The sequence below is a fragment of the Rhodococcus sp. NPDC057135 genome (assembly GCF_042670865.1).
GTDB lineage: Bacteria > Actinomycetota > Actinomycetes > Mycobacteriales > Mycobacteriaceae > Rhodococcus_F.
The window spans coordinates 112,730-166,784 of the sequence record NZ_JBHUUU010000011.1 but is presented as its reverse complement, the minus strand read 5'-3'; the positions used below and the strand labels follow the sequence as shown (position 1 = coordinate 166,784).

Genomic DNA, 54,055 nt, shown 5'->3' with positions numbered 1-54,055 from the left:
ACAACGGTGAGCGCGCCGCACTGCGAGTTCTGCCGCGAGGCTCCGACGCCGAGAAGCGCATGACCGCGTTCGACGCAGCAGCGGAGTTGGGCAAGGAAGGCATCGAAACTCTGATCGTCTTCCTCGGTGCCAACAACGCGCTCCGCACCGTCACCGAACTCCGAGTCGAGTGGAGCGGCAACAACTTCCGCGATCCGGACGGCAAGCGTGACTACACGGTGTGGCAGCCCGAGCACTTCGCGTCGGAGTATGCCGAGGTGCTCGCCGCGATCCGGAAGATCAACGCGCAGCACGTCATCCTCTGCACCGTCCCACACGTGACCATCGCACCGATCGCCCACGGGCTCGGTGGGAAGATCGAAATCGGATCCCGCTATTTCCCGTATTACGCGAGACCGTGGGTGCGCGATACCGACTTCGACCCACAACGCGATCAACACATCACCGGCGCGCAGGCATGGGCCGTCGACACCGCAATCGACATGTACAACGACGGAATCGAGCAGGCCGTCGCCAACGCACGTCGGGTAGGGAAGGACTGGTACCTCTGCGATATTGCCGGGTTGCTCGAGCGCGTGGCCTCACGGCGCTACGTCACCGACGTCAATGCGCGGCCGTCATGGTGGACGCCGTACCCCCTCCCCAAAGCGCTGACCGACCTGCAACCTGTGCCGGACTCGCTGTTCCTCTCCGCCGACGGTCACGGTGGCCGCGCTTCGGGCGGACTCTTCTCGCTCGACGGCGTTCATCCCACGACAGTCGCGTACGGGGTTATGGCGCAAGAACTGGCGAACATCATGGTCGCGGCCGGAGTCCAGTTCGACCGTGCACAGGTCGATTTCGACCGTCTCGTCCGACGCGACACCTTGGTGCGCACTCCGCCGCAGAATCTCGATTCCACACTCGGCGTCATCGGGTGGGCGGACGAGCATCTCGGCTTCGCCAAACGTGTGTTCGGCCTCTGAATTCAGCTTGCCTTCGACATCGTCGGTGCAACGATGCGTTCCGCGTACTCCCGCAAGAGCGCCACAAGTTCTGCGTCGTCCACGGAAAGTCTGCCGGTCGGACCTATCGCAGCCAAGGCGCCGACGACACACCTTTCCGCGTCGTGGATCGGGACGGCGACGGCGGAGCGTCCGACACGAATCTCGTCCACCTCACGGGCGGGCTCACCGCGCCGGATCCGCGAGAGCTCGAGTTCCAAAGCGTCGCCGTCGGTGATGGTGTGGGCGGTGACCTTTCGCAGTGGGGTCTCGGCCAACTCGGGACGGTTGGCGAGGAGCAGCTTTCCGATAGCCGACGCGTGAACGGCGGTGACCAGTGTCCGTTCACCGCTGAGTTCGTGGTCGGGATCGCGATCGACGAGCCGAATCCTGTTTTCTGCAAACGACGCGAGATAGACGCCGAAACGCAACTGTTCGCGGAGTTCTTCGAGGAGCACCGAATTGTCGACAGGTGTGGGTTCGGCAGCAGCTCCGGCTAATTCGCGGGTGCGTCGGCCTAGGGCGAATCCGGAGAGATCGGCGATCCGAACCAGGTAGCCGTCGGCGACAAGAATGTTGAGTAACCGGTAAGCAGTGGCAGGTGGAATGTCGGCCAGGGCGGCAATGTCTTTGGCGGTGGCACCCGATCCGAGCCGGGCCGCCGCTTCGAGCAGGGCGAGGGCGCGCTGAACGGCTCGGGGTTCGTGCCCACCGAGGTCGCGTGGTCGACCCACCATCAGCGGACGCCGGCAGTCGGCTCGCCCACCAGCACGATGTTTCCGGCTGCGTCGGTGGCGAACACCCCAGCTCCTGGTAGCACGTCCTCGGTTTCGGGACTGTCGAAGGCTCCGACGTGCAGCAGGCTTTTGGGGCTTCGGCGTCGCAGGTAGAACTGCCAGAGCGTGCCCGAGGTCAAGATGATCAGTACGGCGATCGGTGCAACGTACGCGTGGTCGATCGTGTTGGCGTAAACCAGGTATCCGAGAACTACCGCGCCGGCGCCACTTCCACACGACGCGGCCGCGAGAACGCCGGGAGTGTGCTCACCGATCCGTGTCAGGAAGACAACGGAAGCGATCGCCACCAGTGCATAGGCCACGATGACGGCGCCGCGAACAGTCAGTCGAACGTCGTCGAAGATTTCTCCTCGCCCGAGTACGGCAAAGGTTCCGCCGCCCAGCAAGACGGTGAAGACCACGGCAGTCAATGCGAAGTAGGGCGTGCGGAAGGCACTGTGAACCGAGGCGAACCGACGGGGGAGTAAGCGCTCGACGCCGAACGAATAGACCAGGCGTGACGCAGCATTGGACGACGCCATCGACGACGCCAGCCACGAGCAACCCAGACCGACGTTGAGAGCGATCACGACACCGGGACTCACGCCCGTCGCCGTTCCGTGGAGATAGGCGTTGACGAGGGTGTCACTGCGCCCGGACCAAGCGGCCCAGCCGGCAAAGATGAAGAGCGATCCACAGATGATCGGAGTGAGAAGGACTGTGCGGGTGACGGTTACCAGCGGCCGACGGGCCTCGGGGCCGAAGAAGGCCGCGCTCTCGAATCCGGCGAGAGCAAACACGGCAGCCAGAGCGGTGAGCAGTAGTCCGTGGCCGGAGGTGGGCGGAACGATCTGCGCTTGTTGACTTCCGGAACCGCCCAGGATCATGAGCCCGACGATGAACAGAAGGGAACAGCTTTCGACGACGAGGATCGCGAGCGCGGCGAATCTGACACTTCGCACGAGGGCGCCGAGAATCAGCAAGGCTATCCCCAGATAGAGCGCGATGACGTGAAAAGTCTTGTCCACGTGCACACCCGCGAAGCCGAGCAACGCGATTGCCGCCTGCCCGCCGTGATAGAGCGTCATGACCGCGCTGCCGACGTATTTGACCAGCATGGCGATGCCGGTGGTCAATGCTGCCCGGGTACCGAGGCCACGAAATACGAAGCTGTGCAGTCCGCCCGACGCCGCCATTCGGCGGGTGAACTGCGATACACAGAAAGCTATGAGCGTCACCAGCACGGTGGCAGCGATGATGGTGATCATCCCGCTCAACAACCGGCCGTGCGTCAGCATGGTGACGGGCAGAACGACCATCGACACAGCGGGAGCAGTGGTCGCTACCGACTGGGCCAGCACCTCGGCACCGGAGAGTTGCCGACGGCCCAACGCGCGCAGCGGCGATCGCGCCGGGGGCTGCTTCTCGCGCGTGGTGAACGACCGCGCGATGGCTTCGGTGAGAGCGGACATGTCGCGTCACGCTAGTCCGGTTCTGTAACGCCGATATTGCGGACATGCTTCCGCTGATCGCACTCGGGTGAGAGAGCAAGATGCGAACGCTCGCACGTTTCTCACTCGGTCCCCACCGACTGTTTCCTGCGCGTCAAGTTCCGGACCCAACGCTCCTGAAGTCTGTGTTCAACACCAACCACCCGGGTCACCGGGAGCACACTGGGGAGCTCGAATGCCATACACACGTAGATCTTTCATGCGCAGCCTGGGAATCACCGGCGGCGCGGGCCTGGCACTCGGTGCTATGTCGTCCATCGGCCTGGCGCCGGCAGTGGCGTCGACGCCGAGACGATTCCAGGCACCCGCCGCGGGTGACCTGATCGGAAAGGTCAAGGGAAATCACTCCGTCGTGATCCTCGGCGGCGGACCCGCCGGGCTGTGCTCCGCCTACGAACTGCAGAAGGCCGGATACAAGGTCACCGTCCTCGAAGCGCGCAACCGCCCGGGTGGTCGGGTGTGGTCGATCCGCAACGGCACCGAAGAAACCGACCTGAACGGCGAGACACAGACCTGTACGTTCTCGGAAGGGCACTTCTACAACCTCGGTGCGACGCGTATTCCGCAGAATCACAACACCATCGACTACTGCCGCGAACTGGGCGTCGAACTGCAGATGTTCGGAAACCAGAACGCGAACACCTTCGTCAACTACTCCGGCAACAAGCCGCTCGCGAATCAGTCGATCACCTACCGAGCAGCCAAAGCCGACACATACGGATACATGTCCGAGCTACTGCAGAAGGCCACCAATCAGGGGGCCCTCGACCAGGTTCTGAGCAAGGAAGACAAGGAGGCGCTCTCGTCGTTCCTCACCGACTTCGGTGATCTCTCCAGCGACGGCCGCTACGTCGGTTCCTCGCGTCGCGGGCACTCTGCAGAACCGGGGGCCGGCCTCAACTTCGGAACCGAGATCGAACCCTTCGGGATGAGCGATGTGATCCAGGGCGGCATCGGGCGCGCATTCTCCTTCGAGTTCGGTTACGACCAGGCCATGACGATGATGACCCCCGTGGGCGGCATGGACCGGATCTACTACAAGTTCCAGGACGCGATCGGCATGGACAACATCGAGTTCGGCGCCGAGGTCAGCGGGATAAAAAATGTCCCGGAAGGCGTCACCGTCGATTACGTCGTCGACGGTAAAGCCAAGTCGATCACCGCCGACTACGCGATCTGCACGATCCCACCGCACTTGATCAAGCGGCTGAACAACAACCTGCCCTCCGATATCCTGCTCGCGCTGGATGCCGCCAAGCCGTCGTCGTCGGGCAAGCTCGGTATCGAGTACTCGCGTCGGTGGTGGGAGACCGAGGACCGCATCTACGGCGGCGCCTCCAATACCGACCGCGACATCTCTCAGATCATGTTCCCCTACGACCACTACAACTCCGACCGCGGCGTCGTCGTCGCGTACTACAGCTCGGGTAAGCGTCAACAGGCGTTCGAATCGCTGACCCATCGTCAGCGCCTGGCCAAGGCCATCGCCGAAGGCGCAGAGATTCACGGCGACAAATACACTCGCGACATCTCGTCGTCCTTCTCCGGAAGCTGGCGGCGCACCAAGTATTCGGAATCCGCCTGGGCATCGTGGGCCGGCGCGGGAGATTCCCACGGCGGCATGGCAACTCCCGAATACACCAAGCTGCTCGATCCCGTCGACCGGATCTACTTCGCCGGCGATCACCTCTCCAACGCCATCGCTTGGCAGCACGGGGCCTTCACGTCCGCGCAGGACGTCGTCACTCATCTTCATCAGCGTGTTGCGCAAACCGCCTGACGTGCTTCGTTTTCCATCCCTTTCTCTGGAGGTCAGATCATGAAATCTCGCAGCACCAAGATCCTTGCAGCCGCATTTGCCGCCGCCGCGCTGCTGGGCACCGCCACAGCCTGTTCATCCGATGAAGCGGACGCCGAGACCACATCGAGTTCGTTCGTCTCCAAGTCGGTCATCGAAGCGGGGCAGGCCAACCCGATGATCGCTCAGGGGGTCGCAATCGGCGGCGACACCGCGATCTACAAGACCAGTGGCATCGGCCCCTCGGCAGGCAACAAGGCGGCGCCGGAAGGATCCCCCGAGTCGTACATCGACGGCCAGTTCTCCGGCGGAGTTCTGCCCACCGGGGTGACCGTCACCGAGGCTCAGGGCATCAACGTCCTCAAGAAGATCCGCGACAATCTCGAAGCGCAGGGGTTGAGTCTCGAGGACGTCGTCACGATGCGCGTCTTCCTCGACAACGCACCGGGGTCGGACAAGGCCGACTACACCGGATGGAATCGCGCGTACCGCCAGTTCTTCGCCAATACCAATCTCGACACGGGCGACACGGAGTTGGTGCCGATGGGCACTGCCGAACCGATCGCCCCGATCGAGCGCAACAGCGCCCGGCCGACCCGCTTCGCCCTGGAAGTTGCGGGACTGCCGGTGGCCGGTTGGCTCGTCGAGGTAGAGGTCGACGCGGTGTACCCCGAGGGCAAGGAACCCGCCTGATGGGCGCGCTCAGCCCGACCCACTGGGCGATCGTCGCAGTAGTACTCGTGGTGCTGTTCGGTTCGAAGAAGCTGCCAGACGCCGCCCGCGGACTCGGTCGGTCGATGCGGATCCTCAAGACCGAAGTCGGTGAACTGCACTCGGATACGGACCTCGCGCTGGAGAAGCGAGACTGACCCCTGTGCGCGGTTGAGGAGTCCCCACACTCCTCAACCGCGCACAGGTGGGGGTGCTGTGCAAAAGTGAAAGCGTGTCCCACACTCTGCTTGCCGCGATCTTCGCCATCGGTGCGGCGCTCTGCATCGCCGTTGGCACCGTGGTGCGCCAGCGTACGGCCGCTGTTGTTCCGGACGATTCGATCGGGGCACTCGGACCCATCACCACGCTCGTCCACCGCCCGGTCTGGTGGCTCGGCACCGTGGTCGGATTCGCGGGGTATGCGCTGCAAGCGTCGGCCCTCGGCCTCGGATCGTTGCTCCTCGTTCAGCCGCTCCTCGTGCTCTCACTGCTGTTCGCACTGCCGTTGGGCGCCCGGTTCAGTGGACGCCGTATCAGCGCTCGCGAGTGGTTGTGGGCCGCGGCACTCACCACATCTGTTGCAGTATTGGTGATTGTGGGAGATCCGCGGCCGGGTGAGCCCCGAGCCGAAACACACCACTGGATCGTGATCTCCGCGATCGGATTGCCGTTCATCGCGCTCTGCCTGTTCGGGGCACATCGTCGAACAGGCTCCGCCCGAGCGCTCCTACTCGGCCTCGCCGGCGGAACACTCTTCGGCGTAGCAGCGGTATTGACCAAGGGCGTCGTTCATCTGGTGAGCCTCGGACCGCACGCGGTCCTGACGTCTTTCGAGTTCTACGCACTGATCGTCGTTGCCGCCGTCGCGACGTCGTTGCAGCAGTCGGCTTTTCAGGCCGGGGACCTTCAGGCTTCGCTGCCTGCCACCACGATCATGGAACCGGTCGTGGCGTCGCTGCTCGGATTCGTGGTGCTCGGTGAATATCTCGATGCGGATCGAAAGGTCGCCGCCGTGCTCGTCCTCGCGCTCGCGGCCATGGCTGCGGCGACCGTTGCCCTGGCGAGAGGGGCCGCGAACGACGACGCGATCGCCGCCCCTCGCACGCCGGTCGGCTAGATCAGACCTTCGGAACGAGCCACCGACGGTGGTGACGGCGGACCCTTCACGAAGACGTCGATCAGCACGTCCTCGTCCTGGTACGACGCGAACTGTGCCAACCCCGGCGTCTGGCGCACAGCCGAATGAACGGCGTCACCGTTCTGCGGATACTCCGGTACGACGTGACGCCAGTGGGCGCACAGCAGAGTGCCGCCAGGCTCGAGATGCTCGACGACCTGCAGCATGGCGTCGACGAGTTTGTCGAAGGTCAGGTAATAGCCGACCTCGCTGATGACGACGAGGTCGAAGGTCTCGCCGGGCCAGTCGTCACCCAATGCCCAGAGGCGGAATTCGGCGTCGCGACCGGCAAGCCGCGCGCGAGCACTCTCGAGTGCGGCCGGGACGATGTCGGTGGCGAGAACGCTGTCGCAGCGCTCGGCCAGCTTCTCGGTGAGAACTCCGATCGAGCACCCAGGTTCGAACGCGCGACGGTATCGGGGCTTCGGGAGCATCGCGATACTGAGCGCGTATTTTCGCTGCTCGTACCAACGCGATTCGAAGTCCCATGGATCGGATTGTGCGGCATACATCTTGGCGAAGTAGTCCGCGGGAAGTTCACGATCGGTCATACGAACACCGTTTCGTACGGTCGCAGTAAGCGTTCCATCACGTGTCGGGGGAGTATGGGCGCATCCGCAGGGTGATCGGAGAGTGGTGCGATCTGTGATGTGAACTCTTGGGCAGCAGCAGATTTTGCAGCCTGAACATCAGACGGCAGGGTCACTCTTCTGGCTCGTTCCCACGGGACTGCCGCATGATCCGGCGCGGCCCAATGCCACGCCCAGATGGGGTACTCGATCAACCGTGATCCCGTGTCCTCGCAGGCCTTCGCAGCTGCGTCCCCGGCGGCTTCATGGTCCGGATGGCCGTCCCCGCGCCACGTCGAGGCGCACCAGGTTTCCGCCGAGGAATCACCGAGAATCGAGCTGAGGCGGTCGGTCAACTCCTGCCGGTTCTCGCCGATCCTCCCGTCCGGGATGCTCAGTCGAACCGGCGCGGGAATTCCGAGTACACGCGCTGCCTGATCCGACTCGGACCGTCGAAGTCGTTCCATCTCGGGCCGAGTCACAGTCGGTGAATCGGGATGTGAAGCTCCGCCGTCAGTGACGGAGACCACTCGAACCTCGATTCCGGAAAGTGCTGCCAGAAGGGCGGTTCCACCAACCCCGAGTACTTCGTCGTCGGGATGGGGAGCGACGACGATCAATCGCGAGCACCCGGTGAGGTCCAGTTCCGGAAAACTGCGTCCCCACTGCCGCCACGTCGATTCGGGGGTGCCGCCGTCGTCGACAGGCTTCTGCGCGAACAGTTTCGAATTCACCACGGCCGTTTCCCCTTGGCCGCAATCCGGCCGAGTTCGGCGAGATCCTTCTCGGCGTGGCTCTGACGCAAGTAGACGGTGAGGTCGGCTACCCGCGCGGCATGTTCGGCGTCCATGCAGAGCGGTGCGGCTCCGAGAGCGCGTCCCACCCGATCGAGGGTCTCCGTCGCGGCACGCTCCACGATTGCACGAACGCGTAGGGCCCGTTGCATGGCTTCTGCATTCTTGTCGGCGGGATCCGCGTCGATCTCTGCTGCCGCGACTGCGAGCGCGTTGCGTGCTGCGGCCAACGCTGCGTCGACTGCGCCGAGATGTGCGAGGACGTACGGATCTTCGGTGCTTGCAGCCTTGTCGTACAACGGATCTGCGACTCCGCAGGCACCGCCGTACCAGCATGCGGCCACGCCTATCGCCCCGTGCCAGAACCCCGGCCGGCTGAGGTAGTCGCCTGCCGTCCCAACCGGTATGGCCGGAACCATGTCGAAGTCGACTGCGCTGGAGTCGCTTTCGGCCATACCGACGGCCTTCCACGAATCGGGAACCGGATGCACTCCAGGTAGTCCGAGTTCAACCGCGAAGAGAGAGGGGACTCCCTCGACCAAGGCGGTGATCAGTGCATGCGTACAGGTGTTGGCGCCAGAACACCACAATTTGCGACCGGTGAGTGTCCAGATTCCCACGTGCTCAGACGCATTCACCACGGGTGCGGGTGGCTCGGCTGCCCACACGCCCCACAGCTGTCCCGGTTCGGGATCGGGGCCGTCGAGTTCGGTGAGTATCGCGACGGCGTCGGTGTGAGCCTCAGCCATCCGGCCGAGAACCACGTTCTCCCGTGTGAGCTCTGCGAGAGAGGTCCACCGTGCGGCCGTCGCGCCGCCGCCGGGCAGTGGCAAATACAGTCCGCCTGCATCCAGGAGTGTGTGTAGTCGTTTCATCGTGCCAGCTCCGCTTCTTCGTTATCGGCGGTCGTACCACCCAGGTTACGGATATGTCCGGCAAAGCCGCCCGGAGTTCGGCCGTCGAGACGCGCAGACGTGGTGACCGCAAGGTCTTCTGCCCACGCGATACACGCGCCCGCCTCGCTCAATCGTCGAACGAGATCGACGTCCTCGTCCTCCTCTAGATCGGAGAATCCTCCGACGCTCCAATACATGTCGGCGCGGACACCGAGGTTGGCGCCGTGGATGTGACCGTGTCGACCATATGGATGTGCGTGGTACATACGTTCGTATCGTTCGCGGACGGACTGCGGTTGGCCCTCCCAATCTGCGATGCGAACGGTTCCCGCAACCACGTCCGCGGTACGCGCATATTCCAATTGGCGCGCAATCCAGGTGGGTCCGACCACCGAATCGGCATCGGTGGTGGTGAACCACGCCGAGGGACCCAAATCTCGGCCGAACTCGGAGAAGCCCGTCGCTCGTGAGCGCCCGACGTTCTGGTGCTCGACGCGGAGCACATCCACGCCTTCGGGGATGACCCCCGCGGTTCCGTCCGAACAGTTGTCGAGGACGGCGACAACTCGGACGGGGACAACGCAAGCCGACGCCGCTGTTGCGAGTGCACGAAGGCAATTGGGAAGGTCTTCGGCTTCGTTGTGGGCGGGAACTACGACAAGAACCTGGTCGATTGGCACAGTGACGATCCTTTCCTCACCCTGGTACGGTCGGGTTTTCTTTCGTCCCGGTTCTCAACAGATAACCACATTTCAGACGAGTGCCGCCGCTCGACCGCCAGCAGTCGCGCAGGTCGAAACCTGTTTCGGTGAAACATCTCTGGATACGTTTGGGAGCTGTACCTTCGGGGTACAAAACGGGGTTTTGTGACTGTGTCTTCGGGTGCAAAACAGGGTTTTGCGACCGAAGAATCTTCAGAACCTGCGGTGGCGCACCGAATCGATGAGCATCCGTGCAACGTCGTGGAGTTTGACGTTGGTGTGCTGTGATTGCTGCACGAGTCGACTGAATGCTTCCTCGGCGTCGATACCGTGGACGGCGATCAGGACGCCCTTGGCCTGCTCGATCTCGGCCCGAGACTCCATGGCGCAGTGCAATTGTTCGATGTGCTCGTGTGCCTGACGCCAGCGTCGTGAATCTGCGATCGCCGCGCCCGCACCAGCGGTGAACAATTTCATCAACTCTTCGTCGAAGGCCTTGAACTCGGTCGATGCGAATCCGTAGACGTTGAAAGCGCCGAGAAGTTCGGTGCTCCCTTCGCCCATGGTGATCGGCACGCACAAGTAGGACCGGACGCCTTGTTTGCGGGCCTCGACGGTGAATTCCGGCCATTCGGCTTGGTGATCACCCACCTTTGCCCGGACCGACGAGACTGAGCGTGCGGCGTCCACACACGGTCCACGATCGGCGGAGTGTTGGGCGTCGTCTATCTCGGAGAGGTAGTCCGCGGTAGATGCAGCAGTTCGCGGGCCATCGGCCGACAACACGGTCACGCTGACTGCGTCGGCGTCCGGCAGTGCTTTGACCGCCGTCTCGGCCAGACGTTGGAGCATGGAGTCGAGGTGCTCGTCCGTGTTCAGATTGGACCGGAGTCCGGCAATCGCTTCGGCGAGTGTGTCGAGCGAATCTGCTGCGGAAGCAAACGCCGCGGCTCCCTGTGGAGTGTCCGCATTGCCTGTCATGACTCAGGTCTACTCCGCAAACTGCGGCGATGTGACCGTTCCAGGCGGTCGATACTGCAATGTTGCATGAAATTCGAGGTTCCTGGGTAGCCGCATGCAGCGATGTGCGATGTCGCCTGAAAAAGAGGAGCCGATGATGATCCTGCGTTTACCCGGTGTGTATCCACCGCAACACGACACGTCGTTACTCGCGGATGCGCTGCTGTTCGAGCACCTCACCGCTCGCAGCCGGGTGCTGGATCTGTGCACGGGGACGGGCGCCCTCGCCGTCGCGGCATCTGCGGCAGGTGCAGGCCACGTTGTCGCGGTCGACATATCTCGCCGAGCGTGCGCCAATGCTCGTCTCAACGGAATCCTCAACGGAACCTTGATCGATTCCCGTCGTGGCGATCTCACCGAGGCCGTGCACGGCGAACTCTTCGATCTGGTGATCTCCAACCCGCCGTACGTCCCAGCACTTGCCGATGATCTTCCCACCACTGGAATCGAACGTGCTTGGGACGCAGGCAAGGACGGACGCGCCCTCATCGACAGGATCGCAGCCACCGTTCACGACGTACTCGTCCCCGGCGGCACACTTCTTCTCCTGCAGTCGGTACTGTGTGGGGTCGACAAAACCGAGGCGATACTCGAGGAACACGGTATGGCGGTGGAGATTTCGGCTCGGAAGTACATTCCGTTCGGGCCCGTGATGCGTGAGAGACGCACGATGCTCGAGGCGCGAGGGCTGATCACCACCGGTCAACAAATCGAACAACTGGTGATCATTCGCGCAACGAAGTCTCACCCTTCTCCCAACTCGATGTGAGGTGTTCGCCGAGAAGATCGTCGAACGCGAGGCACGTTGCGGCGCCGAACAAGATGTCGCCGGCGCGGTGTGGTTGCGAAGAAGCAAGACCGCCGGCAAGTTCGCGAACGGCGATCTGTTCATGGACGGAATCCGCTTCGACATGCTCGTCGTAGAACAGGGTCGCGTCCGAACCGAATCCGAGTCGGCGCAGGCCGGCGCTGTAGCGCTTACTCGGCAGCGCCGACGTGGTCTCGACGGCGCACAGGTGCCCGACCAGGGTGCCGAGATGTCGGCGATGAAAACCGAAGAGCGAGAGAGCATTCAACGATGCCAAGGTCACTGCGGGAACGGCGTCGATGTAGTGACCGTAGCGGTCCGAAAGACCGACGGCCCGCATCGTGTCGGCAAACAGACGCGAATGCATACGCTCAGCGCGGCCACCTCCGTACTCGTCGCTCTGCACTTCGACGAGGGCTGCCTTGACGGCACCGGAGAGCCGCGAAATTCCAAGGGTGTGCACATCCGCTTCGCGGAGCTGATTGAGCGAACGGTGAATCAGCACCTCCGCGAACTGATCGACGGTGGCGTCCTTCGCCATGAAGGCCGCAAGACCGGGCCCGGCACTGGGCGCCGTCATCGCCCACAGGTCGGCCACCACGTCGCCAGACGACGGCACAGTCCCCACGAGTTGCGCGATGGCGGACTCGAAGTGCGTTTCGAGACGAGACCGCACCGCGAGCAGGTCCGGATTCCACTCCCACTCGTCCGAGACGTTCTCGATTCCCTGCAGATGAAGCTCGTAGAGGAGTGCCAGCGTCAACTGGGCGTCGTCGTCTCGAAGAATGTCGTAGGTGTGGTCGGTGGATCGTGCGTCTTCGTACGCGTCAGCGGCAGCCTTCAGCTCCCTCGGATCGGCGGAGGAGAGCAGAATGGAAACGAGAGTGGCGCTCAGTGGGCCGCGAGCCTGCGGAACGGGCATGGAAGTAGGCACGCCAGTGGCCGAATCGAGAAGTGAAGAGGACATATGACCGCGTTTCCCGAATCGTCATCTGCCGAAACACCGGATAGTTCCGGGTGCAACACCACCATAACCGCCTGCTCGGACGGACCGCTGCTGGTGCGTGGTGACTTCGAGTTGCTCCGCGACGACGGCACTCCGATAGAGAACAAGCGCTCTACGGTCGCTTTGTGCCGATGTGGACGGACCGCCATTGCGCCGTTCTGCGACAGCTCCCACAAGAAGAAGCGGGCGCGAGCGAGTTAACCGGTACCGAACTCGGCACGCGCCCGACCTGGAAACCAAAGTAGACCCGGAGACCAAGTAGACCCGGAGACCAAGTAGACCTAGAAACCAAGTAGACCCAGAAACCAAGAAAAGGCTGGATGCCGGCACCGTGCGGTGCAGCGTCCAGCCTTTTCAGTCTGAATTCAGACTGGGATCGAGCTCAGATGGCGCGAACGTTCTGAGCCTGGGGGCCCTTCTGGCCCTGTCCGATCTCGAACTCGACCTTCTGGCCCTCGTCGAGGGACTTGTAGCCGCTGCCCTGGATCTCCGAGTAGTGAACGAACACATCCGGTCCGCCACCTTCCTGCTCGATGAATCCGAAGCCCTTTTCACCGTTGAACCACTTGACACTGCCCTGAGCCATAACCAAATTCTCCTGGATCCATCGAGCCGAGCCCTCCCATCGAGAGTCCGGTCTCACACCTGATCCTGCCATGCTCTTCTTTTTCTGTCTCCAATTACATGCATGGCGAGTTGCAGTATTTGGCGGGTTTGTCCCGTTGTGATGCCGCGCTGGAAGCAGGTGATTGTTCAACTATGCACGTCTACCTGCTGTGATGTATTCGTCGCTTCGATACAGCGCGAAATGACAACACCTGTGTTAAATCTGGATTCGCGTCGCAGAATGTCACCCCGACACTCAGGACGGGACCAAATACCCAACTCGGTCGGGGTCGAGATCAGTCCGATTCGTCGGATTTGGTGTGTCCGTCGAACGTCACGTGGATGTTCTCGTGCGGAACCGCGCGTTGCGCTTTTGCTTGATCGGCGAAGGTGCGCCGATCGCCTTCGATGAGCTCGGTGTTGTCGGTGAACGGAGCCAGCAACGCCCGCGGATGGAGTTTGTCGACTCGCACGACGTTGATTTCCGCGCACATGACGATCGAGGCGGCAGCGAGGAACAAGAAGGCCAGCAAACCCAGAACGATGGCAAAGACACCATTGGTGGTGGAGGCACCCCGCACCACGGATGTCACGTAGAGGGCACCGAAGGACTGAAGTGCTTGCCAGAGAACAGCAGCGGCGATCGCTCCGGGTGCCACGTCGGCCACAGACAGCGGCCTCGCGCAGGTGAGCCGGAAAGCGACGATGAAGATGCCCGCGTTCAGGACGACTGCCGCGAGGGTCAGCAAGAAGCTGAACGAACCACCCAGATGAAGCGCGCCGCCGATGCTGGAGACAGCGGTGGTCCCCAGGACCGCGAGTCCGATGGTGCCGAGCAGCAGTAACCCTTGAAGCCGCCCGCGGATGGGATCCGGTCGCATGTTCCGGGGCACAGACCACACCGTATTCATCGCATTCTGGCAAGCCAGAGCGACACCGAGGCCACCGTAGAGGCCGCCGACGATTCCGATCACCAGACCAGTGACGCCGCCGCCGATCTGTTGCGCGTTGCCGAGGTCGTCACCGATGACCGGGAACTGATGCAGTGCCGAGTCCAAGATCTGTTGCTGAAGTTCGGGGTTGTCCGACAGCACGAAGCCGAGAATGGTCGAGAGTAGGAGAAGCAGCGGAAACAGCGAGACAAAGCCGTAGTAAGCGATCAGCGCGGCGAGATAAACACCTTGATCGTCGAGGAACTTGTAGAGGACCGCTATCGGGAACCCCAGTGCCGGATGCTTCTGTTGCAAGGCATCGAGGCGCTTGGCGATTGTCATTCTCGGTCTCTCTCAGCTCGTCGGACAGCCCGACGAACCTTAGTCGCTGCGAGCGCTCAGCGCTCGGCGCTCGACGTCGGTGCCGAGCGTGCTGTCAGGAGGCTTCGAGCGACTTCTCGGCTCCGCGGAGCGCGCGCATGGCTCCCTCGACAGAGTTCGTCACCGGAAATTCTTCTTCGGCCCGTGCTGCCCGAAGCAAGCGTCGAAGTGGGTGCGACCCGATGACGGACCACTGGAAGTCGTGGGCTCGTGATCGGGAGTTCAGCTCGGCGAACAGTTCGAGGCATACCGCACCGACGAACAGTGAATTGGACAGGTCGAGGATGACGCGAGACCACTCCGCAGCGTAAGAGCTGAGAAGCTCTCGCAGTGCGGGGGCGGAGAGTTTGTCGAGGTCGACATCGACCTGGATCAGGACTGTCGAGGGCGCTACCCGCCAGGCAGCGAAGCCTTGTGTTTCCACGATCGGACCCAATTGTGTTGAGGGATCGATGGAATCGATCGAAGTGTGGTCGAGTTCATTCAGATTCATGGCAGATCCGGTCTGTGTGCTTTCATCGAAAGGCTGACGACCGATCTGGCGGCGCGGAAAGTGAATGCGTCCAGGCGTGGAAAGTTTTAAAGCTCAATGGATATGCGCAGGACAGGTACGCGCGAACGTACTCACCTGATCCAGAGCCTTGATGCGAACCGAGCGCCAGTGGCTTCAACCCCGGCTGTATTCTCAACCTCGGTACCGCTCAGTGTAGCTCGAGGGTGTAAATCGGTCCAGGCGTGGAGTCGAACATCAAGCAGTGCAATGTTTTTGGCTATACGCTTCGGTAGGCTGGGGGATCAGCGTCACCGGACGAAGGGATTCAGATGAACGACCGCGATGCACTTACGGCCATCTCGACCAAGCTCGACACGCTGATCGGAGCAGAGACCAACGGTCTGCGGGACGAGGTTCCGCCCGGTTCCAGTGTTCAGCGCACCGAGCAGGACGGGGAGCACGGAAGGTGGGGTCACGATTACCGCCTCGCCAACAAGTATCTCGAGGCTCTCGACATCGGCCAGCCCGGGCTCATCGACCGAGACGAGATGGAACGTCTTGCGCAGGAGTACATCTGATCCTCCAGACGTACCGTCAGAAGATTTCGCCCATCTCGGTGCGTAGCTGCTTCAGCGTCTGCGTGAGGATTCTGGACACATGCATCTGGGAAAGACCGACCTTCTCGGCAATCTGAGACTGGGTGAGATGACCGAAGAATCTCAGAACGACGATCGTGCGCTCGCGCTCCGGTAATGCCAGGAGCGCGGGCCGCAATGTTTCGTGATTGTCGATCCGACTGATCGCTTCGTCGTACTGACCCAAGGTGTCGATCAGAGTCAGTCCGCTCCCGTCGCCGGCGGATGCGGTGTCGAGCGGTGTGGTCCGATACGAGTTGCCGGCCGTCAGCCCCTGTTCGACCTCGTCCGGTTCGATGTCGAGTTCTTTCGCGAGTTCCGCGACAGTGGGAGCGCGCCCGAGCGTCTGGGACAGCGACGTAAGCGCCCGGTTCAGGGCAAGGTGTCGTTCTTGAAGGCTTCGCGGGACGCGCACGGACCAGCCGTGATCGCGAAAATGCTTGCGTACCTCACCCATTACCGTCGGGACGGCGAACGACAGGAAATCCGATCCCTTTTCCACATCGAATCGCTGCACAGCCTGTACCAACCCGACGCGCGCAACTTGTTCCAAGTCCTCGAAAGGCTGGCCGCGCCCCTGGTAGCGGCGTGCGACGTGGGTGGCGAGCGGTAGGCACAATTCGATGATCGAGTTGGTGATTTTTTCTCGGGTCGGATCATCAGGCGGAAGCGAAGCCATCGAAACGAACAGTTCGACAGCTAGTTCGTACTGGTCCTTCTTGTCCGGTGGGACAGTGGTCACGCACGCTCCTGGAGCAAGCCCTTTTCAAGCGTCATCGTCAGGGTGGTGTGACCGTCCGCGTCGATTTCCGATTGTTCCAAACGGACGGAGTCGACCAGTGCTTCGAGAACGAACCATCCGAAGCTGTGCGACTTGTCGGGAATTTCGGAGTGCGCAATCACCGAAACGACGGTCCGAAGTGTGCGACCGAATGTCTCGAAACGGCAGGTCAAGTCGCTGGACGGTATCGCATGGCCGATGAGGATACTTGCGACTTCGTCCATCGCCAGAGCGAGATCGGCTGTCCCGTCGACATCCAATCCGGTGTTGTTGGCGACCGTGCGGGTGATTCCACGCAGAGTCGGAAGTTGAGAGTACGACGCCCGGACACGGAGCGAGGCGATGGAGTCGTGAGTAAGTTCGGCTTCGGTCGAACTCGACAGAGGGATCAAGGGACTTCCTGTAGGTAGATGTGGCGGTATTCCGGCAGAACGAGGCAAGGACCGGTAGCGGCCATGCGTGCCGACCATCTCGACCCCAGAGGTGTTCATGGCCTTCGATTACCCTTCGCCCGGCGAACTAACCCTCATTACCGAACTCGAAGATGAATTGTGAGACACATCACCTATGGTGCACTCGTACCTGATCTCATCTTTCATGTGCGGCTCGTTCGGGTACTTCCGCATCATGGACACCCATGCAGAAAGACAGATCCCTGTGCACGTTCGACCGGAAGGCGTCACGGACGAGGGAGTGAAAGCGGCGGGTGTGTTGTCTAACGCCCTCGAAACGGTGGAGCGTGCGCGCGGTGCTCTGTACGACTTCCATCAGCTGATCGGGCACGCGGATTTGATGCTCGACGAGGTCGTCGAGCTACTGCGCACCAGCGGCAACGACGAACTGGCAGATCAAGTCGAGGACGAGTTGATGGGCCGGAACGTGGTCGAGGGGCGTTGGACTTTCCAGCTGGTCGAGGAGTTCGACGAGAACTACTGGTCGTTCTTCCGCGAATGCGAGAAGGTGGTGCGCGACCGACTGGCCGGCGGAGTGCCGCATCTGTTCGAATCCGAGATGAAGGAGCGCCGACGCACGCATGGGCGTCGACACCACGAGGCACGGCCCTGAGTTTCCGCACCATCAGTTCCTGTCCCGAATTATTGCTCGGTTGAGCTCGACACAGCACTGACCAGTGGTCCAGTTCGCGCTTTGCGCAACGATTCTCGTTCGGTAGCCGTCATCCCGCCCCAGATGCCGTGAGGTTCCCCGGTCTGGATGGCGTGCACCAGGCATCTCTGCACGACGGGGCATCTGGCACACACCAGCTTCGCCGAACTCTCGCGCTTCGCCCGCCTCGATCCGCGCTCGTTCGTGTCGTCGTAGAACAGAGCCGGGTCGGTGTCGCGGCAGGTACCGGACAGTTGCCAGTCCCACTCGTCGGCAAGGGGCCGCGGAGATGTGTAGGAGCGCATGAACATGGACGTTCCCTTCGCTGCGTGACGAACTCGACTCGGATCGAGGCCCGGGTCGGGCGTTAGTGCAAAGCTCGGTCCCGCCGGTACATGGTCTGCACCGGCGGGACCTTCGAGGCTCCTCCCTCGAGAGGGAGAATTTCGGGGGTACCTCTGGTCGGTCATTACCCAGCCGTACAAATTTTGAATCCCGGTCGTCAGGAATTCTTTTGATCCACGGCTCGTCTCTCTGCTGCGGCGACAAGACCGCCGGCTCGTCTCTCTGCTGCGGCGACAAGACCGCCGGCGATGTCGCGCACCTTGACGTTCCACTCTTGCGACATCTCGACCAGTAGGTCGAAAGCTTGGTCGGCTGAGCACTCACGCTCGGCCATCAGCAATCCCTTGGCCTGCTCGATCACGGGCCGAGAATCCAAAGCTCTTCGCAGTTCGTCATTTTCCGCGCGAAGGCGGGCGAGTACGTCTGGCACGGAGCTGGACTGCCGAGCCTGCGGTCGTGAAACCTCGTACACACGATGAAGCACCCCGATCACCCGGCCGTCGTCATCGGTGACCGAGGAATTCACGGTGTTCCAGTAGCGCGTGACAAACAGCCCGGAACCGCGCTCGTCGCGCACGTCGTACCGTTGAGTCGGCATCGCATCACGAGATTTGGTTTGCATCACCCGCTCGAACGACATTGTCAACGAGGAGATTCCGTCGGCAAAAGAGTCGGCAGGATTGTCGGGAAAGGCCTCGAACACTTCCACTCCGTGCAGCTGATCCAAACTGCGATCGGACATGGCAAGGTATTCTCCGTTTGCTCCCCGGACACGAAAATTGCTGTCCACGAGGAGAAGAGAGGAAGTGCTTGCCGCAAACCGATCGCTACTGGCGATCGAGCGGAGAGTGCTCGAACTCATGATTGTGTCGTTTCTGTCCTGTCTTCGACGGCTGCGGCGCGTGGTGATTTCAGAAGTAGTTGATTGCGAGGACCCCAAGAGCAGTGCCTGCCACGATCGATCCGAACAACAAACGCTGCTGCAGTACGAACATCTGATACTCGCGACGCGTTTGTGCTGACGTGCCGCGCGAGTCCGCAGACATGCTCCTGCCCTTTCCGGTTGTGGGGAACGCGATTTCGGCCGACCCCCGATCGGCCGAAATCGAGGACGGTGAATCAGTTCGGACGTGCCTCATTTGCAGCATCCTGCTCGGTGGACGCGCCTTCGTGGACGAGGCTGCCGCCGGAGTTCTCGAGGTGCGCGCGAACGAACCACTGGAACTTTTCCAACTGTGCGGTCTGGCCGATCAACATGTCTTCGGTGATCGGGTCGATCTTTCCGACGCTCTCGATGGCGGCGCGACTGTCTGTGATGACCCCGGTGTACACCAGGTCGAGCGCCGCGAGGTGAGCGCGAGCGTCGTCGCGGCCAACGGAGTAGTCGTCCCACGTCCGGTCGCGTTCGATCGCTCCTGCGGTGCCCTTGGGCGAGTTGCCAAGTGCCGCGATGCGTTCCGCCACATCATCGGCATAGCCGCGAACCAGTTCCACCTGCGGGTCGATCATCTCGTGCACGCCGATGAAGTTGGGTCCAACGACGTTCCAGTGGACGTGCTTGAGCGTGAGGTGCAGATCGTTGTAGGCGCTGAGGCGTTCCTGCAGGGTGTCGGCGACGGTCGAGCCGTCTGCACTGCTCAGCCCCGGTACGGTGAACTCGGACATATGTTTTCCTCTCGTCATGATGGGGATCGCCCTCCATTGGGGCGGTCGCGCGCCATCGTCAATCGGATCGCGGGTCGGTCAGGTTCAGTGCGCGAGTGCGACTGGTTCCTCTGTCACCGGGTCGCCGAACATCATCGCGATTCGGCGCTTGACCTCTACGGTCGTCAAAGTCGCGCTTGCGGCAGTGATTCCGATGCCGGTGTTGCTCTCGCCCTGTGTGGGCGGGATGTCGATCGTCGTCATCTTGCTCCCGGTGAAGAGTGTGCCGTGAGGGAGTCAGCTGAACCACCAACTCCGACGTCTGGGTGTTCTGCAGCTTCGAGCGCCGGTTTTGGCGCTTTCAGGTGCTACAAAATCTATATCAGCCGATGTAGATAATTGGCAAGGTAGCTGCGTTCCAACTGCGGAAGCAAATTGCGTGCCGCTTCCGGTCGAAAACACTCTTGACCTGCGCTTACGTGCTCTGCCGGCTCGTCATTTTTGGCCGCAAGTGGTCCTGGACACCTTTGAATCTATGTCGCCGGCGTCAGATTCACTGCCTGATGGTGCTAAGGTCGGATGACGCCGACGAAGGCAGCCGACACCGAACTAGGAGGTTCCAGTGACGTCGGAATCTCAGACCCGGGCGCTGCGTGGCGTGTACGGGATCTCAGTGATGTCAGAACTGTCCGGAGTAGGACCTCAAACGCTGCGCCTCTACGAGCGAAGGGGCCTGCTTACACCGACGCGCACGGATGGCGGTACGCGCCGGTACAGCGAGGCTGATCTGGATACGCTCGGACGAATCACCGCGCTGATCGACGACGGAGTCAATCTTGTCGGAATCCGTTTGATCTTGTCTCTCGAGGCCGAGAATGCCGTTCTGGCCGCTCGGATCAGTCAGTTGACTGCGGAAGCCGGCTAGCTCCCGTGGGGTGCGACGGTGCGTCGGTGCGGACAGGGTCGCCGAAATCTGCATCTGCGACGATCTTGTTGCCGGCGCGTTCGATCTGCTCCAGCGCTGTATCCAGGGCATCGACCAGCCATTGATGCGAAGCCTCTGCGAGCAGTTGATCGGGGGTGTCGGTCAGTTCGGACTGAAAGAATCTCACCAGCCACAAATCGCCCAGATCAGGCTGATCTGAAAGCCCGGCAACGGTATTGGTGGCGAGCAGGTATCGGTTGTACTCGAGATCAACACGGATGGCGTACTCGCCGAACAGATTCACCACATTCGCCGGACGATGAGTGGCGGCGGCGAGCGCAATGAGAGCGTCGTTGTAGGTCTCGGAGTACTTCATCGTGAGGGGCATGGTCGGCCTGTCTTTCTGGGCCGATGCAGCATTGCACGGCTATGGCGAGGAGATCAGTTCGCAGCCGCTGCTTGACGATGAACTGAAACCAATCCTAGCTCGAGTATCTGCTCACCCTTGACTCAAGCCCGCGGTGGTCAGTTGTTGCGCGCAAAGTCGGACTCACGCTCCGTGACGAACTGATCTTCCGGGCGCGGTTCAGTCGGGGCAAGGGCGGTCAGGAACGACTCGGCCCACTGATGCACGTCGTGCGACATGACCTGGCGATGCAGGGCAGCCATGCGGTGACGGCCCTCTTTCGGATCCTGATGAACAGCGGTCAGGATCGTATTTTTCACGCCGTCCAGATCATGCGGGTTGACCAGATATGACTGTCGTAATTCCATTGCAGCGCCGGTGAACTCGCTGAGAACCAGAGCGCCACCGAGGTCGCCGCGGCACGCTACGTACTCTTTGGCCACTAGATTCATCCCGTCGCGCATCGGCGTCACGAGCATGACGTCGGCAGCGACGAACAGCGCGATCAGTTCTTCTCGGTCGACCGGCTGGTACAGGTAATGCACGACGGGGCGGCCGATCTGACTGTGGTCGCCGTTGATGCGACCCACCTGTTCCTCGATGACACTGCGTAGATCGATATAGTGCTGCACGCGTTCACGACTGGGCGTAGCGAGCTGCACCATCGTGTACTTCTCCGGGTCCAAGCGGCCCTCGTCGAGAAGTTCCTTCAGTGCCTGCAGCCGCAGGTCGATGCCCTTGGTGTAGTCGAGGCGATCGACTCCCAGAAGGATCTTCTCGGGATTGCCGAGCTCTTCCTTCAATTCGCGTGCTCGGCGCAACACCGATTCGCTCTTCGACTGGCGCTCGAGTTCGGCGGAATCGACGGAGATGGGAAATGCTCCCACCTTGACGACGCGAGAATCGAAATCGACATGCCCCAGCGCACTTCGCACACCGACGCCTGCGGTTGTCGTCTTCAAGCCGAGTAGTTTGCGGGCCAAGAACAGGAAATTGTTTGCGCCACCGGGTAAGTGGAAGCCGATCAGGTCGGCGCCCAGCATCCCCTTGACGATCTCCTTGCGCCACGGAAGCTGCATGAAGAGTTCGACGGGAGGAAACGGAATGTGAAGAAAGAACCCGATAGTCAGGTCCGGCCGCAGCTCACGCAGCATCGCCGGCACGAGTTGTAATTGGTAGTCCTGCACCCAGACGGTAGCTCCGTCGGCGGCGCAACGCGCGGTTTCTTCGGCGAACCGCTGGTTGACCGCGACGTATGTGTGCCACCACGACCGCTCGAACGTCGGAGCCACCAGAACATCGTGGTAGAGCGGCCACAACGTGTCGTTGGAGAACCCCTCGTAGTACTCGGCGAGGTCCTGAGAGGTCAGTTCGACGGGAAAGAGGCGGAGGCCGTCCACGACTATGGGGTCGACCTTCTCGTCTGCGACGCCCGGCCAGCCGACCCAAGCGCCGTCTCGCTGCCGCAGGATGGGTTCGAGCGCGGTGACGAGCCCACCCGGACTTCGCTTCCAGTTCTTGCTTCCGTCCTCGTCGGCTGCAGTGTCGTCGTCTCCTACAGTGTCGTCGGCTGCAGAGTCGTCGATTTCCAGATCGACGGGCAGTCGGTTGGCGACAACGACGAATTCGGAAAGCCTTTCGAGATCGTTACTCACGCCGACATCGGCTCCGCCAGGGTCTCGTCCATGATGGCGGCAGCGGACAGGTACGTGACCGCCTCGGCCACAGAGTCGGTGAACACGATGTCGGCATCCATCTTCAACAGGGACAGCGGGCGCCTGACGGGGTGCGCTGCGATCAGTGTCCACGGGACGCCGAGCCTTCGAGCCTTGGCCGACAGAGTTTCGATGATGGAAAGACCTCCGACGGAGATGAACTGGACGTCCGAGCAGTCGACTACGAACGGGTGACGCTCGCTGATCAGATCATCGACGCACGCAGCAAAATCAGCTCGGGAACGGATGTCGATCTCGCCGCTGACCACCAGTGACTGAATGTTTTCCGCAGACGTGACGGTGAAAATCGGGGGACTGTCGGCACGCTCATCTGTAGTTCTCGAAAACTCGTTCATCGAAACTCCTGACGGATTGCTCGAAACGGTTCGTTCGAATCGGTCTGGTTCGAAACGGCCTAGTTCGAAACGGTTTCATGCGAAACCGGGAAACGGCACGGGAAGCAACACGCGAACCGTGCACGTCTTCAACGGCTGGGTGCTCAACCGTGCTGAGTGCTTACCTTACCGCATCACGAAATCGCAGGTGAAAAGCGTTAGATCCGTGAGGATTTCAAGGCCCCGTGAGCACGGGCTCACGGGACCTTGGTCCCGATGATTCAGTTCGGGCGAGATCAGTCGGTGTCGGTCGCCGGACCGGTGGTTGTCGCGCCGCCCTCGTCGGCCCACGTACGCTCGCCCGACGGATCGGTCTGAACGTCCTTGTGCGCGGGGCCGGTGCCGGTGCCGGTGGTCTGCGGCTCGTCCGTCTGATCGGTGTGGTCGGTGGGATTCTGTTCGCTCATGGTTTCTGCGTTCCCTTCGGGAAGTAGTTGTTCATGTACTCGTCGTTTCCTGCTCACCCGCGAGGGGTACTCAGTAGGAGGTAGTGCGTCAGGTCGAATCGACAACCAGCGAAGTCAGCTGTCACCGAAGCAGGAGATTTCACGTGAACCATATGACCGTGACGACCGAACACCTGCGTGCACTGCTGGGCAGCGGCCCCCATTCGGAATTGGTAGCGGTCGGGGGCGAGATCGAGATCTACGTCCCCGATGAAGAAGGGTTCGGACTCGAGGGTATCTCGCTTGTCACTCGCGAGCAGTTGGCCGAACGCCTGCCTTCCTCGCCCGACAACCCCGACGAAGGCGAACTGCGTATCGCCGCAGAATCGTTGAGCGAGATGATCGCCGAACTCGGCGGCTGAAACGCTGCAGCAGCCGACTTCAGATCTGCGGGATCGGATCCGGGGGATACGGGTTCGGCGGCGTCGGAGTGGGCGGCACGGGTGGCGGATTCAGCGGGTCGGGTGGTGTCGGCGCGGGAGGTGTCGGCGACCCCGGGTCGGGAACAGGGCCCGGATCCGGGGGTGGGGGAGCGGTCATGAGTGCCGGGTTCCCAAACACGTGCTGAACAAACACCTAGTGTTCGGAACGGCTTTTGGTATTTTTCCCGGCAGGTAGATCGTCGACGATGTCGGTCACGGCGATGTGAACGCTCTCTGCAGCGACCGGTGGTTCCATATTGCCGAGGATCATGTGAACGACATCGACGACCGTGAATCGCACCCGGTCCGACAGTTCGGCCAGATCGACTCCGTAAGGCGCAGCCAGTTCGATACGTAGTGAACGTATTTCGTGGCCGTCGACAAAGAATTCGACGCTGCTCGGTGAGCAGTGGTGTCGAGAACGTATCTCTGCGGCGAGGTGGGTGCGGAGTACGTGATCGCTTACCGACACCGTGCCGAGACGTGGTCCCTCGGACGCGTGCGCGTTCAGTGGCCAGCCCGATGCCGAGGTCGATCGGAGCGCCCGGATCACCCTGTCGCTGATTCGATCCCAGCCTGGCTCCGGGGCACTTCGCAGGACCTCGGATGCGTGCGCCATCAATGCGTCGGTTCGTGATTCGGTCATCGCCACCTCGTCATTCGTTCGCTCAGGTTAGCCCGTGCACGATGGTGATGCCCACGCACCGCATCCGGAGTGAGTCTTAGAATCTTTCCGATTTGAACGAACGTGAGCATCTCCACCTCTCTCAGCGTCCAGGCCGCACGCTGGCGATAAGGCAATTCCCCCAACGCTTCCTCCAGCGCCTCCAGGAAGGCGGAGTTCGAGGTCGAGTCGAATGGACCGGCCTCGGCAGACGGTACAAGAGGGTCGAGCAGCTTGTCGTCGATCGGTTGAGCTCTCTTGATTCGATAGCTGTCCACGATCTTTCGGGAACAGATCGCGAAAAGCCATGTTCGCATCGACGATTCACCACGGAACGACTCGAGTTGACGCCACGCGGCCACGAAGGTGTCCTGGACTACCTCGAGAATGTCGCCTTCGTCGGCGAGCATTCGACGTGCATAGCGGTGGAGCGCTGGTCCGTAGTGGTGCACCAGTGACTCGAATGCTTCTCGGTCGCCGAGTATCGCAGCGTCCACTGTCGCGGTGTCCAGGCCGTCAGGCGCTCCCGTGAGCCCCTGTGTGTGCGGTAACGCCACAGTCGCTCCTCTCGCAGAAATGCGGAAACTCGGCTGAGTTCGAAGATTGTTCGTCCGGCCGGGGCGTTGGATGTTACGGACCGTAACTAATAAATGTCAGTGATGCACATCACCTGACTCGGACATTCGGTTTCGCCTTCGAGTCACGACTACACAGGTAGATCGATCAACAGGAGGAGATGACAATGGTCAGCACGCAGGTTGCGACAGCATCTACGAAGGATGTTGCATCATCGAATGACTCGGCTCTGGTGAGCTCGCAAGGAAAGACGTCGATCGCCGACACCGTTGTCTCGAAGATTGCCGGCATCGCCACCAGAGAGGTGAGCGGTGTGTACGACGTCGGCGGCGGAGCATCTCGGGTCGTCGGGGCACTGCGCGAGCGGATTCCCGGCGCGAGTGTCAACCACTCCCAAGGAGTGTCGGTCGAGGTCGGCGAAAAGCAGGCAGCGGTGGACATCGACATCGTGGCCGAGTACGGCGTATCACTCGCGGACCTGGCCACCGGCATTCGCCGCAACGTCATCGCAGCGCTCGAACGGATGACAGGTCTGGAGGTGACCGAGGTGAACATCACGGTTCACGACGTCCACCTCGACGAAGGCAGCGACGACGAAACAAACGAGTCCAAGACCACACGGGTGCAGTGAGTTCCGAAATCGCTGACACCGTCGCTGAGGCAGTGACGGCTGTACCTGGCGTCGCATCACTTCATGCCGGAATGTTCGGCGAGGTCGGCACCTACCTTCCCGGTCGTCGAGTCGTCGGCGTGCGGGTGACGGAGTCGTCGACCGACGTCCACGTCTGCATCTTCGCCGACGCTGCCGTTCGAGAGACCGCTTTACGTATCCGCCAAGCCATTTCGGGACTCGTTTCCGGCCCCGTGAACGTGACAGTGGAAGACGTAGTAGGCCGCCCGCACAATGCCTGAGCGTTCTCGCGGTACAGAGCCTGATCGCCGTTCTGCACGAAGAGCGGCGATCAGGGCGCACCACCCTGATGCAGGCGGATCAGCCGACGCGCTCAATCGAGCGCTCGAACGCATCGACCGGGACTTCGCATCCCCGATCGATGTGGGTGTCCGCACGACGCTGCGCGGCACGATTCGACACATAGTCAAACCCGTTCGGGCCCAGTACACCCTGGTGCGCGCTCGGCTACCGGGCGCCAAGACCTATACCGAGATCTGACTCGCACCCTCGAACATCATCCACAACGGAGGATTCACATGACCACCTCGACTGTCGGCCTTCTGGCAGGACTACTTCTCGGAGTCGCAGCTGCTGCAGGCGGTTTCACCGGATTCCTCATCGCGCTGGTTCTCGGCGTGGTCGGTTACCTCGTCGGTGGTCAGCGTGACGGTGAGTTCGACCTCGGTGTGATGCTGAAGGGTCGCGGTCGTGGCTGAGACAGCTCTGCCGGAGTCTGTGCTCGACGAGCCGGGCGAACGCGGAACGCTGACGATTCGAGACAGAGTCGCGCAGAAGTTGGTGCTCGAGGCGACTCGCGGAACGCCGGGGGTGCGTCATCACGCCGGCGGCATGGACAAACTGACCGGGCGCGAACTGCCGAGGGCGCGAGTGCTGGTGTCCGGCAAGCGGGTACGCGCCAAGGTGGACATCGCGATCGAGTGGCCCGGATCCTTGTCGGTCATCGGCACCGCGGTGCGAGACAACGTGAGGGCCCAGTTGGAATCGGTCTCCGGACTGGACGTAGACGGTGTGGACGTGTCGATAGTGAGCGTTCTCCCGGCATCGACCAACGGTGATGCGGGAAGGAAAGTGCAATGACTTCGGACAAGGTCGTATCACCTACCGCCTCGAGGGCTGCGGCTCCGGTTCCTTTGGCGACGCCAGGGGCTACGTTCACCGGATTTCTGGTCGCCGCGGCGGTACTTGCGCTCGGCGTGGTCGGGATCCGAGACGTCCTTGTGGACACCGGCGCGATCACCGGGTCGCAGTGGATATCAGGGGCTTTCGAATATGTGGACGGGCTCGCCTACCAGGGTTGGATGTTGCCGGCCGGAATCGCAGCCGTCGTCCTCGGCCTGTGGTTCTTGATCCTCGGACTCAAACCGCGGCGAAAGACTGCCAATGCCTTGGTCGGAGTCGTTGACACGTGGATCGATCCCGCAGATGTCGCGGCGATAGCGTCGGTACGCGTCGAGTCGTTGACCCACGTTCGCTCCGCTTCGTCACACGCGACTCGGCGCAAGCTCGAAGTGAAGGCCACGGTCACACCCGATGGTGCCGCGACCGCGGAATCGGAAATTCGTGCCGTGCTGGGGGACTTGACCCAGACGCTGTCACCGTCCCCTCGAATCAAGATTCGGATCCAGACGGGGGAAAGATCATGACCCGAACGGCGACGGTGATAGATCGCGTGGCGACGTGCATCGCAGGGCTACTCGCGATAGCGCTGGGAGTCGCAGCAATCCTCTGGAATCTCGACGTGATCAAGGATCTGCCGGCGCGAATCGACATCTCGTGGGCTGAAGATCTCGGGGACCGCTCGTGGTGGCCATGGGCCGTCGGGGTAGGGGGAGTTCTGCTTGCCCTCCTCGCGTTGCGGTGGTTGATCTCTCATATGCCACTTCGGCGGGTGAAGGAGATCACGGTTCCGGGGTCGAACTCTCACAATTCGATCACCGCGGATCTGGGTGCGGTCGCCGAAGGAGCGTGTGCATCATTGGAAAGCTTCGACGAAGTATCGCGTGTTCGAGGAAAAGCGTTGATCGACCGCGGAGTTCGAACAATCGATTTGCGGGTGACCTTGAGACGGAGCGTCGTATCCGGATCGGAAACGCTGCCCGAGTTGGTTTCTCGGGTCGCCAATACCGGCGATCAAATCCAAGCGGTGGTCGGTGATCCGTCCGTCGCGACCAGAACTCGCATCGCCGTGGAAAGTACGACACACGATGAGCCGAGAACTCTCTGATCAATCGAGGTTTGAGCCACCTGACGACCGGGTATTGGTAGACCTCCCCATCGCGCACAGAATCATGGATGTTGCTGTGGCGCTGTGTGTCACGGTTCTCGTGGCGACTGCGACATCGATGGTGATCGCAATCGTCGTGACGCTGATCATGTGTGGGTCGGTGAGTGTTGTTCGTCGTATGTGTTGAGTAGCCAGTCGTTTTGGTTCTGTCGTGACCACCTGATAGAAAGGTAAGCAGACAATGTGGCTGCTACCGAGTGCACGATCTCCCGCGTCGTGCGGCGGAGAGTCCGGTTGTGTGCAAACACAACCCGCGATCACGGTCTAGTTGCGCGGGCCGATCGCGTGGAACTCTCCCTTCGCCGGCAGTCTCTCATTGCGCCGTCCCTTACCTCAAGGAGTCACAATGCTCTCACTCGGAATCATCGCCTGGATCATTATCGGTGGACTGGCGGGTTGGATCGGCAGTAAGATCATGAAAACCGATGCCCAGCAAGGAATATTCCTCAACATCGTGGTCGGTGTCATCGGCGGTCTGATCGGTGGCTTCCTGCTACGGGTCTTCGGTTTCGATGTCGAGGGTGCAGGCTGGATCTTCAGCTTCCTCACCTGCCTTCTCGGTGCCGTCATCTTGCTGTTCCTGGTCAAGGCAGTCACCGGAAAACGCTGACCCACATCTATTCCACGCTGTTCGAGTTCGACCGAATCCCACGACCGAATCTCACGGCCGAATCCTAGAAGGAGAAACACATGTCTGACTTCATCGACAAGGCAAAGCACCGCGCTGAGGATCTCATCGGCGAGGCGAAGGAAAAGTTCGGAAATGCCACGGGCAACGATGATCTGGCTGCCGAAGGTGTTGCCGATCAGGGCGAGGCAAAGGTCAAGAAGGCCGGAGACGCTGTCAGTGACAAGGTCTCGGATATCAAGGACAAGTTCACCAACTGAGTGAGCTTCGGGCGCGGTTGATCGGCAAGTCCGGTCAACCGCGCTTTTGTGTGTCTCCTCGGCCGTTGCGGCTACCGCGATACGCGAACTTCCGCGTTTCCGCGAGCCACTCCGGAAGCATGCGCATGTGGGTCGGCCTGTTCAGAATCGGATCGAAGGACGGCTGGAGGCAATCCGGGTGGTCCGCGACTTCGTCGAGGCAGAGGTGTCCGATCGGAATCAACTGAAGTTGAATTCTCGCAAGGTAGACGGAGAAGTGTAGAGGGGAATGATCGACGGCCGCCTTCAGCGCGGGCAGTGAAGTGCCGGTCGGGTGGACGCCGCGCGGTGTCACGATCAGCCACGCTGCGGCGCCGCCCGCGCGTGAGTACGGAACCAGTGTGCTGTATCTCGCGCCGTTCCATGAGAATGCCGGAGCGGGAAACATTTTCGAGAAGGTAGAAAGTCCTGATGTTGCGAGAAGAATGTCCCACGGGATTTCATCGGCGCCGACATCGTGCAACCGAAGAGCCAGCCCGAGTACGTCTGGTAGGTCCCCCGGTGTTCCGAGTGCCTTCGACATTCGAGCGCTGACGGTAATCGTCGACGACTCCGACACCGGCCACCAGGGAGTGGCCGGTTTCAGTGTTCCCTTCAGTTCGAGCCCGTAAGGGTGGAAAGCCCTGGCCCTGCGCAGCGATGATGCGAATTGGAACGGTGCACCGATCAATGTTCCGATCGCGCTCTTGCCTACGGGGATGATCGAATTGATCGTCACGGGATCCTTATCTGAAAACTTTCCGCCTGCGAATCATCCAGACTGGACGGACGTTCAGGCGTTTTGACGGGCTTTCGAGCGGATTCTTTCGGCTTCCCAGTGGCGGTGATTGCTAATCATGTGACGTGCCGTAACAAAAGTCTCGCCCGTCGGGATAATTAGCCAAACGCACAAATTGGTCGTTATGGTTTGTTTGTCCGTAACGGTGCGATCGGACCTGTGACCGTCGCGAACTGGCGAGATTGCCACTCGTGATTTGAGTTTGGTGATCGCGCGGAAACAAAAGATGTCGAGGAGACACATTGATGGGCCACACTCGAACCTGGCTGACGCGCGCGCTGGCAATGCCGGTGGCTGTCGCGGTTGCTTTAGTGCTTCCGCTCGGTAGTGTGGCCGCGGCCCAGGATTTCGAGGACGACTCCGACGCTTCGGTTGTCGCCCCAGCTGTTACCCCGATCTCCTTCACCGAACTCGGGCGGGGAACAGACATCGTGTTCTCCTCCGACGACGCGCCCGTGTTGGTGACCGTGCCGGTGCCGGACGGACTGACCGCAACTGCCGTGACCGGCATCCTGACTGCCCCGACCGACTTCAGTCGGGGGTGGCTGGAAGTGACTGCCGACGGACGTCTGGTGAGCCGCGTCGATTTCGACGCAGGGCAAGCCGGAACCGGTCTACCTATTTCGGTTCCGTTGCAAGGGCTCGAAGTAGTCGACCGTAGCGTGACCGTGTCGATGATCGCTCACCTCGTTCCCGTCGACAACCGCTGCTATGACAGAACGAGATACCAGCCCCTCGCGCTCCGGGATGCCTTTGTCGCCTACGACGGTACCGAGCAGCAGCCGACAACTGTGGCAACGTTCTTTCCTCCGATTTTGAGGAAGGCAACCATCTACGTCACGGACGGCTCGTCGGGTTCGCAGCAGAGCGCGGCTTTGCAACTGAGTGCAGCAATTGTCAACAAGTACGGAAGTCAGCCCGATGCCGTGGTGGTGGAGCAGCTGCCGAACGGTCAGAGCCTACCGTCCGCCGAGCCGGGACTCTTCGAGCGAGCTGTCGTGGTCGGCAACGGCGGGGACGCCGGCATCGATCTTGCATCGACTCCGAACGGCTCACCCGTGCTTCGGATCTCGGGTGACGACAAGACATTGGTTCCCCAAGTCAGTCTCTTGGCGGCGAACTTCGACGGTTACTGGGCAGCCAGCAGAGCGCTTGCATCGCCGGACAACCCAGTCGCCCAGATATCCCAGGACGCGATCACCGTCGGTCAACTGAAGCTCGGAACGTTGACCGCTTCCGGTCTCAACCACATCGAGGTCGACGTCCCGTTCAGTCAATCGCAGTTGGGGCGTCCGATGAAGGACGTGTCGGTAAGAATGATCGGTTCCTATGTGCCGTTGCCGAATTCGCGCAACGGAGAGCTCTCGATCTCGCTCGGGGATACGAGACTTGCCTCGCAAACGGTGAACGAGACCGGGCGCTTCGACATCGGGGTCGATGTTCCGAACGAACTCCTGCGGCGCGATTTGACGTTCGAGGTCTCGATGGACGTGACTGGCGACTTCCAGTGCGGCACGAGTAGTCCGTCTTCCCTCACCGTCGATCCGGCCAGCACCATCACCTCCTCTACCGGATTTCCGCCGACGCCAGGAGGATTCCAGGCCTTGCCGCAGTCGATGTTGCCCACGCTCGACGTCGGTTTGAGTCGAGGTGATTTTGCAGATCTCATTCGAGCTCAGCGCATCGTTGTCGCGATGCAGCGGTTGAGCTACCTGCCGATGCAACCGCGTGTGCTCCCGTTCGGCGACGCCGCGACCAGTTCTCTGCCGGCGTTGTTGATCGCGGCGGACGGAACCCTGCCCACTCCGGTTGCTCTACCCATGGACACGGCAGATCAAGGACTTCTGCGCTTGCAGGGCCTGGAATTCGGCGGGCACTACGGTGCCTTGCAGGTGGTTTCGGGTTCGCACAACCAGGTGGTAGCGCTGACGTCTGAAGGTAATGCGGCCGATGCCGACGGTCTGCTCAACTGGTTGGAGAGCGGGAAGGACAGATTCGCAGAACTGACGGGCGATCTACTGGTGGCGCCTGAGGGCGGCGAGCCGTTCGACATCGGAGTAAACGTCGCGCCGTTGGGCACTGCGACGTCCGCCGAAGAAGAGACCGGCCTGAGTGCGGTCACGATCGGCTGGATCGGATTCGGGACCGTGGTTCTGATCGCTGTGGCCGTCGGCGGTGTGCTCGTGGCGAGGCGTCGAGGACAGTGACCGTCACCGATCGCCCGGCCCCGTCCGTCGCGGTCCACGATCTGTCTGGCCGAAAGCCCTGGCGGATGTTTGTTGTCCTCTTCGCGATCTACACCGCGTTGGGGGTGTGGATGAACGCGGGCATCGGCTTCATCTTCACCGACTCGCTCAGCCGTGTTGCCGCGGTGTCGGCAATGCTGCTCAGCCGTGATCCGCACTTCGCGGCGATCGGATTCGTGTTCACTCCGTTGACGGCGGCCGTCCAGATTCCGATGGGTCTGTTGGGCCACTGGTGGCCGGATCTGCTGCGGTGGAACATCACTGCGGTCGTGATGTCCGCGGCGTTCATGGCTGGTGCGGTGATTCAGATACGCGGGATCAGTCGCGACCGTGGGTGTGCGCGATGGGTCACCGTCGTCCTTACCGTGCTGTTCGCTGTCAATCCGATGATCGTCATGTACGCGGCGAGCGGAATGAGCGAAGCCCCGTTCCTCTTCTTCGTTCTGTGGGCGACTCGTCGTCTGATTCGGTGGATGCGCAGCGACGACGTACACGACCTCATCGGTGCCGGCCTCGCATTTGCACTGGCGTACCTCACTCGATACGACGCCTTGGCACCGCTGTTCGTCGCGGTGGTGCTGGTGACTGTGGTGAGTTGGCGTCGTTTTCAACCGACCGCGGAGGAGCGGGGCGAGGGTGCGGGACCTGGCTTGCGGCTCTGGGCAGCGGCACTCGACGGTGCCGTCGTGATGATGCCGGGGTTCCTGGCGTTCGTCTTGTGGTCGTTTGCCAGTTGGCTCATCACGGGCCAAGCGTTCCAACAGTTCTCGTCGGTGTACGGGAACAGTTCCATCCTCGAGCAGGCCGGGGCCGGAACCGACTCACCGATTACACGCCTTACCTTCTCGATTACCGAAATGGCCGTACTCGGGCCGGCGCTCCCGGTGTTAGCGGCCCTGGCAATCGTCTACGCACTCCGGCGGCGGGACACCGAAGTGGTCGTGCCTCTTGTGCTGTTCGGCGCGATCCTCGGCGCTCAGACGCTGCTCTACCTGATGGGTTCGACGTTTCCCCTTCTGCGCTTCTACATTTCGATAATTCCGCTGTGCTTCGTGCTGGTCGTGCTGATCGCTCCACGCGGCATTCCGGTCGTCACGCGGCGACCAGGGGCGGCTGCGTCACGCTCGGTCACGACGTACCCCGAGCAGTCGGGACCGTCTCTGTCCCTTGTGATCTCTCTGTGCTTGCTGGTCGGGTCGACGTTGATCACGTTTGTCGCGATGGGTAATGCCCGGCTCGCAGTGCTCGAGCATTCCATTGCCAGCGCGATCATTCCGGGCCGGCAGAACCTCGAGGAGCAGACGAATCTCCGCACGTTTGCGGCCGAGCGTCGCATCGCCAAGTATCTGGACGACTTGGATCTGCCGGAGGGCTCGGTTCTGCTCGACACCGTGGAGAGTTATGCCGTCGTCGCGTCGTCGAACAATCCTCGGCAATTCGTCGTGCCCTCCGATGCGGACTTCGTGCGCGTACTGAACAACCCCGCCGAACATCACGTCGAGTACATCTTGTCGGTTCCGAATACCGGTCGTGGCGTTTCGGACGCCGTCAATCGGCGCTATCCGACGATGTACGACACCGGTGCCGGCGGGGTCGGAGCGCTGGTGCTCGAAGTACCCAACGACGGCGGCATGGACCCGTCGGCCTGGCGTTTGTACCGCATCACCGGTGAACGCCAAACGGGTCGATGAGGCAATTCGTATGGGAGGATTGTCCGTATGACGTGGATGGTTGCAGATGTCTTCTGAAGAAGTGCGTCCGCGTGAGCGTGGCGCAGTACGGCGCCGTGTCGCTTCCGCTGTAGCCGCCGTTGTGACCGTCGCTGCGGTCGTGGGCGTGTTCACGATGCCCGCAGGCGCCGATTCTCCCAAGCAAGTTCGGGTGGGAGCGTCGTCGAACGGACTGACGCTCGACGGACAACCGTGGTGGCCTACCGGGCTCAATGCCTATCAGCTAGCCACTGATTGGTCGGTGAACTTCGGCTGTGGCGCCATGGTCGACCTCGACGCGTACTTCGGTTCGCTGCCACCGAACTCCGTCACACGCTTCAACGCCTTCCAGGCTCTTGCGGTGAACAAATTCTCCGGAGAGATGGATTTCGGCCCGATGGACGCGGTGTTCGACGCTGCGGCGCGACACAACCAGTTCACGATTCCGGTGCTCTCACCCCAGGACAGTGGGTGCGATGACGGGCAATTCAAATCCAGGGACTGGTACACCGACGACTGGAAGGTCGCGAACCTGATCCCGGGTCGAGCCACCATGAGCTTCCAGGACTGGATGCACACCGCCGTCGACCGTTGGAAGAACGAACCTTCCGTCGCGGCGTGGGAATTGGTGGGGGAGCCGGAGCCAAGTCTGTGTACCGACGCGGTCTGCAATTGGTGGACGAGAACGTGTCCGTCTGATTCCGCGCAGGTGTTGCGGGAGTTCTTCGACACGGCAGGTGCCGAGCTTCGGGCGATTGATCCGAACACTCTGATCACGGCGGGGTACGTCGGGGGCGGTCAGTGCGGCACTGCTGGTGACGACTACCAATACGTGAGCGAGTCCGACTTCGTCGACGTTCTGCAGTATCACGACTACGGAGCGGACGGAGTACCGCTTCCGGGCGATCAGTGGAACGGACTGGCCCGTCGCATCGAACAGGCGACGACCGTCGGGAAGCCGTTGTTGGTTGCCGAGACAGGCGAATTGGCGGGCAGTTGTGAATCACTGGCGACCAGAGCCACGAATATCGAGACGAAGCTGACGGGACAGAAGGCGGCCGGCACGGCGGGAGCCCTCCTGTGGGCCTTTGTTCCGGATCCACGTCCGAACGAGTGCACAATGGACATCGGGCTTGACGATCCACTCTTCGACGTGATCACTTCACTGGCAGGTTAGCGCGGTCTCCGGCCGGCCCCTCTACTATTCGCGCAGCGGATATTTGATCACGATTTGATAACAACCTGAACGTGTCTTTGTGATGTGATGATCGTATTTCGTTTGTATTCAATGGCATTCAGTGGCATTCACCTGCGGATAACCGAACTTGAAAGCCGGCGCGACGGGGCGGGACCATCGACGCGGCGCCCGCAGGACCTACGTCCGGTCGCACGGGGACGGTCCGATCGGACCGCTGCGGTCGGAAGTTGTGCTGTACCTGCCCCTTTGGTTGACAGGGCGGTCCCGTTCTGACTGACGTCGAAATGCGGGCACGACCGTTCGCCGTGGTAACGGGTAGTGAGCGGAGTTTGGTGCGACCCTCGTGGGAGTGACAATACGGGGCGGTGTGTAGCTCTCGCGCGCAACGAATTCCGAGTTCGAGTCAACTTGCGACAGCATCGGTCGCCCGGTAGACCTTGTGCGCAGGCTGTACATGCGATGTGAGCTTTCGGTCGTCGGAAATGAGGGGACGACCGCTGCATGCGCGTAACGGTAAGTGTGTGGAGCATCGCGTGAGCGGAGAGGTGAACGATGACTGGATACTCTGAACGGCCTTTCAAGACTGCGGTGGTACCGGCTGCCGGGATGGGGACCCGCTTCCTTCCGGCCACCAAGACGATCCCGAAAGAGCTACTCCCTGTCGTGGATACGCCCGGGATAGAACTGGTTGCCAGCGAAGCGGCTCAGGCCGGCGCGGAACGATTGGTGATTGTGACCGCGCCCGGAAAGGCGTCGGTGATCGGGCACTTCGTCGAGGATCTGGTGCTCGAGGGCAAGCTTGCCGCGAGTGGAAAGCACCATCTACTCGAGCGCGTGCGTCGAGCGCCGGGCCTTATATCCGTGAAGCCTGTCGTACAGGAATCCCCACTCGGCTTGGGGCACGCTGTCGGTCTTGTCGAGTCAGTGTTGGATGCCGACGAGGACTCGTTCGCGGTGCTGCTTCCCGACGACCTGGTTCACCCCTGCGGCGTTCTCGACGCGATGGCGAAAGTGCGTGCCGAGCGTGGTGGTTCCGTGCTGTGCGCGTTCGACGTCGCGCCGGATCGTGTTGGTGCCTACGGAGTGTTCGACGTGCAAGCGCCCGTGGAGGGCGACGATCCCGATGTGCTTGCCGTCGTCGGCATGGTGGAGAAGCCGGACCCGGCGGATGCTCCGTCCACTCTCGCCGCAGCCGGACGCTACCTTCTCGATCGCGCCGTGTTCGATGCGCTCCGGCGAATCTCGCCAGGGCAAGGTGGCGAGCTGCAACTGACGGATGCGATAGCGCTGTTGATCGCGGAGGGGCATCCGGTTCACGTCGTCGTCCATCACGGCACCCGCCACGATCTGGGTAACCCGGGCGGCTTTCTGCGAGCTTCTCTCGACCATGCGCTCAGTCGCACCGAGTACGGACCGGAATTGAGAGTCTGGCTCAAGGAACGATTGGATCAGCCCGATCCGCAGCTGACCTACTGAAGAATCCCGCCCATGACACCAGAGGTCGAAATATGTTTTGGTGCAAAAGAATCCGCACCATTTCTATGTGCGCGCACGTGAACGTCGGTAGCCAAGGCTCATTCGGGTACGACCGCGATCAATTCCTGCTCCAAGCTGGATACGATTCCGGCAGCTCAGTGTTGGTCGATACCGCTGTGTTGATCGATACCGCTGTGTTGATCGATACCGCGGCGGGCGAGTTCGTCCACCAGGGCTTGCGTCGCGATCGAATTCAGAACCGACGGTGGGGTCGTTCCCGGCCGCGCTTCTTCAGGAGTCAGATAACCGGCGGCTACGAGCACCTCTGTAATCGGAGCGTCGAAGACCTGACATGCCGTCCGCATCGTGTCCTGCGTGGGAGGGCGCTTGGCCGAAAGCCATCGACTCAGTTCGGAAGGTCGAATCTTCAGCGCACGCGCAGCTTCCTGGATGTCGCTGAACGAGCGAAGTTCCAGTTGATGCTCGACCCATGCGGAGAAACCACTCATAGCGGTCATATTGCCTGAGCCGAGAGGTATATGCCACTTCCTTTCGGCTACAAGTCGAGGACATTTGGATATCTGCCATGCCGTGGCAAAGTTTTTCGCCGACGATTCGCTTATTTGCAGTTACGCGACGTCGCTGACGGGGACTGACTTCTTCTCTGAGCGGGGATTATTCAGTCGGCCGCTGGTGAAGGGTGAAATTGAGGGTGAAATGCAAAAAATTCGATTGTCGGAAGCGGGAACTCAATGACAACGCCGAGTCAACTCAGGCTTGAAGGCCTTCGTGATGGCGTCGCTCCGACGGCGAGGCAAACAGCCAGAATTCCATTTTCGCCGACCACCGCCATTTGGATGACGATTGCGATCGTAGTTCCGATATACCGCTCGTTGCCCGGCACCGTCACACAGTTATGGGCGATGGCGGTGCTTGTGGTCATCGTGGCCTCAGTAGCGCTGGGACGAGTCGCTCGGCCGCAGTTTGTCAGCATCTGGTTGTTGGCCGGCTACGCAGCCCTCGTCGCGACGGTGACGGCGACGCGTGGCAGTGATGTCACGGGAAATCTCTATGTTGGAGTCCAACTTTTCATTGTTCTCGGGCTCGGGATTTTTGTGATGGTCGCCAATGTCCAGCGTGATCCGGCTTTTGTCAGGCGCGTCTGTATTGCGTTCATCGCAAGCCAATCGATTTCTGCTCTGGTCGCCGCCATCCAACTGGCTGGTTCATCCGTCTTCGGATTCGGTGTTGTGAACGGTCGTGCTCCAGGTCTGGCAGGTCATCCGAACGTTCTAGGCATCATGTCCTCACTTGCATTGATTCTCTGCCTGGGGGCTGCGGTGCGAAAGGTAGAGAATCGGCTCGTTCTGGTGCTGATCTCGATCGTGAACGCGGTGGGACTGCTGGCGACGGGTAGTTTGAGTTCGTTGTCGGCCTGTGCGATCGGATTGATCGTCGTGGCGATTTCTTCGCGAGTGAAGATCACCACCATCGCCAAGAGTTTTGTCGGTACCGCCATTCTCTTCTGGATCGCAATCACCTACACCGAATTCGGCAAGCACCTGGAAACGCCGGCCGATCGATACCTCCAGGTCACCGGCCAGACCAAGGCTGTCAGCACACTCGAGATCCGTAACGACACTTACGGATTCGCGTGGGACGCGATTCGTGCGCATCCGCTGTCCGGAGTCGGCTTGAACTCGGCGAATGCTGCCTCGTTCGACAACGTCACAGTCGTTCACAATGTGTTCTTACGATCCTGGTACCAAGGCGGGGTGGTTCTCGCCATTGCCGTGGCACTGATCATCTGCGCGACGGCACTGGTCGCGTTCAGATCGATGAAGTCCGGCAAGAACGCTGCCGCCGCCGGCGTGCTGGTCTCGATGATGACATTCGCTCTGACATCGGCGTTCTTCGAGCAGGCCTACTACTGGCTACCAGTCGTACTCGCCTTTGCATGTTTGTCGACGGAGAGTGATCGGACCGCTAGCTCCAAAGCTCAACCCGCGCAACAAGCGTTGATCGGGAATTGAGATTACGTGTTCAAGCCATGGAAGGTCTTCTCCCAGTAAGACGGGTTGCGTATCAACTGATATGTGCCTTTGATGGCCGCGATGCTCATCAATACCCAGTAGAGCGGAGCGGTCAGGCAAGCTATCAGCAGCATAGGATTCCGCGTCTCTCGGCATGCCACCAAGTTCATGTAAAGGACTGCGGCGTTACCGAACACGAGTGACACGAGGGCGGGAAAATAGACGTAGTTGGGAAACACGTCGTGGATGACCTCGGGCTGGCCGAGGATCCAACCCAGGCTGATCAGCCAGAACGCCATGTTCAGTGTCGCCACGATGGGTGTCCCCGCCATCAAGATGGTGAAGCGTAGAAATCCGACCGTGCCGAGTCCGCGCCATAGTTTCAACGGTTGACGCATATGAACCAACCAAGTCTGCAGGTAACCCTTGTACCAGCGTGAGCGTTGGCGGATCCAGTTGATCGTGTCGCTGTTGGCCTCTTCGAGCGTCGTCGAGTTCAGAACTGCGGTCCGGTAACCGCTCTCGGCGATGCGGACTCCGAGGTCTGCATCCTCGGTGACATTGAAGGGATCCCAGGCGCCGATCTCGTCGAGCACACTTCGGCGAAGATGATTGGACGTGCCACCCAAAGGAATTGGTGATCGACTGCGCATCAGACCGGGGAGGATGAAATTGAACCAGAGGGCGTAGTCGGCCGTGAACCATGCAGTCAACAGATTCTGAGTTCCATTGTGAAACGCGAGTTTCGCCTGCACACACGCAGTATTCGCTGGAAGCTTCGCGAAAGTCGCTATTACGCGGCGTAACTGAAGAGGATCCGGAGAATCTTCGGCGTCATAGATGGTGATTATCTCGCCGGTCGAGAAGTGCAATCCGTAGTTGCAGGCTTTGGGTTTGGTACGTGGATCTGCAGCAGGGACCTTCAAGATGCTCACCACTTCATCGACTCCGGCGGCAGTCGCAGCGTCGATCGTGACAGCGTCATCCTCTTCGAGGAGCAACAGCACTTGCAATTTGTCCGAGGGGTAGTCGATCGCGCGCATGGCGGAAATCAGGTCCCCGACTACTTCCGGTTCGTTGTATGCCGGAACAAGGATTGTGTAGTGCGGGAGATCTTCATCCGAAAGTGCGCTTGCCTCTTGATCGCTGATCGTCACGATCGAGGAAGCATCCAAACCGCGTGTGAACAACACTAGTCGATCCACCATCGCCCACACGTACCCGAGCGTGCACACCAATGTGAGAACGATGAGCGTGGGCGTCAGGAAGAAGACCAGACACGCGATTGTGATCGCGAGAATCAGGAGCAGGATGTTGCGCTGCCATGGATAGAACGCAACTGATGCCGATGAAATCGGTTTGCGTTCACGCAGTCCGTTCACAGCGTCGTGGAGTGCGGCTCGTTTGAATTCCTCGGAGCTTTCGTCCTCAACCGAGAGATTGGGAATTACCACTTCTGTGCCTCCACGACAAGCCTTCCGAGTGACTGGAGCATACCTAGGTCCTTGTACTGAGATTCACTGTCCACCGTCGATATCCGGCCTCTGAGTAGAACGGCCAAGGTGTTGCTTCCATTCGACGCCATCGATGGTTTCGGTTCGGGGAACAAGGCATTCGGTTCATGATTGTCCACTGTCAAGAGGGTGACGCGCTGTGCGGCGCCGTCGCCACGTGTCCACACGAAATTGAGGTTGCTCCAGGTGAGGAGGAGGGAGTCGTCGACAACGGTGTACATTTCTGCGACCACCCCACGGCTCAACTCAACTCGTACCGTTGGGCTGACACGTGCATTCTGGAGATCATAGGTTGTGTTGCTCGGATAGACAGCCAAAGTGGATGGGCGACGCACTTGAACAACGTCCATTTGGACGGTGCGTGGGCGCATCTGGCTGTCCCATGCAGGGTTGGGTGTGTCAGCACGAATCGTCTGGCGAGTGAGTGCCGAAGTGGAACCGAAGTACTTTCTCGGCCAGTCGTATTCGTTGGTCGAGATTTCACGCCAACCAGCGGGGACGACGAGTCGTGGATCGGATGTCGCCGGCGGCCCTACCGAGACCGGAACGTTCTGTGCGGTGGGCACTGGCGTAAAGAACATCACAATCGCTGCGGCGAACACCACCAGGATCGTCCAGTTGCTGGTTGACGTAGAAGGATTCCGGAGCGGACGCTCGAACGGCTTCCAGGACTTTCCGCGTCGCTCGTACAAGTAGAAGAACCCGCCTACCAGCAATGCGCTACCTAATGCCGGTAGCAGTTGGATGCTGAACAACGGCGCAGTCGGGTACTGACGGGAGAGGTAGTAGACCAAGCCTGCACCCAAGACGGACGAGCCGACGAACCCGGCGAATCCTCTCTTCCACGTTCGACTGACGGCGATCGTCGTGGCGGCCGAAGCGACCAACACCATGATGATGCTGTAGTCGAAGCGTGTGCCGCCGAGTTCAGTCGCCAACGTGCGGTAGATGAGCGGAGCCAGAAGGATCGGAACAACCCATATTGCCCAGTAACGATTCACTGGACGTAACCCGAACATGAGAACCGCTGCGCTCCAGACAAATACCCAAGCCGCGATTACATCGATATGCATCAATTCGTAGTTCTCGGCAAAACGTGGCATAAGGAGTGCCTGCAACCCCAGCGAGACCAGTAGGCCGATACCGCCGACAATCTTGTCCGTCTCCCGATCATGGATCGGGAGGTCCGGGCCTCGTCGTAAATCTGTTCCGACGGCAGCTATCAGGCACAGCAGGGGGAGGACGAAAACGTACCCGATGGCGGTGCCACTCGCTGTGCTCCTCCACAAATTGGTCCAGGTAGGCCAGAAAGCAAAGATTGTCGCGGCTGCAATCATCAGCCAACGGACGGTGAGGCGGGGGATAATTCCCGACTGCGTGCGTAGGTCGCGAATCTTCAAGATATGTAGTCCTATTCGAACTGGTCGTCTACTCGGGCTGTGCCGGCCGTGTCGGCTGGCGTGAGCTTGTGTCAACGAACCCGACTTTTGTCGACCTTACGTGATCGGTCACAAGGTGCGAATCCGAACACCCACCGATGCAGAACGGCTGAAGCCGGGTAGAAATCTCACATAGTGAGACGACTAGAAAATTCATTTCAGCGGTCGGTTTGTCGCGAACTGGACAAGCGACCTGATCTTGTTTCAAGGGTGCTACCTGTATCAGCAAGGGCTGTACGGCTATTCGCCTTCGAATTGCACATCGAATCGGCAGTAGGGACCAAGATCCCTGCCGGGGACGTAGGTCCCCAACGGCGCAGGCACCTTCTGTCGGCGAAAGTCATTGCGTCGGTTACCGATGGAAATGATCCTCTATTCAGGCGGTATCGGTAATGCGATGCGCTGTGGCAACCGCCTACTGACGAGTAAGGTCCTTCTGTTTGCTGCACTTTCGACGAAGTAACGCGAAAGTTGCTTCTGAATCGATCTTTCGCCCCGCTGTTCCGGTCGAGCTGCGTTCGGAGGGCAAGTCGCAAAGCAGTTGCGCTGCGGTCAGATTGGAATGAGCGGGGGCGTGCGCGGCTACGGGTCTGAACTGGGGCGACTTTGCGTTTGATCCTGCGCGCGGACAGTGCTGAAATGTAATCCACTCGGAGCGTGAGAGCGTTCCGATTCTCGAGGAATTGCACTTTTCAGATCGAAGCGAGCGATTTGCTGTTCCAGCGTATTGCTCGATCTGACGAATCACGCTCAACACCTGTCAACGACGTACGAATTCAATGACGCACGGATTCCACGAATGAGGAAGGGACTGATCACGTGACGGCGCTCGACGTGTCCACGCTGGGCAAGAACAAGCACACGCTTCCCCGTGCAGTGCCCGACCTCCGCCGCGGATCGACTTCACGGCGGGAATGGGAAACGGCATACCGCAGGAGACTGTTCCTGGGCGACTCGGCGATCATCGTGGGGACAGTTTTCCTGGCTCAGTGGCTACGGTTCGGCGGAGACGGCCGTGCGGTGAGCACCGGCATCCTCGGGCAACTGAGTTACACCGGTGTGTCAATTGCGTTGGCGGCAATGTGGTTATCGTCTCTGGGCATCTTCCGCACTCGATCGATCCGGGTGATCGGCAGCGGCCCCGAAGAGTACAGGCGAATTTTCGTAGCGACAGTGCGCCTCTTCGGACTCATTGCGATTGTCAGTCTTCTGCTGCAGTTGGACATCGCGCGACTCTATCTGGCCTTTGCATTCCCGGTTGGTCTGACGGCGCTGATGGCAAGCCGCTGGATCTGGCGAAAGGTCATCGCGCGGAAGCGGTCTCGGGGCGACTTCCAGACATCCGTGTTGGTTGTAGGAAGCCCCGTTGCAGTCAAGAAGCTGGCCCAAACCTTCGAACGAGCTCCCGGCGACGGTTATCGGGTAGTGGGCGTTTGCCAACCTAGTCAACTAGGTCGTCGGGACAGAGTCATAGTCGTCGACGGCATCGAAATACCGGTCCTCGGGGACGAGCACGACGTGACCGACGCGCTCGACTTGGTCGGTGCCGATGCAGTGGCGGTCACTGCGACGGAACACCTCGGGTACGACGGTATGCGGAAACTGGCCTGGGATCTGGAGTGCAAGGACGTTGATCTTGTTGTGGCACCTGGAATCCTGGACGTTTCCGGTCCCCGGCTTTCGATGCGGCCGGTGGCCGGTCTTCCACTGATTCACGTCGAACGTCCGCGCTATCACGGTGCGCAACGGTTTGCCAAGACAGCATTCGACGTCGTCTTCGCGTCTGTCATTCTCATCCTGATCAGTCCGGTGTTGATCGCGACGGCGTTGGCAGTGAAGTTCACCAGTCGGGGTCCTGTGCTCTATCGGTCAGAGCGAATGGGATTGGACGGGGTTCCTTTCCCGATGCTGAAGTTCCGATCGATGGTTCAAGACGCCGACACACAGGTCGACAGCCTCCTGTCGGACAACGAGGGCGCCGGCGTTCTTTTCAAGATGCGTGACGATCCTCGGGTTACCAAGGTAGGACACGTCATTCGAAAGTTTTCGATAGACGAGTTGCCCCAGTTCGTCAACGTGCTCCGTCGCGAGATGAGTGTGGTCGGTCCCAGGCCGCCGTTGCGGCGTGAGGTAGAGGCGTACGACGGGGCCGTGAAAAGGAGACTGCTGGTCAAACCAGGGATCACCGGTTTGTGGCAGGTGAGTGGGCGCTCGGATCTTTCGTGGGAAGAAACCGTTCGACTGGATCTGTCCTATGTCGACAACTGGTCGATGGTTGGGGACGTCATGATCGTCGTGAAAACGCTCAAAGCCGTAATGGCAAGTGACGGCGCTTACTGATCGGTTCTGTCATTCTTTCGTATTCAAATCGCGAATCCGATTCGCTGTTCCCGGTGAATACTGCCTGGGATCCGAAGTAGAGGGAATTGCGCAATGCACACTGACCAGTCGGTCATACTCGATGAGAACTTTGGGGGAACCGTTTCGATGTCATCGTCGAAATATTCGATGTACTTGGCGGTAATTCCAACATATCGGAATCCGTGTATCGAAGTGTTGCGCGAGATGGAGAACGGCAATCTCCGCATTCTTGCCTCGGACTACGGACTGGATCCTACGGTTCGAACTGGTATCGACAAGGATTTCTATGAACGAGTTCGACGGATAGGAATCTTCGGTGACAAGATTCTCCTTCAGGTTGGCTCCTGGAGAAATCCGCTTTCTGCTTCCGTGACCATCCTTGATTTGAACCCTCGGAGTCTCACGGCGTGGGGTATTTTAGCCCTTCGAAGAATTATGCGTCGACGTACTTTGGTTTGGGGTCACCTTCATCCCAGAGAAGGGTCTTCATCGAAGACGGCTTTTCTTCGACGGACGATGCGGCGGTTGTCTCAGGGAACTATTCTTTACGGATACGCCAGCGTAGTCCCGGCCAGGCGTGAGATACCGCACCAGCCAGTGTGGGTGGCACCGAATTCTTTGTACAAGCGCGCGCATATCAACGCCGATAACGCCTCTGAATCGCGTAAATCAATAGTCTATGTCGGTCGATTGGTTGCCGAGAAGAACGTGGATCAATTGGTTCCGGCTTTCCATCGATCGGGCCTCAAAGACAAGGGTGCCGTCTTGGAAATCGTAGGTTTCGGAAATGCTTCGGAAAATATAGAGAGGCAAATTTCAGATCTCGGTCTCGAAGAATCCGTTGTTCTGCACGGGCGTATCGAAAGCCCCGTCGAGCTTGCTGAAATCTATGCACGATCAATCATGTCGGTCTCTCCGGGATACGTCGGATTGAGTGTCACTCAGAGCCTGGGATTCGGAGTTCCGATGCTGTATCCCGAGGATGCCCCGCACGCCCCTGAGATCGAGCTTGCCGTAGTCGGTCCGATGCAGAGTTACTCGCCGACAACCGAGGAATCGCTGGCCGTGGCACTACGCGATTACTTTCTGTATCTGGACTCCAATCCCGTCTCGGCCGGGGAAATATCAACGAAGGTTGGAGAACTCTATTCCGCTGAGTCGATGGCATCGGGTATCTCTGCCGCGTTGAGAGGGCAGGTCGTTGAATTCGACAAAGACGGATGGCCCAAGGAGATGGTCGCACGATGAGTAACCGATCCCGCCTCCCGTCAGGGGTTAGGCGAGCCCTTCGAGGAATCATGAACGGGCTGGCAATATCGAACGGCAACGTTTCAGTAGGACGCGACTTCAACGCCGGCCGTGGGGCAATCATCAGTGCGCCTCACGGATTGAATATCGGCGATAATGTCAGTGTCGGGCCTCGGACTGTTATCCAGGTAGACGGTTCGATCGGATCCCACGTCATGATCGGAATGAATGTCTACATCGTAGGGCGTGAAGACCACGCGATCGACGAAGTGGGTATTCCGATGCTCGCGTCGACGTGGGTGGGGGACCGGGAGCCTGGCGCTCGCGATTCTGTCGAAATTGGAACAGATGTATGGATAGGCGCTTGTTCGGTGATATTGAGCGGTGTGACGATAGGCGACGGTGCCGTGATCGGAGCAGGTTCGGTAGTGACGAGTGACGTCGAGAGTTTCTCTGTGAATGTCGGAGTTCCCGCACGGAAAGTCGGCGAAAGATTCGAGAGTGATACGCAGAGAAGTGCACACCTGCAAGCTGTGCACGGACTGTCGTCCTGAGTGAGCTGAAAAGGGAAATGAGCACGATGGATAATCGGGGAAACAAAATCCTGATCGTGGGAATCAACTATTCCCCTGAGCCAACCGGTATCGCTCCTTACACCGAGGGCTTGGTAAATGCGATAGCGGATGCTGGTGCTGACGTCAGGATGGTGACGGGGTATCCACACTATCCATTCTGGAAAAAGATGGATGGTTTCTCAGGACTGTCTTCGGTCGAGAAGACAGAGAATCTGACAGTGCACAGACTCCGTCACTACATCCCTCGGAATCCGAGTTTCCTGCGAAGAATCCTGATGGAGGCAAGCTTCGCCCTGAGGGCGTCCTGGGCGACTCTTTTCCACCGAGCGGACCTCGTTCTGTGTGTAAGCCCTACACTTTTGTCCTCAGCGGCAATTGTCATCAGGACCAGGCTCTTGCGGTCGCGCACACCCGTGGTGCTGTGGGTGCAGGACTTCTACGGACTGGGCGCTTCCGAGACCGGCCAGCTGAGCGGTGGATTGTCGTCTCTCGTCGATCGATTCGAATCTTGGATCTTGCGAAAGTCCGATCACGTTGTCGTGATCCATCCGCGGTTTGCGAAGCATGCCCAGGAGAACCTCGGTGTCGATTCGAGCAGCATCACGGTTATCAGGAACTGGACCCACCTCGACCTCTCCCAGTCTGCCTGCGCCCGAGAGGATTCGCGAAGACGATTGGGATGGGGGCCGGAACAGCAGATAGTTCTGCACGCCGGAAACATGGGTGCGAAGCAAGGGCTCGAAAACGTGGTGGACGCCGCGCGTTTGCTCGATGCACGGCAGTCCGACATCAAATTCGTGCTGATGGGGGACGGGAATCAGCGAGCCCATCTTGAAGAGTTGTCCAAGGGATGCGCGGGGATCGAATTCATGGATCCTGTTGACAGCGAGGACTTTACCGACGTGCTACGTGCAGCGGATGCGCTACTTCTCAACGAGTTGGCCGATCTTCGCAGCATGGCTGTTCCGAGCAAACTCACATCGTATTTCGCCTCCGGGGTGCCAGTCGTCGCGGCTACGTCTGCGGACAGTGCGTCGGGCGAAGAGATCGCGCTGTCAGGGGCGGGAGTACGCGTTGACGCCGGCAATCCGGAGGCATTGGTTCGTGAAATAGAGATGTTGGTGGCTGACCCAGCTCGTTCGGAGCAATTCGCGCGAAACGGGAGGGAGTACGTGCACGAAGTACTGTCTCCCGGTTCTGCCACTATCGCGTTCGGCGAACTGTTCGACAGACTTGTCAACCGAGCGAATTCGCCGACTCGACTGACGGAAGCCCGAGCGCGGTGACCCACCCACAGCTCTCCCTCGGCGAATTCACCGGGGCAGGATACGACAAGGGACGTCCGGCGCCGGTGCAGATCGCCTGGCTCGCGGTAGCACCGCTGTTCCGGGCCTGGTTCGTGCCGGCACGAATGCGGGTCGCCATTCTCAGACTGTTCGGCGCTCAGATCGGTGAAGCAGTCCTGATACGGCACAACGTGAAGATCCATTGGCCGTGGAAGCTGTCGATCGGCGACAACACCTGGGTGGGTGAGGGAGCGTGGATCCTCAATCTCGAACCGGTGAGCATCGGGTCGAACAGTTGCATCTCGCAGGATGTTTTCCTGTGCGCGGGCAGTCATAGCAGAAAATCACGGACTTTCGAGTTCGACAACGGACCGATCGTCGTCGGTGATGGCGTATGGATTGCGGCGAGATCCACCGTCCTCCGTGGTACGTCGATCGGTGACCACGCTGTGATTGGCGCGAATTGCCTTGTCATATCGGATGTTCCGGCAAATGCAATTGTTCGTGCCCCGGTCTCGGAGATCGGCCGAGCATGAGAAGCACACGGCCGCATTGCGCTGGAGTCGTACAGTCGTTCCACCACCTGGTTGGTCTCACGTGAAGGTGATGACAAACGCCCTGGTGGTGCAGTTCACCGGAATCGCCGGCGGACGTCTTGTCGGTGCGTTGATTCAGGCACTGAGCATGGTTCTCCTCGCTCGCATCTCCGGTCCGTCCGGCTTTGGAATCTTCGCTGCTGCTTATGGCGTCGGACTGGTCCTGCAAACCGTTCTGAACTTCGGGTTCACTCCGTTTCTGGTTCGTATCCGTGCGTTGGGTGACCAGGAACCTCTCATCGCTTCGACTTTGGAGTTCTCGCGCCGCGCCAATCTGGCCGTTGGGGCCTTGCTTGCAATGATCGCGACTGTGGCCTCGGTCTTTGAACCGCGGCTTTGGTTCGTTGTGCCATTGGCAGTGTGGGTTGTCCTGGACAATTACGTCGAGACGTTGCTTTCGCTACCACTCGCTGACGGGAATACCTGGCAGAACGCCGTATCGTTGCTCCTTCGTCGAGCACTTGCCCTCGTCTTTGTCGCGGCCGCTTGGTTCTCGGGTGTCGATGCAGTGTTCTGGTATTCAGTGGGTCTCGCGTTCTCCTCGATGATCGCTGTCTTCGTGGCCATTCGGCTCGGACCGGTAATCACTCGGATCAGATCGAGGCGATCGTATAGGTCGATTCTTCGCAAGTCATCGCACTTCTGGTTGAATTCCGTTGCCACTCAAACGCGTAACTTCGACGTACTGCTGGTTGGACTCGTGACATCCCCGGCCGTCTCCGGAATCTACGGCGTGACGAGTCGTATCACTACTCCACTGCGGTTGATTCCCACTTCATTTGCGGCAGTTCTCATGCCGGCAGCGGCGCGATCGACGACCGGGCGAATCACCCAGAGCATTCTGCGACCCGCGATGTATGTGTGTCTTGCCAGCGCGGTGATCTTCGGCATGATCGCGGCAGTCATACCTGTAGTGGTTCCACCGGTTTTGGGCGCCGCATATGTAGACGCGGTACCGGTAATGCAGGTCGTCTGCTTCAGTTTGATCTTCGCAGCGATCTCGTCGCAGTTGAACGCCATTCTGCAAGGTACGGGCAGAGTTGAAGTTGTCTCCTACATAACTGTTTTGAGCACGTTGATTTGCCTGGTCGGAATCCTGGTGGCGGCTCCCCGTTACGGGGCGCTCGGAGCGGGATGGTCGCTCTCGCTCAGTTACGTACTTCAAACCGTCTTCCTGACCTGCGTCGTTGTCGTTGCAATGAGGAGGGATCCCCATGCGTAGGTTCTTCATGAGTATTGCGGCGGCCCAGGGAAATCTGGGCGACATCGAGATACGCCGAACAGCAGTCGATTACATGCGCGACCTGGGATTGAGTCCCGTAGTCTTTTCGGGCAGTATGAGCGCGGAGTACGTCGATGCCTTCGATTGGGAACCAACCGACGAGGTCATGAATTCGGGCTTTCGTTTCTGGCGAGCAGTTTTGGCCGATACGGTGCGCCGCAAGCGGGCAGTGATCGTCATGGCGCCTGGGCCTGCAGTTCTGGGAGCTTCGGTCGCGAGCGTCGTCAAACACTCGTTACTGGTGACCGTCTTTGCGGTGCTTCGCATGTTCGGTACACGAATCCTCGTTTTGGGGCGATCGATCGAGGTGCGAAGCTCCTTCGCGGCGGTACCCGAGAAAATCCTCGTCGGCATAGCCGACGTCTACGCGGCACGTGACAAGCGGACGTGCGAGTATCTGCGAGGTAAGAGCCGGTTCTATCCCGATCTCGCTTTTCGGGGCAGCACTTCTGACGTAGCGAAGTCTGAGGGCCAAGGATCTGCGGCCCGAGAAATAGCTTTGCTTTCGCTTCGGCATGACCGACCGGTGAACTACGCGACCCTTCGCTCGATCCACAATCAGGTCTCGGCAAATGGTTTGGATCTGATGGCCTGTTGCCAGGTTGTCGAGGACGACAACCACAACCGTGAGGTTGCTGCGACGCTCGGAATTCCCTACGTGGGATGGGACGATGACGTGACCCATCGGCAACAGGAGTTCGCTCTCCGTGCCCTGTACGAGCGCGCGGCCGTGACCATCAGTGACCGACTCCATGTTTTGATCCTGAGCGCTCGAGGTGGATCGATACCGGTGATGTCGGGCAGCAGTTCGGTACCGAAGCTGAGGGATTCGCTGGAACCGGTACTCGCGCCGCAGGCATCGTGGATGGACGACTCGGCGGGGGGCAGCTTGAATCTCGGGCACGACGAATCTGCCCGAATCTTCCACGGAATGGATTCCGCTGCCGCGGAACTGGAGGATTTGAGATCGCGGATCAAGGGGGCAGTAATGCCGTGAGGGTTTCTCAGTTCTGGTTGTGGGGTCGGTACTCCCACACAACACAATTCGGCCGATGACTATCCGCAGACGAGTATCTGCTTCGAGGACGGGGTTTCAAGTGAAACGCGCACTGATTACCGGAATTACAGGCCAAGACGGTTCATACCTGGCCGAGCTGTTGTTGAGCAAGGGATACGAGGTCCACGGACTTATTCGTAGGTCGTCCACGTTCAATACAGCTCGAATCGATCATATGTATGTAGATCCCCACACCCCCGATGCAAAACTGTTCCTTCATTACGGAGATCTCAGCGACGGGGCGCGTTTGGTCACCCTTCTCGCACAGATACGTCCGGACGAGGTCTACAACCTCGCGGCGCAGTCCCACGTACGGGTGAGCTTCGACGAGCCTGAACATACCGGTGACACGACGGGAATCGGGTCGATCCGGTTGCTCGAAGCAGTTCGAATGGCAGGGCTCGAATGCAGGTTCTACCAGGCGTCCAGTTCCGAGATGTTCGGTGCGACACCACCTCCGCAGGACGAGCAGACCCCCTTCTATCCGCGGTCGCCGTACGGCGCTGCGAAGGTCTATTCGTATTGGATCACGAAGAACTATCGTGAGGCATACGGGATCTTCGCGGTGAATGGGATTCTGTTCAACCACGAATCCCCCCGCCGTGGCGAGACGTTCGTGACTCGCAAGATCACGCGAGCAGTCGCTCGAATCAAAGCAGGCCTTGAAAGTAACTTGTACATGGGCAATCTCGATGCAATTCGTGACTGGGGTTATGCGCCGGAGTACGTAGAGGGAATGTGGAGGATGCTTCAGGCTGACGAACCGGACGATTATGTTCTCGCGACTGGCGGTAACTATTCGGTCAAGGACTTCCTGACGGTGGCCTTCGAGCATGCAGGACTGAACTGGGAAGATCACGTGCGCTTCGACGAGCGCTATCTCCGTCCGACGGAAGTCGATGCGTTGATCGGGGACGCCGGAAAGGCCGAGCAGAAGCTCGGTTGGAAGGCGACAGTGCATACCCCCGAACTGGCTCGAATCATGGTCGACGCGGACATCGAGGCGTTGACATGTGAGGGCAAGCCTTGGATCGATCGTCCGAACCTGGTGGATTGGGAGCACGCTCGATGACAGGAGAGAACGTGCAGCGGCCGCTCGATCGGAGCGAGCGTGTGTTCGTCGCGGGCCATCGTGGGCTCGTAGGTTCAGCGATATGGCGCCGGTTGGAAGCCGATGGTTTCAATCGCCTTGTCGGACGCACGTCCGCCGAGCTCGATCTTCGCGACCGCGGTGCAGTGTTCGAATTCTTCGCCGAGGAGAGGCCGAAGAACGTGGTTCTCGCGGCAGCCAGAGTGGGCGGGATCTTGGCGAACAGCACACTGCCGGTGGACTTCATCTCCGACAACCTTCGCATCCAGGTGAACGTGATGGATGCGGCGGCAGAGTTCGATGTCGAGCGCCTGCTATTCCTCGGGTCTTCCTGCATCTACCCGAAGTTCGCTCCTCAACCGATTCGCGAAGAGTATCTGCTGACCGGTCACTTGGAGCCGACCAACGATGCGTATGCGATCGCAAAGATCGCCGGAATCCTGCAGGTGCAGGCTGTTCGCAAGCAGTTCGGGCGTCCGTGGATTTCCGCGATGCCGACCAATCTCTACGGCCCTGGTGACAACTTCTCTACCAAGGGCTCTCATGTGCTGCCGGCACTCATCAGGCGCTTCGACGACGCGCGCCGTGAGGGAGCGGCGTCAGTTGTGAACTGGGGTAGCGGGACTCCACGGCGTGAGTTTCTCCATGTCGACGACATGGCGGATGCCTGTCTTCATCTGCTCGACCACTATGACGGAGTTGAGCACGTCAACGTGGGTACAGGTGAGGACCAGAGCATCGCGGAGATCTCCGCGATCGTGGCGGACGAGGTCGGGTTCGGCGGCGAGATCGAATGGGACCGCACGAAACCTGACGGAACGCCGCGGAAGCTGCTCGACATCGGGAAGCTTCGAGATTTGGGTTGGCAGCCCAGGATCGACTTGCGTGAGGGGATCGCATCGACCGTGGAGTGGTATCGACAGAACGTCGATTCGATCAGGACATGAAGTACTACAGCATTATTCGACGTAAACCCGACTTCGACAGGCAGACATCGTTATGACTTCTCGTATTGCGGTATTCGGCACCGGCTACCTCGGGGCGACACACGCAGCATGCATGGCCGAGTTGGGTCACGAGGTTCTCGGGGTCGATGTCGATCCGAACAAGCTCGCTATGCTCGAAGCTGGGGAGGTTCCTTTCTACGAGCCAGGGCTAGAGGAAGTGTTGCGACGCAACATAGCCGCGGGACGTCTTCGGTTCACGGCTTCCTACGAGGAGGCCGCAGAGTTCGCGGACATCCATTTCCTCGGCGTCGGTACGCCTCAGAAGAAGGGGGAGTTCGCGGCCGACATGCGTTTTGTCGATTCGGTGATCGAGACCCTCGCACCTCTGTTGACCAGGCCGGCTGTCATTTTCGGGAAATCGACTGTGCCAGTGGGTACCGCCGAGCGATTGGGTGCACGTGCGCGTGAGCTGGCGCCTGCAGGGCGAGATGTCGAGGTGGCGTGGAACCCGGAGTTCCTCCGGGAAGGCTACGCGGTGAAGGACACGCTTCACCCGGACCGGCTTGTACTAGGGGTAGACCGCAATCGACCTGGACGTGCAGAATCGGTTGCGCGTGAAGTGTACGAGCAGCTCTTGAACGAAGGCATTCCCTTTGTTGTTACCGACCTTGCCACTTCGGAGTTGGTCAAAGCATCAGCCAATGCCTTTCTGGCGACCAAGATCTCGTTTATCAATGCGATCTCGGAGGTGTGCGAGGCCTCGGGTGCAGATGTCACGGTACTTGCCGATGCCATCGGTCACGACGAGAGAATAGGTAGGCGATTCCTCAATGCGGGAATCGGTTTCGGTGGTGGCTGCTTACCGAAGGACATCCGTGCTTTCATGGCACGCGCGGGTGAACTCGGAGCAGATCAAGCACTCACCTTCCTGCGTGAAGTCGACAATATCAACATGCGCCGTCGTACACGGATGGTCGAGCTGGCTCGTGAAGCGTGTGGCTCGCTGCTCGGAGCCCGTGTGGCGGTTCTCGGTGCCGCGTTCAAACCTGATTCCGACGACGTTCGTGACTCGCCGGCATTGAACGTCGCTGGTCAGATACAGCTGCAAGGCGCTGCCGTCAATGTCTACGACCCGAAGGCAATGGGAAACTCGAAGGCTTTGTTCCCCACGCTCACGTATACGTCGAGCGCACTTGAAGCGTGCGCAGGCGCTGACGTCGTCCTGGTCCTGACCGAGTGGACCGAATTTCGAAAATTGCTGCCGTCGGACCTCGAAGCAATCGTGCGCAAGAAGGTGATCATTGACGGGCGAAATTGCCTGGAACCGAGCACCTGGCGCGACGCCGGGTGGACCTATCGAGGGCTCGGAAGGCCGTAAATCTTTGAAACCAGCCGTAAATCGTCGCAACCGTCAGTGGTCTGCGACTGGTGCGAATCCGCCTTCGGGTGGATTCGCCAAAGCTCGGGACCAAGGTCCGTCGATAGATTCGCTGTGGCGGCGCGGCACTGCGGTTGCGTCCGGCCGATGGTGTCGCGGTGTGGAATAGTGCCTTGTTCTACTGGTGTGCAGTAGCTTTCGGCCTAGTGGTCCGTGGATGCACCTGCGTGGACTTTGGTCCTCACCGTCCGTTCGCCGTGGGCGATCCTTGCTCGGACGGCGAGATCGAATGTGGCTGCACAGCTGCGCCGAATTGCTGTTGCGGTGGTGAAAAGGTTAATGACACAGTAGAGTTCAGCCCAGCTGTTCGTAGTATTTGCTCCCAACTCGGACTGAATGCATGCACTGGGGTCGCCGCAATGCGGTCTCGGCAAGCAGGGCTGGTACAGGAGACGTGGGAGAGGGCCCTGATGTCCACTACCTCGAGCCCGTCGCTACGCCTTCATGCATCGGCTGCATCGTGACGTGCCATGCAGGAACGCGAACCTGCTCGTTCCGGACACAAAATCACACTATGTGTGTGCGATAGAAGATTGGCTGCCTCGTTCAGCCTGGATTGAGTGCAGCGGCTCGACAAGCGGCTGTCGATTACTACTCGAAGACGTGATTCGTGTTCGAGCCGAAGGAGATTCGACGATGGATGTACGGGACTACCTG

Annotated in this window: 65 protein-coding genes (2 of these 65 cut by a window edge); 36 read left to right on the top strand and 29 right to left on the bottom strand. The window is 60.2% G+C overall.

Features of this window, described 5'->3' with window-relative positions:
* A protein-coding gene (locus ACFT1A_RS21380; RefSeq protein ID WP_378448650.1) for a hypothetical protein crosses the window boundary here: on the top strand, window positions 1-965 show its 3' portion. Its footprint begins 559 nt before the window's first position; the window shows 965 of its 1,524 coding nt (coding positions 560-1,524); its start codon lies off the left edge, out of view; the stop codon is at window positions 963-965.
* 2 nt (window positions 966-967) lie between these two features.
* Here the strand turns inward: ACFT1A_RS21380 and ACFT1A_RS21375 are convergent, their stop codons facing one another.
* Entirely contained in the window at window positions 968-1,720 is a 753-nt protein-coding gene (locus ACFT1A_RS21375) for an IclR family transcriptional regulator (protein ID WP_378448649.1), read from the bottom strand.
* On the bottom strand, window positions 1,720-3,231 hold the full coding sequence (locus ACFT1A_RS21370; RefSeq protein WP_378448648.1) for an APC family permease: 1,512 nt from the start codon (window positions 3,229-3,231) through the stop codon (window positions 1,720-1,722). Before ACFT1A_RS21370 ends, ACFT1A_RS21375 begins: the two co-directional genes overlap by 1 nt.
* A gap of 238 nt (window positions 3,232-3,469) precedes the next feature.
* On the opposite strand from ACFT1A_RS21370, the gene ACFT1A_RS21365 reads away from it, so the two are divergent.
* From ACFT1A_RS21365 to ACFT1A_RS21350, 4 genes are all read left to right on the top strand, one after another.
* Entirely contained in the window at window positions 3,470-5,050 is a 1,581-nt protein-coding gene (locus tag ACFT1A_RS21365) for a flavin monoamine oxidase family protein (protein ID WP_378448712.1), read from the top strand.
* Between the two features lie 39 nt (window positions 5,051-5,089).
* Window positions 5,090-5,761: a Rid family hydrolase gene (locus ACFT1A_RS21360; protein ID WP_378448647.1), complete on the top strand. Its 672-nt coding sequence runs from the start codon at window positions 5,090-5,092 to the stop codon at window positions 5,759-5,761.
* Complete coding sequence (gene tatA / locus ACFT1A_RS21355) at window positions 5,761-5,937, top strand: Sec-independent protein translocase subunit TatA (protein WP_019747480.1); 177 nt, start codon at window positions 5,761-5,763, stop codon at window positions 5,935-5,937. Before ACFT1A_RS21360 ends, tatA begins: the two co-directional genes overlap by 1 nt.
* Before the next feature lie 74 nt (window positions 5,938-6,011).
* Entirely contained in the window at window positions 6,012-6,896 is an 885-nt protein-coding gene (locus ACFT1A_RS21350; RefSeq protein WP_378448646.1) for a DMT family transporter, read from the top strand.
* Here the strand turns inward: ACFT1A_RS21350 and ACFT1A_RS21345 are convergent.
* The 5 genes from ACFT1A_RS21345 to ACFT1A_RS21325 all read right to left on the bottom strand — a co-directional run bounded on the left by ACFT1A_RS21345 (window position 6,893) and on the right by ACFT1A_RS21325 (window position 10,897).
* On the bottom strand, window positions 6,893-7,507 hold the full coding sequence (locus ACFT1A_RS21345; protein ID WP_317828239.1) for a class I SAM-dependent methyltransferase: 615 nt from the start codon (window positions 7,505-7,507) through the stop codon (window positions 6,893-6,895). The two genes, ACFT1A_RS21350 and ACFT1A_RS21345, sit on opposite strands and share 4 nt — an antisense overlap.
* Complete coding sequence (locus ACFT1A_RS21340; protein ID WP_378448645.1) at window positions 7,504-8,262, bottom strand: PIG-L deacetylase family protein; 759 nt, start codon at window positions 8,260-8,262, stop codon at window positions 7,504-7,506. Before ACFT1A_RS21340 ends, ACFT1A_RS21345 begins: the two co-directional genes overlap by 4 nt.
* Window positions 8,256-9,194 carry an acyl-CoA dehydrogenase gene (locus ACFT1A_RS21335; RefSeq protein ID WP_378448644.1) on the bottom strand — a complete coding sequence of 313 codons (939 nt, stop codon included), beginning with the start codon at window positions 9,192-9,194 and terminating at the stop codon, window positions 8,256-8,258. The genes ACFT1A_RS21340 and ACFT1A_RS21335 overlap by 7 nt, the downstream gene beginning before the upstream one ends.
* Window positions 9,191-9,895, bottom strand: a complete 705-nt coding sequence (locus tag ACFT1A_RS21330) for a glycosyltransferase (RefSeq protein ID WP_378448643.1) — start codon at window positions 9,893-9,895, stop codon at window positions 9,191-9,193. The genes ACFT1A_RS21335 and ACFT1A_RS21330 overlap by 4 nt, the downstream gene beginning before the upstream one ends.
* A gap of 234 nt (window positions 9,896-10,129) precedes the next feature.
* The gene (locus ACFT1A_RS21325; RefSeq protein WP_378448642.1) at window positions 10,130-10,897 is read right to left on the bottom strand and encodes an ANTAR domain-containing protein; all 768 of its coding nucleotides are present in this window, start codon (window positions 10,895-10,897) and stop codon (window positions 10,130-10,132) included.
* Between the two features lie 136 nt (window positions 10,898-11,033).
* Between ACFT1A_RS21325 and ACFT1A_RS21320 the strand changes: the two genes are divergently transcribed.
* Window positions 11,034-11,705, top strand: a complete 672-nt coding sequence (locus tag ACFT1A_RS21320; protein WP_378448641.1) for a HemK2/MTQ2 family protein methyltransferase — start codon at window positions 11,034-11,036, stop codon at window positions 11,703-11,705.
* On the opposite strand, the gene ACFT1A_RS21315 is transcribed toward ACFT1A_RS21320, so the two are convergent.
* Window positions 11,662-12,711, bottom strand: coding sequence for an iron-containing redox enzyme family protein (locus ACFT1A_RS21315; protein WP_378448640.1), 1,050 nt, complete (start codon window positions 12,709-12,711; stop codon window positions 11,662-11,664). The genes ACFT1A_RS21320 and ACFT1A_RS21315 overlap by 44 nt on opposite strands.
* Here ACFT1A_RS21315 and ACFT1A_RS21310 point away from each other — a divergent pair, their 5' ends adjacent.
* Complete coding sequence (locus ACFT1A_RS21310) at window positions 12,712-12,951, top strand: CDGSH iron-sulfur domain-containing protein (protein WP_230816418.1); 240 nt, start codon at window positions 12,712-12,714, stop codon at window positions 12,949-12,951.
* Window positions 12,952-13,132: 181 nt separating this feature from the next.
* Here ACFT1A_RS21310 and ACFT1A_RS21305 read toward each other — a convergent pair whose 3' ends face one another.
* From ACFT1A_RS21305 to ACFT1A_RS21295, 3 genes are all read right to left on the bottom strand, one after another.
* Window positions 13,133-13,336 carry a cold-shock protein gene (locus tag ACFT1A_RS21305; protein WP_003943666.1) on the bottom strand — a complete coding sequence of 68 codons (204 nt, stop codon included), beginning with the start codon at window positions 13,334-13,336 and terminating at the stop codon, window positions 13,133-13,135.
* A 316-nt stretch (window positions 13,337-13,652) separates the two neighbouring features.
* A complete protein-coding gene (locus tag ACFT1A_RS21300; RefSeq protein WP_378448639.1) occupies window positions 13,653-14,630 on the bottom strand; it encodes a YihY/virulence factor BrkB family protein in 978 nt (325 codons plus the stop codon).
* Window positions 14,631-14,724: 94 nt separating this feature from the next.
* A complete protein-coding gene (locus ACFT1A_RS21295; protein WP_378448638.1) occupies window positions 14,725-15,162 on the bottom strand; it encodes an STAS domain-containing protein in 438 nt (145 codons plus the stop codon).
* A 329-nt stretch (window positions 15,163-15,491) separates the two neighbouring features.
* Between ACFT1A_RS21295 and ACFT1A_RS21290 the strand changes: the two genes are divergently transcribed.
* A complete protein-coding gene (locus ACFT1A_RS21290) occupies window positions 15,492-15,740 on the top strand; it encodes a hypothetical protein (protein ID WP_030535920.1) in 249 nt (82 codons plus the stop codon).
* 16 nt (window positions 15,741-15,756) lie between these two features.
* Here the strand turns inward: ACFT1A_RS21290 and ACFT1A_RS21285 are convergent, their stop codons facing one another.
* Together ACFT1A_RS21285 and ACFT1A_RS21280 are read right to left on the bottom strand one after the other, a co-directional pair.
* On the bottom strand, window positions 15,757-16,539 hold the full coding sequence (locus ACFT1A_RS21285; RefSeq protein WP_378448637.1) for a SigB/SigF/SigG family RNA polymerase sigma factor: 783 nt from the start codon (window positions 16,537-16,539) through the stop codon (window positions 15,757-15,759).
* Complete coding sequence (locus ACFT1A_RS21280; RefSeq protein WP_378448636.1) at window positions 16,536-16,970, bottom strand: ATP-binding protein; 435 nt, start codon at window positions 16,968-16,970, stop codon at window positions 16,536-16,538. The genes ACFT1A_RS21285 and ACFT1A_RS21280 overlap by 4 nt, the downstream gene beginning before the upstream one ends.
* A 235-nt stretch (window positions 16,971-17,205) precedes the next feature.
* On the opposite strand from ACFT1A_RS21280, the gene ACFT1A_RS21275 reads away from it, so the two are divergent.
* Window positions 17,206-17,643 carry a hypothetical protein gene (locus ACFT1A_RS21275; protein WP_378448635.1) on the top strand — a complete coding sequence of 146 codons (438 nt, stop codon included), beginning with the start codon at window positions 17,206-17,208 and terminating at the stop codon, window positions 17,641-17,643.
* Window positions 17,644-17,672: 29 nt separating this feature from the next.
* Here ACFT1A_RS21275 and ACFT1A_RS21270 read toward each other — a convergent pair whose 3' ends face one another.
* From ACFT1A_RS21270 to ACFT1A_RS21250, 5 genes are all read right to left on the bottom strand, one after another.
* The gene (locus ACFT1A_RS21270; protein ID WP_378448634.1) at window positions 17,673-17,993 is read right to left on the bottom strand and encodes a WhiB family transcriptional regulator; all 321 of its coding nucleotides are present in this window, start codon (window positions 17,991-17,993) and stop codon (window positions 17,673-17,675) included.
* 191 nt (window positions 17,994-18,184) lie between these two features.
* Entirely contained in the window at window positions 18,185-18,889 is a 705-nt protein-coding gene (locus ACFT1A_RS21265; RefSeq protein ID WP_378448633.1) for an ANTAR domain-containing protein, read from the bottom strand.
* A 49-nt stretch (window positions 18,890-18,938) separates the two neighbouring features.
* Complete coding sequence (locus tag ACFT1A_RS21260; protein WP_020968725.1) at window positions 18,939-19,073, bottom strand: hypothetical protein; 135 nt, start codon at window positions 19,071-19,073, stop codon at window positions 18,939-18,941.
* Between the two features lie 73 nt (window positions 19,074-19,146).
* Window positions 19,147-19,692 carry a Dps family protein gene (locus ACFT1A_RS21255; RefSeq protein ID WP_378448632.1) on the bottom strand — a complete coding sequence of 182 codons (546 nt, stop codon included), beginning with the start codon at window positions 19,690-19,692 and terminating at the stop codon, window positions 19,147-19,149.
* A gap of 84 nt (window positions 19,693-19,776) precedes the next feature.
* A complete protein-coding gene (locus ACFT1A_RS21250; RefSeq protein ID WP_317828227.1) occupies window positions 19,777-19,935 on the bottom strand; it encodes a hypothetical protein in 159 nt (52 codons plus the stop codon).
* Between the two features lie 358 nt (window positions 19,936-20,293).
* Between ACFT1A_RS21250 and ACFT1A_RS21245 the strand changes: the two genes are divergently transcribed.
* The gene (locus ACFT1A_RS21245) at window positions 20,294-20,596 is read left to right on the top strand and encodes a MerR family transcriptional regulator (protein WP_378448631.1); all 303 of its coding nucleotides are present in this window, start codon (window positions 20,294-20,296) and stop codon (window positions 20,594-20,596) included.
* Here ACFT1A_RS21245 and ACFT1A_RS21240 read toward each other — a convergent pair.
* The 4 genes from ACFT1A_RS21240 to ACFT1A_RS21225 form a co-directional block, all read right to left on the bottom strand.
* Window positions 20,568-20,984 (bottom strand): hypothetical protein, encoded by a 417-nt coding sequence (locus ACFT1A_RS21240; RefSeq protein WP_378448630.1) that lies wholly within the window; start codon window positions 20,982-20,984, stop codon window positions 20,568-20,570. The two genes, ACFT1A_RS21245 and ACFT1A_RS21240, sit on opposite strands and share 29 nt — an antisense overlap.
* A gap of 137 nt (window positions 20,985-21,121) precedes the next feature.
* Entirely contained in the window at window positions 21,122-22,657 is a 1,536-nt protein-coding gene (locus ACFT1A_RS21235; RefSeq protein ID WP_378448629.1) for a trehalose-6-phosphate synthase, read from the bottom strand.
* Window positions 22,654-23,073 (bottom strand): STAS domain-containing protein, encoded by a 420-nt coding sequence (locus ACFT1A_RS21230; protein ID WP_378448628.1) that lies wholly within the window; start codon window positions 23,071-23,073, stop codon window positions 22,654-22,656. The genes ACFT1A_RS21235 and ACFT1A_RS21230 overlap by 4 nt, the downstream gene beginning before the upstream one ends.
* A gap of 275 nt (window positions 23,074-23,348) precedes the next feature.
* Window positions 23,349-23,519 (bottom strand): PI-type proteinase, encoded by a 171-nt coding sequence (locus ACFT1A_RS21225; protein ID WP_378448627.1) that lies wholly within the window; start codon window positions 23,517-23,519, stop codon window positions 23,349-23,351.
* A 152-nt stretch (window positions 23,520-23,671) separates the two neighbouring features.
* On the opposite strand from ACFT1A_RS21225, the gene ACFT1A_RS21220 reads away from it, so the two are divergent.
* Window positions 23,672-23,920: a hypothetical protein gene (locus tag ACFT1A_RS21220; RefSeq protein ID WP_007726566.1), complete on the top strand. Its 249-nt coding sequence runs from the start codon at window positions 23,672-23,674 to the stop codon at window positions 23,918-23,920.
* Window positions 23,921-23,939: 19 nt separating this feature from the next.
* Here ACFT1A_RS21220 and ACFT1A_RS21215 read toward each other — a convergent pair whose 3' ends face one another.
* Genes ACFT1A_RS21215 through ACFT1A_RS21205 form a run of 3 tightly spaced genes read right to left on the bottom strand, consistent with a single transcriptional unit; the run spans window position 23,940 to window position 25,201 of the window.
* Entirely contained in the window at window positions 23,940-24,098 is a 159-nt protein-coding gene (locus ACFT1A_RS21215; protein WP_378448626.1) for a hypothetical protein, read from the bottom strand.
* 36 nt (window positions 24,099-24,134) lie between these two features.
* Window positions 24,135-24,626 (bottom strand): hypothetical protein, encoded by a 492-nt coding sequence (locus ACFT1A_RS21210; RefSeq protein WP_378448625.1) that lies wholly within the window; start codon window positions 24,624-24,626, stop codon window positions 24,135-24,137.
* Window positions 24,623-25,201 carry an RNA polymerase sigma factor gene (locus ACFT1A_RS21205; RefSeq protein ID WP_378448624.1) on the bottom strand — a complete coding sequence of 193 codons (579 nt, stop codon included), beginning with the start codon at window positions 25,199-25,201 and terminating at the stop codon, window positions 24,623-24,625. Before ACFT1A_RS21205 ends, ACFT1A_RS21210 begins: the two co-directional genes overlap by 4 nt.
* Before the next feature lie 185 nt (window positions 25,202-25,386).
* On the opposite strand from ACFT1A_RS21205, the gene ACFT1A_RS21200 reads away from it, so the two are divergent.
* From ACFT1A_RS21200 to ACFT1A_RS21160, 9 genes are all read left to right on the top strand, one after another.
* Complete coding sequence (locus ACFT1A_RS21200) at window positions 25,387-25,851, top strand: Asp23/Gls24 family envelope stress response protein (protein ID WP_378448623.1); 465 nt, start codon at window positions 25,387-25,389, stop codon at window positions 25,849-25,851.
* On the top strand, window positions 25,848-26,132 hold the full coding sequence (locus ACFT1A_RS21195) for a hypothetical protein (RefSeq protein WP_378448622.1): 285 nt from the start codon (window positions 25,848-25,850) through the stop codon (window positions 26,130-26,132). Before ACFT1A_RS21200 ends, ACFT1A_RS21195 begins: the two co-directional genes overlap by 4 nt.
* Window positions 26,125-26,391 (top strand): hypothetical protein, encoded by a 267-nt coding sequence (locus tag ACFT1A_RS21190; protein ID WP_378448621.1) that lies wholly within the window; start codon window positions 26,125-26,127, stop codon window positions 26,389-26,391. The genes ACFT1A_RS21195 and ACFT1A_RS21190 overlap by 8 nt, the downstream gene beginning before the upstream one ends.
* A 38-nt stretch (window positions 26,392-26,429) precedes the next feature.
* On the top strand, window positions 26,430-26,609 hold the full coding sequence (locus ACFT1A_RS21185; RefSeq protein WP_230816399.1) for a hypothetical protein: 180 nt from the start codon (window positions 26,430-26,432) through the stop codon (window positions 26,607-26,609).
* Entirely contained in the window at window positions 26,602-26,991 is a 390-nt protein-coding gene (locus tag ACFT1A_RS21180) for an Asp23/Gls24 family envelope stress response protein (protein WP_378448620.1), read from the top strand. Before ACFT1A_RS21185 ends, ACFT1A_RS21180 begins: the two co-directional genes overlap by 8 nt.
* Window positions 26,988-27,557, top strand: coding sequence for a DUF6286 domain-containing protein (locus ACFT1A_RS21175; protein WP_378448619.1), 570 nt, complete (start codon window positions 26,988-26,990; stop codon window positions 27,555-27,557). Before ACFT1A_RS21180 ends, ACFT1A_RS21175 begins: the two co-directional genes overlap by 4 nt.
* Window positions 27,554-28,138, top strand: a complete 585-nt coding sequence (locus ACFT1A_RS21170) for a hypothetical protein (protein ID WP_378448618.1) — start codon at window positions 27,554-27,556, stop codon at window positions 28,136-28,138. The genes ACFT1A_RS21175 and ACFT1A_RS21170 overlap by 4 nt, the downstream gene beginning before the upstream one ends.
* A 406-nt stretch (window positions 28,139-28,544) precedes the next feature.
* Window positions 28,545-28,808, top strand: coding sequence for a GlsB/YeaQ/YmgE family stress response membrane protein (locus ACFT1A_RS21165; protein ID WP_378448617.1), 264 nt, complete (start codon window positions 28,545-28,547; stop codon window positions 28,806-28,808).
* Between the two features lie 80 nt (window positions 28,809-28,888).
* Window positions 28,889-29,086 (top strand): CsbD family protein, encoded by a 198-nt coding sequence (locus ACFT1A_RS21160; protein ID WP_378448616.1) that lies wholly within the window; start codon window positions 28,889-28,891, stop codon window positions 29,084-29,086.
* Window positions 29,087-29,120: 34 nt separating this feature from the next.
* Here the strand turns inward: ACFT1A_RS21160 and ACFT1A_RS21155 are convergent, their stop codons facing one another.
* The gene (locus ACFT1A_RS21155; RefSeq protein WP_378448615.1) at window positions 29,121-29,843 is read right to left on the bottom strand and encodes a hypothetical protein; all 723 of its coding nucleotides are present in this window, start codon (window positions 29,841-29,843) and stop codon (window positions 29,121-29,123) included.
* Window positions 29,844-30,148: 305 nt separating this feature from the next.
* On the opposite strand from ACFT1A_RS21155, the gene ACFT1A_RS21150 reads away from it, so the two are divergent.
* The 4 genes from ACFT1A_RS21150 to ACFT1A_RS21135 all read left to right on the top strand — a co-directional run bounded on the left by ACFT1A_RS21150 (window position 30,149) and on the right by ACFT1A_RS21135 (window position 36,532).
* Window positions 30,149-32,110, top strand: a complete 1,962-nt coding sequence (locus tag ACFT1A_RS21150) for a hypothetical protein (RefSeq protein ID WP_378448614.1) — start codon at window positions 30,149-30,151, stop codon at window positions 32,108-32,110.
* Window positions 32,107-33,840: an ArnT family glycosyltransferase gene (locus tag ACFT1A_RS21145; RefSeq protein ID WP_378448613.1), complete on the top strand. Its 1,734-nt coding sequence runs from the start codon at window positions 32,107-32,109 to the stop codon at window positions 33,838-33,840. Before ACFT1A_RS21150 ends, ACFT1A_RS21145 begins: the two co-directional genes overlap by 4 nt.
* Window positions 33,841-33,886: 46 nt before the next feature.
* Complete coding sequence (locus ACFT1A_RS21140) at window positions 33,887-35,035, top strand: beta-mannosidase (RefSeq protein WP_378448612.1); 1,149 nt, start codon at window positions 33,887-33,889, stop codon at window positions 35,033-35,035.
* Window positions 35,036-35,608: 573 nt separating this feature from the next.
* Window positions 35,609-36,532: a UTP--glucose-1-phosphate uridylyltransferase gene (locus tag ACFT1A_RS21135; protein WP_378448611.1), complete on the top strand. Its 924-nt coding sequence runs from the start codon at window positions 35,609-35,611 to the stop codon at window positions 36,530-36,532.
* A 155-nt stretch (window positions 36,533-36,687) separates the two neighbouring features.
* Here ACFT1A_RS21135 and ACFT1A_RS21130 read toward each other — a convergent pair whose 3' ends face one another.
* Complete coding sequence (locus tag ACFT1A_RS21130) at window positions 36,688-37,041, bottom strand: helix-turn-helix domain-containing protein (protein WP_378448610.1); 354 nt, start codon at window positions 37,039-37,041, stop codon at window positions 36,688-36,690.
* Window positions 37,042-37,389: 348 nt separating this feature from the next.
* Here ACFT1A_RS21130 and ACFT1A_RS21125 point away from each other — a divergent pair, with 348 nt between their 5' ends.
* Window positions 37,390-38,565, top strand: coding sequence for an O-antigen ligase family protein (locus ACFT1A_RS21125; protein ID WP_378448609.1), 1,176 nt, complete (start codon window positions 37,390-37,392; stop codon window positions 38,563-38,565).
* A gap of 2 nt (window positions 38,566-38,567) precedes the next feature.
* On the opposite strand, the gene ACFT1A_RS21120 is transcribed toward ACFT1A_RS21125, so the two are convergent.
* Window positions 38,568-40,019 carry a glycosyltransferase gene (locus ACFT1A_RS21120; RefSeq protein WP_378448608.1) on the bottom strand — a complete coding sequence of 484 codons (1,452 nt, stop codon included), beginning with the start codon at window positions 40,017-40,019 and terminating at the stop codon, window positions 38,568-38,570.
* Window positions 40,013-41,479 (bottom strand): hypothetical protein, encoded by a 1,467-nt coding sequence (locus tag ACFT1A_RS21115; protein WP_378448607.1) that lies wholly within the window; start codon window positions 41,477-41,479, stop codon window positions 40,013-40,015. The genes ACFT1A_RS21120 and ACFT1A_RS21115 overlap by 7 nt, the downstream gene beginning before the upstream one ends.
* An 858-nt stretch (window positions 41,480-42,337) precedes the next feature.
* On the opposite strand from ACFT1A_RS21115, the gene ACFT1A_RS21110 reads away from it, so the two are divergent.
* The 11 genes from ACFT1A_RS21110 to ACFT1A_RS21060 form a co-directional block, all read left to right on the top strand.
* Window positions 42,338-43,858: a sugar transferase gene (locus ACFT1A_RS21110; protein ID WP_378448606.1), complete on the top strand. Its 1,521-nt coding sequence runs from the start codon at window positions 42,338-42,340 to the stop codon at window positions 43,856-43,858.
* A gap of 93 nt (window positions 43,859-43,951) precedes the next feature.
* Window positions 43,952-45,127, top strand: a complete 1,176-nt coding sequence (locus ACFT1A_RS21105; protein WP_378448605.1) for a glycosyltransferase — start codon at window positions 43,952-43,954, stop codon at window positions 45,125-45,127.
* A complete protein-coding gene (locus tag ACFT1A_RS21100) occupies window positions 45,100-45,681 on the top strand; it encodes an acyltransferase (protein WP_378448604.1) in 582 nt (193 codons plus the stop codon). The genes ACFT1A_RS21105 and ACFT1A_RS21100 overlap by 28 nt, the downstream gene beginning before the upstream one ends.
* Window positions 45,682-45,698: 17 nt before the next feature.
* A complete protein-coding gene (locus ACFT1A_RS21095) occupies window positions 45,699-46,988 on the top strand; it encodes a WcaI family glycosyltransferase (RefSeq protein ID WP_378448603.1) in 1,290 nt (429 codons plus the stop codon).
* Window positions 46,985-47,524, top strand: coding sequence for a DapH/DapD/GlmU-related protein (locus ACFT1A_RS21090; RefSeq protein WP_378448602.1), 540 nt, complete (start codon window positions 46,985-46,987; stop codon window positions 47,522-47,524). Before ACFT1A_RS21095 ends, ACFT1A_RS21090 begins: the two co-directional genes overlap by 4 nt.
* A gap of 70 nt (window positions 47,525-47,594) precedes the next feature.
* Window positions 47,595-48,806 carry a lipopolysaccharide biosynthesis protein gene (locus ACFT1A_RS21085; protein ID WP_378448601.1) on the top strand — a complete coding sequence of 404 codons (1,212 nt, stop codon included), beginning with the start codon at window positions 47,595-47,597 and terminating at the stop codon, window positions 48,804-48,806.
* On the top strand, window positions 48,799-49,863 hold the full coding sequence (locus tag ACFT1A_RS21080) for a polysaccharide pyruvyl transferase family protein (protein ID WP_378448600.1): 1,065 nt from the start codon (window positions 48,799-48,801) through the stop codon (window positions 49,861-49,863). Before ACFT1A_RS21085 ends, ACFT1A_RS21080 begins: the two co-directional genes overlap by 8 nt.
* 100 nt (window positions 49,864-49,963) lie before the next feature.
* A complete protein-coding gene (gene gmd, locus ACFT1A_RS21075) occupies window positions 49,964-50,995 on the top strand; it encodes a GDP-mannose 4,6-dehydratase (RefSeq protein WP_230816379.1) in 1,032 nt (343 codons plus the stop codon).
* On the top strand, window positions 50,992-51,960 hold the full coding sequence (locus tag ACFT1A_RS21070; RefSeq protein ID WP_378448599.1) for a GDP-L-fucose synthase family protein: 969 nt from the start codon (window positions 50,992-50,994) through the stop codon (window positions 51,958-51,960). The genes gmd and ACFT1A_RS21070 overlap by 4 nt, the downstream gene beginning before the upstream one ends.
* Window positions 51,961-52,012: 52 nt before the next feature.
* Window positions 52,013-53,338, top strand: coding sequence for a UDP-glucose dehydrogenase family protein (locus ACFT1A_RS21065; RefSeq protein ID WP_378448598.1), 1,326 nt, complete (start codon window positions 52,013-52,015; stop codon window positions 53,336-53,338).
* Window positions 53,339-54,034: 696 nt separating this feature from the next.
* On the top strand, window positions 54,035-54,055 hold the start of the coding sequence (locus ACFT1A_RS21060) for a polysaccharide biosynthesis tyrosine autokinase (protein WP_378448597.1). It continues 1,443 nt past the right edge of the window; the window shows 21 of its 1,464 coding nt (coding positions 1-21); it begins with the start codon at window positions 54,035-54,037; its stop codon lies beyond the right edge, outside the window.

Bases quoted from the DNA above. Each gene is read 5' to 3' on its own strand.
- ACFT1A_RS21375 (WP_378448649.1), bottom strand. From the start codon at position 1,720: ATGGTGGGTCGACCACGCGACCTCGGTGGGCACGAACCCCGAGCCGTT.
- ACFT1A_RS21370 (WP_378448648.1), bottom strand. From the start codon at position 3,231: ATGTCCGCTCTCACCGAAGCCATCGCGCGGTCGTTCACCACGCGCGAG.
- ACFT1A_RS21365 (WP_378448712.1), top strand. From the start codon at position 3,470: ATGCGCAGCCTGGGAATCACCGGCGGCGCGGGCCTGGCACTCGGTGCT.
- ACFT1A_RS21360 (WP_378448647.1), top strand. From the start codon at position 5,090: ATGAAATCTCGCAGCACCAAGATCCTTGCAGCCGCATTTGCCGCCGCC.
- tatA (WP_019747480.1), top strand. From the start codon at position 5,761: ATGGGCGCGCTCAGCCCGACCCACTGGGCGATCGTCGCAGTAGTACTC.
- ACFT1A_RS21345 (WP_317828239.1), bottom strand. From the start codon at position 7,507: ATGACCGATCGTGAACTTCCCGCGGACTACTTCGCCAAGATGTATGCC.
- ACFT1A_RS21335 (WP_378448644.1), bottom strand. From the start codon at position 9,194: ATGAAACGACTACACACACTCCTGGATGCAGGCGGACTGTATTTGCCA.
- ACFT1A_RS21325 (WP_378448642.1), bottom strand. From the start codon at position 10,897: ATGACAGGCAATGCGGACACTCCACAGGGAGCCGCGGCGTTTGCTTCC.
- ACFT1A_RS21320 (WP_378448641.1), top strand. From the start codon at position 11,034: ATGATCCTGCGTTTACCCGGTGTGTATCCACCGCAACACGACACGTCG.
- ACFT1A_RS21315 (WP_378448640.1), bottom strand. From the start codon at position 12,711: ATGTCCTCTTCACTTCTCGATTCGGCCACTGGCGTGCCTACTTCCATG.
- ACFT1A_RS21310 (WP_230816418.1), top strand. From the start codon at position 12,712: ATGACCGCGTTTCCCGAATCGTCATCTGCCGAAACACCGGATAGTTCC.
- ACFT1A_RS21305 (WP_003943666.1), bottom strand. From the start codon at position 13,336: ATGGCTCAGGGCAGTGTCAAGTGGTTCAACGGTGAAAAGGGCTTCGGA.
- ACFT1A_RS21300 (WP_378448639.1), bottom strand. From the start codon at position 14,630: ATGACAATCGCCAAGCGCCTCGATGCCTTGCAACAGAAGCATCCGGCA.
- ACFT1A_RS21295 (WP_378448638.1), bottom strand. From the start codon at position 15,162: ATGAATCTGAATGAACTCGACCACACTTCGATCGATTCCATCGATCCC.
- ACFT1A_RS21290 (WP_030535920.1), top strand. From the start codon at position 15,492: ATGAACGACCGCGATGCACTTACGGCCATCTCGACCAAGCTCGACACG.
- ACFT1A_RS21275 (WP_378448635.1), top strand. From the start codon at position 17,206: ATGGACACCCATGCAGAAAGACAGATCCCTGTGCACGTTCGACCGGAA.
- ACFT1A_RS21270 (WP_378448634.1), bottom strand. From the start codon at position 17,993: ATGTTCATGCGCTCCTACACATCTCCGCGGCCCCTTGCCGACGAGTGG.
- ACFT1A_RS21265 (WP_378448633.1), bottom strand. From the start codon at position 18,889: ATGAGTTCGAGCACTCTCCGCTCGATCGCCAGTAGCGATCGGTTTGCG.
- ACFT1A_RS21260 (WP_020968725.1), bottom strand. From the start codon at position 19,073: ATGTCTGCGGACTCGCGCGGCACGTCAGCACAAACGCGTCGCGAGTAT.
- ACFT1A_RS21255 (WP_378448632.1), bottom strand. From the start codon at position 19,692: ATGTCCGAGTTCACCGTACCGGGGCTGAGCAGTGCAGACGGCTCGACC.
- ACFT1A_RS21250 (WP_317828227.1), bottom strand. From the start codon at position 19,935: ATGACGACGATCGACATCCCGCCCACACAGGGCGAGAGCAACACCGGC.
- ACFT1A_RS21240 (WP_378448630.1), bottom strand. From the start codon at position 20,984: ATGCCCCTCACGATGAAGTACTCCGAGACCTACAACGACGCTCTCATT.
- ACFT1A_RS21230 (WP_378448628.1), bottom strand. From the start codon at position 23,073: ATGAACGAGTTTTCGAGAACTACAGATGAGCGTGCCGACAGTCCCCCG.
- ACFT1A_RS21225 (WP_378448627.1), bottom strand. From the start codon at position 23,519: ATGAGCGAACAGAATCCCACCGACCACACCGATCAGACGGACGAGCCG.
- ACFT1A_RS21220 (WP_007726566.1), top strand. From the start codon at position 23,672: ATGACCGTGACGACCGAACACCTGCGTGCACTGCTGGGCAGCGGCCCC.
- ACFT1A_RS21215 (WP_378448626.1), bottom strand. From the start codon at position 24,098: ATGACCGCTCCCCCACCCCCGGATCCGGGCCCTGTTCCCGACCCGGGG.
- ACFT1A_RS21210 (WP_378448625.1), bottom strand. From the start codon at position 24,626: ATGACCGAATCACGAACCGACGCATTGATGGCGCACGCATCCGAGGTC.
- ACFT1A_RS21200 (WP_378448623.1), top strand. From the start codon at position 25,387: ATGGTCAGCACGCAGGTTGCGACAGCATCTACGAAGGATGTTGCATCA.
- ACFT1A_RS21190 (WP_378448621.1), top strand. From the start codon at position 26,125: ATGCCTGAGCGTTCTCGCGGTACAGAGCCTGATCGCCGTTCTGCACGA.
- ACFT1A_RS21185 (WP_230816399.1), top strand. From the start codon at position 26,430: ATGACCACCTCGACTGTCGGCCTTCTGGCAGGACTACTTCTCGGAGTC.
- ACFT1A_RS21175 (WP_378448619.1), top strand. From the start codon at position 26,988: ATGACTTCGGACAAGGTCGTATCACCTACCGCCTCGAGGGCTGCGGCT.
- ACFT1A_RS21170 (WP_378448618.1), top strand. From the start codon at position 27,554: ATGACCCGAACGGCGACGGTGATAGATCGCGTGGCGACGTGCATCGCA.
- ACFT1A_RS21165 (WP_378448617.1), top strand. From the start codon at position 28,545: ATGCTCTCACTCGGAATCATCGCCTGGATCATTATCGGTGGACTGGCG.
- ACFT1A_RS21160 (WP_378448616.1), top strand. From the start codon at position 28,889: ATGTCTGACTTCATCGACAAGGCAAAGCACCGCGCTGAGGATCTCATC.
- ACFT1A_RS21150 (WP_378448614.1), top strand. From the start codon at position 30,149: ATGGGCCACACTCGAACCTGGCTGACGCGCGCGCTGGCAATGCCGGTG.
- ACFT1A_RS21140 (WP_378448612.1), top strand. From the start codon at position 33,887: ATGTCTTCTGAAGAAGTGCGTCCGCGTGAGCGTGGCGCAGTACGGCGC.
- ACFT1A_RS21135 (WP_378448611.1), top strand. From the start codon at position 35,609: ATGACTGGATACTCTGAACGGCCTTTCAAGACTGCGGTGGTACCGGCT.
- ACFT1A_RS21130 (WP_378448610.1), bottom strand. From the start codon at position 37,041: ATGAGTGGTTTCTCCGCATGGGTCGAGCATCAACTGGAACTTCGCTCG.
- ACFT1A_RS21125 (WP_378448609.1), top strand. From the start codon at position 37,390: ATGACGATTGCGATCGTAGTTCCGATATACCGCTCGTTGCCCGGCACC.
- ACFT1A_RS21105 (WP_378448605.1), top strand. From the start codon at position 43,952: ATGCACACTGACCAGTCGGTCATACTCGATGAGAACTTTGGGGGAACC.
- ACFT1A_RS21100 (WP_378448604.1), top strand. From the start codon at position 45,100: ATGGCCCAAGGAGATGGTCGCACGATGAGTAACCGATCCCGCCTCCCG.
- ACFT1A_RS21095 (WP_378448603.1), top strand. From the start codon at position 45,699: ATGAGCACGATGGATAATCGGGGAAACAAAATCCTGATCGTGGGAATC.
- ACFT1A_RS21085 (WP_378448601.1), top strand. From the start codon at position 47,595: ATGACAAACGCCCTGGTGGTGCAGTTCACCGGAATCGCCGGCGGACGT.
- ACFT1A_RS21080 (WP_378448600.1), top strand. From the start codon at position 48,799: ATGCGTAGGTTCTTCATGAGTATTGCGGCGGCCCAGGGAAATCTGGGC.
- ACFT1A_RS21070 (WP_378448599.1), top strand. From the start codon at position 50,992: ATGACAGGAGAGAACGTGCAGCGGCCGCTCGATCGGAGCGAGCGTGTG.
- ACFT1A_RS21065 (WP_378448598.1), top strand. From the start codon at position 52,013: ATGACTTCTCGTATTGCGGTATTCGGCACCGGCTACCTCGGGGCGACA.